Source organism: Bacillus sp. TH17 (genome assembly GCF_016651125.1).
GTDB lineage: Bacteria > Bacillota > Bacilli > Bacillales > Bacillaceae_G > Bacillus_A > Bacillus_A mycoides.
Map to the genome: position 1 here is coordinate 4,955,172 of NZ_JAEKEN010000001.1, position 56,437 is coordinate 5,011,608.

Annotated in this window: 67 protein-coding genes, 3 rRNA genes and 2 other annotated features (1 of these 72 running past the window's edge); all 70 genes read left to right on the forward strand. The window is 40.0% G+C overall.

Features of this window, described 5'->3' with window-relative positions:
* A 16S ribosomal RNA gene (locus JFT95_RS25500) occupies positions 1 to 400 on the forward strand; it begins 1,152 nt to the left of the window's first position.
* A gap of 146 nt (positions 401 to 546) precedes the next feature.
* Positions 547 to 3,468, forward strand: a 23S ribosomal RNA gene (locus JFT95_RS25505).
* A 49-nt stretch (positions 3,469 to 3,517) separates the two neighbouring features.
* Positions 3,518 to 3,633: ribosomal RNA gene (rrf, locus tag JFT95_RS25510) — 5S ribosomal RNA — on the forward strand.
* Together the 16S, 23S and 5S rRNA genes form the textbook arrangement of a ribosomal RNA operon.
* A gap of 213 nt (positions 3,634 to 3,846) precedes the next feature.
* Positions 3,847 to 4,308, forward strand: a complete 462-nt coding sequence (ctsR, locus tag JFT95_RS25515; protein WP_002029353.1) for a transcriptional regulator CtsR — start codon at positions 3,847 to 3,849, stop codon at positions 4,306 to 4,308.
* Positions 4,309 to 4,477: 169 nt separating this feature from the next.
* Positions 4,478 to 5,026 (forward strand): protein-arginine kinase activator protein McsA, encoded by a 549-nt coding sequence (mcsA, locus tag JFT95_RS25520; protein ID WP_002009823.1) that lies wholly within the window; start codon positions 4,478 to 4,480, stop codon positions 5,024 to 5,026.
* 4 nt (positions 5,027 to 5,030) lie between these two features.
* Positions 5,031 to 6,095: a protein-arginine kinase McsB gene (gene mcsB / locus JFT95_RS25525; protein ID WP_002169332.1), complete on the forward strand. Its 1,065-nt coding sequence runs from the start codon at positions 5,031 to 5,033 to the stop codon at positions 6,093 to 6,095.
* Positions 6,096 to 6,117: 22 nt separating this feature from the next.
* Positions 6,118 to 8,553 (forward strand): ATP-dependent protease ATP-binding subunit ClpC, encoded by a 2,436-nt coding sequence (clpC, locus tag JFT95_RS25530; protein WP_002009819.1) that lies wholly within the window; start codon positions 6,118 to 6,120, stop codon positions 8,551 to 8,553.
* A gap of 94 nt (positions 8,554 to 8,647) precedes the next feature.
* The gene (gene radA, locus JFT95_RS25535) at positions 8,648 to 10,024 is read left to right on the forward strand and encodes a DNA repair protein RadA (protein WP_002009817.1); all 1,377 of its coding nucleotides are present in this window, start codon (positions 8,648 to 8,650) and stop codon (positions 10,022 to 10,024) included.
* Positions 10,025 to 10,027: 3 nt separating this feature from the next.
* Positions 10,028 to 11,101: a DNA integrity scanning diadenylate cyclase DisA gene (disA, locus tag JFT95_RS25540; RefSeq protein WP_000392162.1), complete on the forward strand. Its 1,074-nt coding sequence runs from the start codon at positions 10,028 to 10,030 to the stop codon at positions 11,099 to 11,101.
* A gap of 160 nt (positions 11,102 to 11,261) precedes the next feature.
* On the forward strand, positions 11,262 to 12,365 hold the full coding sequence (locus JFT95_RS25545; RefSeq protein WP_002063406.1) for a PIN/TRAM domain-containing protein: 1,104 nt from the start codon (positions 11,262 to 11,264) through the stop codon (positions 12,363 to 12,365).
* Positions 12,366 to 12,381: 16 nt separating this feature from the next.
* Positions 12,382 to 13,062 (forward strand): 2-C-methyl-D-erythritol 4-phosphate cytidylyltransferase, encoded by a 681-nt coding sequence (gene ispD, locus JFT95_RS25550; protein WP_002009811.1) that lies wholly within the window; start codon positions 12,382 to 12,384, stop codon positions 13,060 to 13,062.
* 113 nt (positions 13,063 to 13,175) lie between these two features.
* Complete coding sequence (ispF, locus tag JFT95_RS25555) at positions 13,176 to 13,652, forward strand: 2-C-methyl-D-erythritol 2,4-cyclodiphosphate synthase (protein ID WP_000488386.1); 477 nt, start codon at positions 13,176 to 13,178, stop codon at positions 13,650 to 13,652.
* Positions 13,653 to 13,741: 89 nt separating this feature from the next.
* The gene (gene gltX, locus JFT95_RS25560) at positions 13,742 to 15,199 is read left to right on the forward strand and encodes a glutamate--tRNA ligase (RefSeq protein ID WP_002091496.1); all 1,458 of its coding nucleotides are present in this window, start codon (positions 13,742 to 13,744) and stop codon (positions 15,197 to 15,199) included.
* 47 nt (positions 15,200 to 15,246) lie between these two features.
* Positions 15,247 to 15,492: a binding site (T-box leader), on the forward strand.
* Between the two features lie 137 nt (positions 15,493 to 15,629).
* On the forward strand, positions 15,630 to 16,295 hold the full coding sequence (cysE, locus tag JFT95_RS25565; RefSeq protein ID WP_002091498.1) for a serine O-acetyltransferase: 666 nt from the start codon (positions 15,630 to 15,632) through the stop codon (positions 16,293 to 16,295).
* A complete protein-coding gene (gene cysS, locus JFT95_RS25570) occupies positions 16,276 to 17,673 on the forward strand; it encodes a cysteine--tRNA ligase (RefSeq protein ID WP_002091500.1) in 1,398 nt (465 codons plus the stop codon). The genes cysE and cysS overlap by 20 nt, the downstream gene beginning before the upstream one ends.
* 2 nt (positions 17,674 to 17,675) lie before the next feature.
* A complete protein-coding gene (locus tag JFT95_RS25575; RefSeq protein ID WP_201053520.1) occupies positions 17,676 to 18,083 on the forward strand; it encodes a Mini-ribonuclease 3 in 408 nt (135 codons plus the stop codon).
* Positions 18,080 to 18,823: a 23S rRNA (guanosine(2251)-2'-O)-methyltransferase RlmB gene (gene rlmB / locus JFT95_RS25580; protein ID WP_002091503.1), complete on the forward strand. Its 744-nt coding sequence runs from the start codon at positions 18,080 to 18,082 to the stop codon at positions 18,821 to 18,823. The genes JFT95_RS25575 and rlmB overlap by 4 nt, the downstream gene beginning before the upstream one ends.
* Before the next feature lie 3 nt (positions 18,824 to 18,826).
* On the forward strand, positions 18,827 to 19,339 hold the full coding sequence (locus JFT95_RS25585; protein WP_002009801.1) for an NYN domain-containing protein: 513 nt from the start codon (positions 18,827 to 18,829) through the stop codon (positions 19,337 to 19,339).
* Between the two features lie 67 nt (positions 19,340 to 19,406).
* Positions 19,407 to 20,066, forward strand: coding sequence for an RNA polymerase factor sigma-70 (locus tag JFT95_RS25590; RefSeq protein WP_002009799.1), 660 nt, complete (start codon positions 19,407 to 19,409; stop codon positions 20,064 to 20,066).
* Positions 20,067 to 20,194: 128 nt separating this feature from the next.
* Positions 20,195 to 20,341 (forward strand): 50S ribosomal protein L33, encoded by a 147-nt coding sequence (gene rpmG, locus JFT95_RS25595; protein ID WP_012260172.1) that lies wholly within the window; start codon positions 20,195 to 20,197, stop codon positions 20,339 to 20,341.
* 32 nt (positions 20,342 to 20,373) lie between these two features.
* Positions 20,374 to 20,553, forward strand: coding sequence for a preprotein translocase subunit SecE (gene secE / locus JFT95_RS25600; RefSeq protein ID WP_002009797.1), 180 nt, complete (start codon positions 20,374 to 20,376; stop codon positions 20,551 to 20,553).
* Between the two features lie 131 nt (positions 20,554 to 20,684).
* Entirely contained in the window at positions 20,685 to 21,218 is a 534-nt protein-coding gene (nusG, locus tag JFT95_RS25605) for a transcription termination/antitermination protein NusG (RefSeq protein ID WP_002009795.1), read from the forward strand.
* 168 nt (positions 21,219 to 21,386) lie between these two features.
* Positions 21,387 to 21,812, forward strand: coding sequence for a 50S ribosomal protein L11 (gene rplK, locus JFT95_RS25610; RefSeq protein ID WP_001085872.1), 426 nt, complete (start codon positions 21,387 to 21,389; stop codon positions 21,810 to 21,812).
* A 180-nt stretch (positions 21,813 to 21,992) separates the two neighbouring features.
* Positions 21,993 to 22,685 (forward strand): 50S ribosomal protein L1, encoded by a 693-nt coding sequence (gene rplA, locus JFT95_RS25615; RefSeq protein WP_002009792.1) that lies wholly within the window; start codon positions 21,993 to 21,995, stop codon positions 22,683 to 22,685.
* A gap of 49 nt (positions 22,686 to 22,734) precedes the next feature.
* Positions 22,735 to 22,880, forward strand: a sequence feature (ribosomal protein L10 leader region).
* A 39-nt stretch (positions 22,881 to 22,919) separates the two neighbouring features.
* Complete coding sequence (rplJ, locus tag JFT95_RS25620; RefSeq protein WP_002009790.1) at positions 22,920 to 23,420, forward strand: 50S ribosomal protein L10; 501 nt, start codon at positions 22,920 to 22,922, stop codon at positions 23,418 to 23,420.
* A gap of 67 nt (positions 23,421 to 23,487) precedes the next feature.
* On the forward strand, positions 23,488 to 23,847 hold the full coding sequence (gene rplL, locus JFT95_RS25625) for a 50S ribosomal protein L7/L12 (protein ID WP_002009788.1): 360 nt from the start codon (positions 23,488 to 23,490) through the stop codon (positions 23,845 to 23,847).
* A gap of 76 nt (positions 23,848 to 23,923) precedes the next feature.
* Complete coding sequence (locus tag JFT95_RS25630; protein ID WP_002124684.1) at positions 23,924 to 24,523, forward strand: class I SAM-dependent methyltransferase; 600 nt, start codon at positions 23,924 to 23,926, stop codon at positions 24,521 to 24,523.
* Positions 24,524 to 24,814: 291 nt separating this feature from the next.
* Entirely contained in the window at positions 24,815 to 28,348 is a 3,534-nt protein-coding gene (gene rpoB / locus JFT95_RS25635) for a DNA-directed RNA polymerase subunit beta (protein WP_002113316.1), read from the forward strand.
* Between the two features lie 37 nt (positions 28,349 to 28,385).
* Complete coding sequence (gene rpoC / locus JFT95_RS25640) at positions 28,386 to 31,997, forward strand: DNA-directed RNA polymerase subunit beta' (protein WP_002009783.1); 3,612 nt, start codon at positions 28,386 to 28,388, stop codon at positions 31,995 to 31,997.
* A gap of 113 nt (positions 31,998 to 32,110) precedes the next feature.
* Positions 32,111 to 32,359: a 50S ribosomal protein L7ae-like protein gene (locus JFT95_RS25645; RefSeq protein WP_000121833.1), complete on the forward strand. Its 249-nt coding sequence runs from the start codon at positions 32,111 to 32,113 to the stop codon at positions 32,357 to 32,359.
* A gap of 114 nt (positions 32,360 to 32,473) precedes the next feature.
* The gene (gene rpsL, locus JFT95_RS25650) at positions 32,474 to 32,896 is read left to right on the forward strand and encodes a 30S ribosomal protein S12 (RefSeq protein WP_001142341.1); all 423 of its coding nucleotides are present in this window, start codon (positions 32,474 to 32,476) and stop codon (positions 32,894 to 32,896) included.
* 29 nt (positions 32,897 to 32,925) lie between these two features.
* Positions 32,926 to 33,396 carry a 30S ribosomal protein S7 gene (gene rpsG / locus JFT95_RS25655; RefSeq protein WP_001137492.1) on the forward strand — a complete coding sequence of 157 codons (471 nt, stop codon included), beginning with the start codon at positions 32,926 to 32,928 and terminating at the stop codon, positions 33,394 to 33,396.
* Between the two features lie 206 nt (positions 33,397 to 33,602).
* Positions 33,603 to 35,681, forward strand: a complete 2,079-nt coding sequence (gene fusA, locus JFT95_RS25660; protein WP_002113318.1) for an elongation factor G — start codon at positions 33,603 to 33,605, stop codon at positions 35,679 to 35,681.
* A gap of 117 nt (positions 35,682 to 35,798) precedes the next feature.
* Positions 35,799 to 36,989: an elongation factor Tu gene (tuf, locus tag JFT95_RS25665; RefSeq protein ID WP_002009778.1), complete on the forward strand. Its 1,191-nt coding sequence runs from the start codon at positions 35,799 to 35,801 to the stop codon at positions 36,987 to 36,989.
* Positions 36,990 to 37,389: 400 nt separating this feature from the next.
* Positions 37,390 to 37,698: a 30S ribosomal protein S10 gene (gene rpsJ, locus JFT95_RS25670; RefSeq protein ID WP_001040595.1), complete on the forward strand. Its 309-nt coding sequence runs from the start codon at positions 37,390 to 37,392 to the stop codon at positions 37,696 to 37,698.
* Between the two features lie 34 nt (positions 37,699 to 37,732).
* Positions 37,733 to 38,365: a 50S ribosomal protein L3 gene (gene rplC / locus JFT95_RS25675; protein ID WP_000160209.1), complete on the forward strand. Its 633-nt coding sequence runs from the start codon at positions 37,733 to 37,735 to the stop codon at positions 38,363 to 38,365.
* 25 nt (positions 38,366 to 38,390) lie between these two features.
* On the forward strand, positions 38,391 to 39,014 hold the full coding sequence (rplD, locus tag JFT95_RS25680) for a 50S ribosomal protein L4 (RefSeq protein WP_001127261.1): 624 nt from the start codon (positions 38,391 to 38,393) through the stop codon (positions 39,012 to 39,014).
* Positions 39,014 to 39,304: a 50S ribosomal protein L23 gene (gene rplW / locus JFT95_RS25685; RefSeq protein ID WP_001205557.1), complete on the forward strand. Its 291-nt coding sequence runs from the start codon at positions 39,014 to 39,016 to the stop codon at positions 39,302 to 39,304. Before rplD ends, rplW begins: the two co-directional genes overlap by 1 nt.
* 28 nt (positions 39,305 to 39,332) lie before the next feature.
* The gene (gene rplB, locus JFT95_RS25690; RefSeq protein WP_000511584.1) at positions 39,333 to 40,163 is read left to right on the forward strand and encodes a 50S ribosomal protein L2; all 831 of its coding nucleotides are present in this window, start codon (positions 39,333 to 39,335) and stop codon (positions 40,161 to 40,163) included.
* 60 nt (positions 40,164 to 40,223) lie between these two features.
* Entirely contained in the window at positions 40,224 to 40,502 is a 279-nt protein-coding gene (gene rpsS, locus JFT95_RS25695; protein WP_000124452.1) for a 30S ribosomal protein S19, read from the forward strand.
* A gap of 17 nt (positions 40,503 to 40,519) precedes the next feature.
* The gene (rplV, locus tag JFT95_RS25700; RefSeq protein ID WP_002009773.1) at positions 40,520 to 40,861 is read left to right on the forward strand and encodes a 50S ribosomal protein L22; all 342 of its coding nucleotides are present in this window, start codon (positions 40,520 to 40,522) and stop codon (positions 40,859 to 40,861) included.
* Positions 40,862 to 40,864: 3 nt separating this feature from the next.
* Entirely contained in the window at positions 40,865 to 41,524 is a 660-nt protein-coding gene (gene rpsC, locus JFT95_RS25705) for a 30S ribosomal protein S3 (protein WP_002009771.1), read from the forward strand.
* Position 41,525: 1 nt separating this feature from the next.
* On the forward strand, positions 41,526 to 41,960 hold the full coding sequence (rplP, locus tag JFT95_RS25710) for a 50S ribosomal protein L16 (protein WP_000928969.1): 435 nt from the start codon (positions 41,526 to 41,528) through the stop codon (positions 41,958 to 41,960).
* The gene (rpmC, locus tag JFT95_RS25715; protein ID WP_002091523.1) at positions 41,950 to 42,150 is read left to right on the forward strand and encodes a 50S ribosomal protein L29; all 201 of its coding nucleotides are present in this window, start codon (positions 41,950 to 41,952) and stop codon (positions 42,148 to 42,150) included. The genes rplP and rpmC overlap by 11 nt, the downstream gene beginning before the upstream one ends.
* Before the next feature lie 20 nt (positions 42,151 to 42,170).
* A complete protein-coding gene (gene rpsQ, locus JFT95_RS25720) occupies positions 42,171 to 42,434 on the forward strand; it encodes a 30S ribosomal protein S17 (RefSeq protein ID WP_002091526.1) in 264 nt (87 codons plus the stop codon).
* Between the two features lie 43 nt (positions 42,435 to 42,477).
* A complete protein-coding gene (gene rplN, locus JFT95_RS25725) occupies positions 42,478 to 42,846 on the forward strand; it encodes a 50S ribosomal protein L14 (RefSeq protein WP_000615912.1) in 369 nt (122 codons plus the stop codon).
* A 38-nt stretch (positions 42,847 to 42,884) separates the two neighbouring features.
* A complete protein-coding gene (rplX, locus tag JFT95_RS25730) occupies positions 42,885 to 43,196 on the forward strand; it encodes a 50S ribosomal protein L24 (protein ID WP_000558201.1) in 312 nt (103 codons plus the stop codon).
* Positions 43,197 to 43,222: 26 nt separating this feature from the next.
* Positions 43,223 to 43,762 carry a 50S ribosomal protein L5 gene (gene rplE, locus JFT95_RS25735; RefSeq protein ID WP_002091528.1) on the forward strand — a complete coding sequence of 180 codons (540 nt, stop codon included), beginning with the start codon at positions 43,223 to 43,225 and terminating at the stop codon, positions 43,760 to 43,762.
* A gap of 33 nt (positions 43,763 to 43,795) precedes the next feature.
* Positions 43,796 to 43,981: a 30S ribosomal protein S14 gene (rpsN, locus tag JFT95_RS25740; protein WP_001085700.1), complete on the forward strand. Its 186-nt coding sequence runs from the start codon at positions 43,796 to 43,798 to the stop codon at positions 43,979 to 43,981.
* A gap of 29 nt (positions 43,982 to 44,010) precedes the next feature.
* Positions 44,011 to 44,409 carry a 30S ribosomal protein S8 gene (rpsH, locus tag JFT95_RS25745; RefSeq protein WP_002009764.1) on the forward strand — a complete coding sequence of 133 codons (399 nt, stop codon included), beginning with the start codon at positions 44,011 to 44,013 and terminating at the stop codon, positions 44,407 to 44,409.
* 32 nt (positions 44,410 to 44,441) lie between these two features.
* Complete coding sequence (rplF, locus tag JFT95_RS25750) at positions 44,442 to 44,981, forward strand: 50S ribosomal protein L6 (protein ID WP_002009762.1); 540 nt, start codon at positions 44,442 to 44,444, stop codon at positions 44,979 to 44,981.
* A 31-nt stretch (positions 44,982 to 45,012) separates the two neighbouring features.
* Entirely contained in the window at positions 45,013 to 45,375 is a 363-nt protein-coding gene (gene rplR / locus JFT95_RS25755; protein ID WP_002009761.1) for a 50S ribosomal protein L18, read from the forward strand.
* Positions 45,376 to 45,396: 21 nt separating this feature from the next.
* Entirely contained in the window at positions 45,397 to 45,897 is a 501-nt protein-coding gene (gene rpsE, locus JFT95_RS25760) for a 30S ribosomal protein S5 (RefSeq protein ID WP_002009759.1), read from the forward strand.
* Between the two features lie 13 nt (positions 45,898 to 45,910).
* The gene (gene rpmD, locus JFT95_RS25765; protein ID WP_002009757.1) at positions 45,911 to 46,093 is read left to right on the forward strand and encodes a 50S ribosomal protein L30; all 183 of its coding nucleotides are present in this window, start codon (positions 45,911 to 45,913) and stop codon (positions 46,091 to 46,093) included.
* Between the two features lie 33 nt (positions 46,094 to 46,126).
* A complete protein-coding gene (gene rplO, locus JFT95_RS25770; RefSeq protein ID WP_002009754.1) occupies positions 46,127 to 46,567 on the forward strand; it encodes a 50S ribosomal protein L15 in 441 nt (146 codons plus the stop codon).
* Positions 46,567 to 47,868, forward strand: coding sequence for a preprotein translocase subunit SecY (gene secY, locus JFT95_RS25775; RefSeq protein WP_002124688.1), 1,302 nt, complete (start codon positions 46,567 to 46,569; stop codon positions 47,866 to 47,868). Before rplO ends, secY begins: the two co-directional genes overlap by 1 nt.
* A 54-nt stretch (positions 47,869 to 47,922) precedes the next feature.
* A complete protein-coding gene (locus JFT95_RS25780; RefSeq protein ID WP_002009751.1) occupies positions 47,923 to 48,573 on the forward strand; it encodes an adenylate kinase in 651 nt (216 codons plus the stop codon).
* Positions 48,573 to 49,319 (forward strand): type I methionyl aminopeptidase, encoded by a 747-nt coding sequence (gene map, locus JFT95_RS25785; protein WP_000582542.1) that lies wholly within the window; start codon positions 48,573 to 48,575, stop codon positions 49,317 to 49,319. Before JFT95_RS25780 ends, map begins: the two co-directional genes overlap by 1 nt.
* 68 nt (positions 49,320 to 49,387) lie before the next feature.
* Positions 49,388 to 49,606 carry a translation initiation factor IF-1 gene (gene infA / locus JFT95_RS25790; protein WP_001029884.1) on the forward strand — a complete coding sequence of 73 codons (219 nt, stop codon included), beginning with the start codon at positions 49,388 to 49,390 and terminating at the stop codon, positions 49,604 to 49,606.
* 35 nt (positions 49,607 to 49,641) lie between these two features.
* Complete coding sequence (gene rpmJ, locus JFT95_RS25795; RefSeq protein WP_000868344.1) at positions 49,642 to 49,755, forward strand: 50S ribosomal protein L36; 114 nt, start codon at positions 49,642 to 49,644, stop codon at positions 49,753 to 49,755.
* A gap of 21 nt (positions 49,756 to 49,776) precedes the next feature.
* Complete coding sequence (rpsM, locus tag JFT95_RS25800; protein WP_002009746.1) at positions 49,777 to 50,142, forward strand: 30S ribosomal protein S13; 366 nt, start codon at positions 49,777 to 49,779, stop codon at positions 50,140 to 50,142.
* 24 nt (positions 50,143 to 50,166) lie between these two features.
* Positions 50,167 to 50,556 carry a 30S ribosomal protein S11 gene (rpsK, locus tag JFT95_RS25805; protein ID WP_002009745.1) on the forward strand — a complete coding sequence of 130 codons (390 nt, stop codon included), beginning with the start codon at positions 50,167 to 50,169 and terminating at the stop codon, positions 50,554 to 50,556.
* A 180-nt stretch (positions 50,557 to 50,736) separates the two neighbouring features.
* Positions 50,737 to 51,681 (forward strand): DNA-directed RNA polymerase subunit alpha, encoded by a 945-nt coding sequence (locus tag JFT95_RS25810; RefSeq protein ID WP_002029340.1) that lies wholly within the window; start codon positions 50,737 to 50,739, stop codon positions 51,679 to 51,681.
* A gap of 35 nt (positions 51,682 to 51,716) precedes the next feature.
* Positions 51,717 to 52,079: a 50S ribosomal protein L17 gene (rplQ, locus tag JFT95_RS25815; protein ID WP_000331490.1), complete on the forward strand. Its 363-nt coding sequence runs from the start codon at positions 51,717 to 51,719 to the stop codon at positions 52,077 to 52,079.
* A 104-nt stretch (positions 52,080 to 52,183) separates the two neighbouring features.
* Positions 52,184 to 53,026, forward strand: a complete 843-nt coding sequence (locus JFT95_RS25820; RefSeq protein WP_002029339.1) for an energy-coupling factor ABC transporter ATP-binding protein — start codon at positions 52,184 to 52,186, stop codon at positions 53,024 to 53,026.
* On the forward strand, positions 53,002 to 53,883 hold the full coding sequence (locus JFT95_RS25825; protein ID WP_002124690.1) for an energy-coupling factor ABC transporter ATP-binding protein: 882 nt from the start codon (positions 53,002 to 53,004) through the stop codon (positions 53,881 to 53,883). Before JFT95_RS25820 ends, JFT95_RS25825 begins: the two co-directional genes overlap by 25 nt.
* On the forward strand, positions 53,871 to 54,665 hold the full coding sequence (locus JFT95_RS25830; RefSeq protein ID WP_002124692.1) for an energy-coupling factor transporter transmembrane component T family protein: 795 nt from the start codon (positions 53,871 to 53,873) through the stop codon (positions 54,663 to 54,665). The genes JFT95_RS25825 and JFT95_RS25830 overlap by 13 nt, the downstream gene beginning before the upstream one ends.
* Positions 54,666 to 54,679: 14 nt before the next feature.
* Positions 54,680 to 55,423: a tRNA pseudouridine(38-40) synthase TruA gene (gene truA, locus JFT95_RS25835; RefSeq protein ID WP_002169325.1), complete on the forward strand. Its 744-nt coding sequence runs from the start codon at positions 54,680 to 54,682 to the stop codon at positions 55,421 to 55,423.
* A 152-nt stretch (positions 55,424 to 55,575) separates the two neighbouring features.
* Positions 55,576 to 56,013 carry a 50S ribosomal protein L13 gene (gene rplM / locus JFT95_RS25840; RefSeq protein WP_002029337.1) on the forward strand — a complete coding sequence of 146 codons (438 nt, stop codon included), beginning with the start codon at positions 55,576 to 55,578 and terminating at the stop codon, positions 56,011 to 56,013.
* Positions 56,014 to 56,034: 21 nt separating this feature from the next.
* Positions 56,035 to 56,427, forward strand: a complete 393-nt coding sequence (gene rpsI, locus JFT95_RS25845) for a 30S ribosomal protein S9 (protein WP_002009728.1) — start codon at positions 56,035 to 56,037, stop codon at positions 56,425 to 56,427.
* Positions 56,428 to 56,437 lie beyond the last annotated feature (10 nt).

A 56,437-nucleotide genomic window follows, 5' to 3' on the forward strand; every position in this document is an offset into this window, starting at 1 on the left:
GCACTCTAAGGTGACTGCCGGTGACAAACCGGAGGAAGGTGGGGATGACGTCAAATCATCATGCCCCTTATGACCTGGGCTACACACGTGCTACAATGGACGGTACAAAGAGCTGCAAGACCGCGAGGTGGAGCTAATCTCATAAAACCGTTCTCAGTTCGGATTGTAGGCTGCAACTCGCCTACATGAAGCTGGAATCGCTAGTAATCGCGGATCAGCATGCCGCGGTGAATACGTTCCCGGGCCTTGTACACACCGCCCGTCACACCACGAGAGTTTGTAACACCCGAAGTCGGTGGGGTAACCTTTATGGAGCCAGCCGCCTAAGGTGGGACAGATGATTGGGGTGAAGTCGTAACAAGGTAGCCGTATCGGAAGGTGCGGCTGGATCACCTCCTTTCTATGGAGAATTGATGAACGCAGTTCATCAATAAACGTTGACTTGTTTTGTTTCGTTCAGTTTTGAGAGAACTATCTCTCAAGTTTAAATGTATGTTCTTTGAAAACTAGATAACAGTGTAGCTCATATTTTTTTAATTTTAGTTTGGTTAAGTTAGAAAGGGCGCACGGTGGATGCCTTGACACTAGGAGTCGATGAAGGACGGGACTAACGCCGATATGCTTCGGGGAGCTGTAAGTAAGCTTTGATCCGAAGATTTCCGAATGGGGAAACCCACTATACGTAATGGTATGGTATCCTTACCTGAATACATAGGGTATGGAAGACAGACCCAGGGAACTGAAACATCTAAGTACCTGGAGGAAGAGAAAGCAAATGCGATTTCCTGAGTAGCGGCGAGCGAAACGGAATCTAGCCCAAACCAAGAGGCTTGCCTCTTGGGGTTGTAGGACATTCTATACGGAGTTACAAAGGAACGAGGTAGACGAAGCGACCTGGAAAGGTCCGTCACAGAGGGTAACAACCCCGTAGTCGAAACTTCGTTCTCTCTTGAATGTATCCTGAGTACGGCGGAACACGTGAAATTCCGTCGGAATCTGGGAGGACCATCTCCCAAGGCTAAATACTCCCTAGTGATCGATAGTGAACCAGTACCGTGAGGGAAAGGTGAAAAGCACCCCGGAAGGGGAGTGAAAGAGATCCTGAAACCGTGTGCCTACAAATAGTCAGAGCCCGTTAATGGGTGATGGCGTGCCTTTTGTAGAATGAACCGGCGAGTTACGATCCCGTGCGAGGTTAAGCTGAAGAGGCGGAGCCGCAGCGAAAGCGAGTCTGAATAGGGCGTTTAGTACGTGGTCGTAGACCCGAAACCAGGTGATCTACCCATGTCCAGGGTGAAGTTCAGGTAACACTGAATGGAGGCCCGAACCCACGCACGTTGAAAAGTGCGGGGATGAGGTGTGGGTAGCGGAGAAATTCCAATCGAACCTGGAGATAGCTGGTTCTCCCCGAAATAGCTTTAGGGCTAGCCTTAAGTGTAAGAGTCTTGGAGGTAGAGCACTGATTGAACTAGGGGTCCTCATCGGATTACCGAATTCAGTCAAACTCCGAATGCCAATGACTTATCCTTAGGAGTCAGACTGCGAGTGATAAGATCCGTAGTCAAGAGGGAAACAGCCCAGATCGCCAGCTAAGGTCCCAAAGTGTGTATTAAGTGGAAAAGGATGTGGAGTTGCTTAGACAACTAGGATGTTGGCTCAGAAGCAGCCACCATTTAAAGAGTGCGTAATAGCTCACTAGTCGAGTGACTCTGCGCCGAAAATGTACCGGGGCTAAATACACCACCGAAGCTGCGAATTGATACCAATGGTATCAGTGGTAGGGGAGCGTTCTAAGTGCAGTGAAGTCAGACCGGAAGGACTGGTGGAGCGCTTAGAAGTGAGAATGCCGGTATGAGTAGCGAAAGACGGGTGAGAATCCCGTCCACCGAATGCCTAAGGTTTCCTGAGGAAGGCTCGTCCGCTCAGGGTTAGTCAGGACCTAAGCCGAGGCCGACAGGCGTAGGCGATGGACAACAGGTTGATATTCCTGTACCACCTCTTTATCGTTTGAGCAATGGAGGGACGCAGAAGGATAGAAGAAGCGTGCGATTGGTTGTGCACGTCCAAGCAGTTAGGCTGATAAGTAGGCAAATCCGCTTATCGTGAAGGCTGAGCTGTGATGGGGAAGCTCCTTATGGAGCGAAGTCTTTGATTCCCCGCTGCCAAGAAAAGCTTCTAGCGAGATAAAAGGTGCCTGTACCGCAAACCGACACAGGTAGGCGAGGAGAGAATCCTAAGGTGTGCGAGAGAACTCTGGTTAAGGAACTCGGCAAAATGACCCCGTAACTTCGGGAGAAGGGGTGCTTTCTTAACGGAAAGCCGCAGTGAATAGGCCCAAGCGACTGTTTAGCAAAAACACAGGTCTCTGCGAAGCCGTAAGGCGAAGTATAGGGGCTGACACCTGCCCGGTGCTGGAAGGTTAAGGAGAGGGGTTAGCGTAAGCGAAGCTCTGAACTGAAGCCCCAGTAAACGGCGGCCGTAACTATAACGGTCCTAAGGTAGCGAAATTCCTTGTCGGGTAAGTTCCGACCCGCACGAAAGGTGTAACGATTTGGGCACTGTCTCAACCAGAGACTCGGTGAAATTATAGTACCTGTGAAGATGCAGGTTACCCGCGACAGGACGGAAAGACCCCGTGGAGCTTTACTGTAGCCTGATATTGAATTTTGGTACAGTTTGTACAGGATAGGCGGGAGCCATTGAAACCGGAGCGCTAGCTTCGGTGGAGGCGCTGGTGGGATACCGCCCTGACTGTATTGAAATTCTAACCTACGGGTCTTATCGACCCGGGAGACAGTGTCAGGTGGGCAGTTTGACTGGGGCGGTCGCCTCCTAAAGTGTAACGGAGGCGCCCAAAGGTTCCCTCAGAATGGTTGGAAATCATTCGTAGAGTGCAAAGGCATAAGGGAGCTTGACTGCGAGACCTACAAGTCGAGCAGGGACGAAAGTCGGGCTTAGTGATCCGGTGGTTCCGCATGGAAGGGCCATCGCTCAACGGATAAAAGCTACCCCGGGGATAACAGGCTTATCTCCCCCAAGAGTCCACATCGACGGGGAGGTTTGGCACCTCGATGTCGGCTCATCGCATCCTGGGGCTGTAGTCGGTCCCAAGGGTTGGGCTGTTCGCCCATTAAAGCGGTACGCGAGCTGGGTTCAGAACGTCGTGAGACAGTTCGGTCCCTATCCGTCGTGGGCGCAGGAAATTTGAGAGGAGCTGTCCTTAGTACGAGAGGACCGGGATGGACGCACCGCTGGTGTACCAGTTGTTCTGCCAAGGGCATAGCTGGGTAGCTATGTGCGGAAGGGATAAGTGCTGAAAGCATCTAAGCATGAAGCCCCCCTCAAGATGAGATTTCCCATAGCGTAAGCTAGTAAGATCCCTGAAAGATGATCAGGTTGATAGGTTCGAGGTGGAAGCATGGTGACATGTGGAGCTGACGAATACTAATAGATCGAGGACTTAACCATATAATATGAAGCAAATGTTATCTAGTTTTGAAGGAATATACCTTCATAGTTTGGTGATGATGGCAGAGAGGTCACACCCGTTCCCATACCGAACACGGAAGTTAAGCTCTCTAGCGCCGATGGTAGTTGGGACCTTGTCCCTGTGAGAGTAGGACGTCGCCAAGCAAAATAAAAACACAAGTCTTTTGACTTGTGTTTTTTCGTGTTTCTTTTTACAATTCATAGTAATTTAAAAAATCTTTACTTAAAGAATCGTCCTTTTGATTAAAGACAGGGAAATGTGGCTAGGATAGTGAATAAGCAAAAGAGTTGCAAATTTTTTTAATACGTATATAATTAAAGTCAAAGATAGTCAAAGTCAATAAAGGTGGCGGATAAATGAGAAATATATCTGATATCATTGAGAAATATCTAAAGCAAGTTATTGACTTAAGCAATAATAATGCGATTGAAATCAAGAGGAATGAGGTCGCTGATCGATTCGATTGTGTGCCGTCTCAAATCAACTATGTAATCAATACCCGTTTTACGTTAGAAAGAGGATTCGTAGTAGAAAGTAAACGAGGTGGAGGAGGTTACATTCGCATTATAAAAGTCAAACTGCATGATGATATAGACATTATTGATCAAATGCTTCATATGATTGATCATAGCGTTGCACAAGGAAATGCAGAAAGCATGATTATACGTTTAATAGAAGAGGGTATTATAACAAATCGTGAAGCTAAACTTATGTTAAGCGTACTAGATCGTTCTGTATTATTAATGGATGTTCCTTCTCGAGATGAACTTAGGGCTCGAATATTATGCGCAATGTTAAGAACACTGAAATATAAATAAATATAACTTTTGTTAAGAATGATAGCTAAGATAATGCAGTTTAATATTGTAGGGATTTTGAAAGATGACATGTGCTTTTACTAAATGGATTAAGGAAAGAGAACAATCTAGTAATGTATGAAAAGTATCATGAGATAGATCGTTCCTGTTGTAAAGGTGGGGGATAGCGATGACTTGTCAAAACTGTAATATAAGACCAGCAACTTTACATTATACAAAAGTAATCAACGGAAAAAAGGCGGAAGTTCATCTTTGCGAGCAATGTGCAGAACAAAGTGGCTATACGTCTTTCTTTCAATCACCGCAGTCTAATTTTTCATTCCATGACCTATTAGCCGGATTATTGCATAGTGAACCGGCAATGTTTGAAGAAGGGCAAGATGCATTTTCAAATACAAATATATCAAGATGTCCGAATTGTAAGATGACATATGAACAATTTACAAAAGTGGGACGCTTTGGATGTGCTTCTTGTTACGATACATTTAAGGGGCACTTAAAACCATTGTTAAAACGTCTTCACGGTGGGCATACGGATCATTGTGGAAAAATTCCTGAACGTATAGAAGGAAATATCTACTTAAAGAAAGAATTAGATGAACTAAAACTCAATCTGAAACAATATGTACAGAAAGAGGAATTTGAGAAAGCGGCTGAAGTACGAGATAAAATTCGAGGTCTTGTAAATCAGCTTAGTGAGCATAGAGAGGGGGAATAGTTCTATGTCACTGGACAGAATCATGAATGAAGCGATTAGTCCATGGATGAAGGGAGATGGCCCTGATTCTGATATTGTTTTAAGTAGTCGAATTCGTTTGGCTCGTAATTTTAAAAAATATCAATTCTCTACTATGCAAAACGAGGAAGAAGCTAAGCAGATTCATGAGTTATTTAAGAAGAAGTTTATAAAAAAACCTGTAGAACCTTTTGGGGAGTTTGAACTATTAAAAATGAATGAATTAAATCCTCTTCAAAGGAGAGTTTTAGTTGAGAAGCATTTAATTAGTCCAAATCTTGCAGGAACAGAATACGGAGCATGCCTACTATCAGAAAGTGAACATATAAGTATCATGCTTAATGAAGAGGATCATGTTAGGATTCAGTGCCTATTTTCAGGTTTACAGTTATCAGAGGCGCTTCAAAGTGCCAATCAAATAGATAATTGGATCGAGGAGCAGGTTGAATATGCTTTTGATGAATCGCTTGGATATATTACGAGTTGCCCCACTAACGTCGGTACAGGATTAAGGGCTTCGGTAATGATTCATTTGCCGGGACTGGTTTTAACGAAAAGAATTAACCGTATTATACAAGTAATTCAAAAATTAGGGTTAGTAGTAAGAGGAATATACGGTGAAGGTAGCGAAGCGTTAGGTAATATATTTCAAGTGTCAAATCAAATGACACTAGGGAAATCAGAAGAAGATATTATTGCAGATTTAAAGAGTGTCATTCAACAAATCATCCATCAAGAAAAAACGGCTAGAGAATTAATTGTACAAAATTCAAGCATTGAGCTTGAAGATAAAGTATATCGTTCTTACGGAATACTAGCTAACAGTCGTTTAATTCAATCTGCAGAAGCAGCCACTTGCTTATCAGATGTACGGCTTGGTATTGACTTAGGATATATACAAGGTATATCGAGAAATATTTTAACTGAGTTAATGGTTCTTACTCAGCCAGGCATTTTGCAACAATATGCAGGAGGACCTTTAGGACCAGAAGAAAGAGATTATCGAAGAGCAACCTTAATCCGTGAGCGATTACGAATTGAACAAAATTAAGCGCAAGTAGGAGGCGATTTCTATGATGTTTGGAAGATTTACAGAACGAGCACAGAAAGTATTAGCTTTATCTCAAGAGGAAGCAATTCGCATTGGGCATAATAATATTGGAACAGAACATATTTTACTTGGGCTTGTACGCGAAGGTGAAGGAATTGCAGCAAAAGCGTTAATTGCTCTTGGATTAAGTCCAGAGAAAGTTCAAAAAGAGGTAGAAGCATTAATTGGACGTGGAACGGAAGCTTCTCAAACAGTACATTACACACCTCGTGCTAAAAAAGTTATTGAGTTGTCTATGGACGAAGCTCGTAAGCTAGGCCATTCCTACGTTGGAACAGAACATATTTTACTTGGTTTAATCCGTGAAGGTGAAGGTGTAGCAGCACGCGTTTTAAATAATTTAGGTGTAAGCCTAAATAAAGCAAGACAACAAGTGTTACAACTCCTTGGAAGTAATGAAGCTAGTTCAGGTCACCAGGGTGGTTCATCAACAAATGCGAATACACCTACACTTGACAGTCTAGCACGTGATTTAACAGTTGTTGCACGTGAAAATCGTTTAGATCCTGTTATTGGACGTAGTAAAGAAATTCAACGTGTAATTGAAGTGTTAAGCCGTAGAACAAAAAACAATCCAGTATTAATTGGAGAACCTGGTGTAGGTAAGACAGCAATTGCGGAAGGATTAGCACAGCAAATTGTAAATAATGAAGTTCCTGAAACTTTAAGAGATAAGCGTGTTATGACATTAGATATGGGTACAGTTGTTGCTGGAACAAAATATCGTGGTGAATTTGAGGATCGTTTAAAGAAAGTGATGGATGAGATTCGCCAAGCTGGTAACATCATTCTATTTATTGATGAGCTTCATACGTTAATTGGTGCAGGAGGGGCGGAAGGTGCAATTGATGCATCGAATATTTTAAAACCATCTTTAGCACGTGGTGAATTACAATGTATTGGTGCAACAACTTTAGACGAATATCGTAAATATATTGAAAAGGATGCGGCATTAGAAAGACGTTTCCAACCAATTCATGTTGATGAACCAAACTTAGAGGAATCAGTTCAAATTTTAAAAGGTTTACGTGATCGTTATGAGGCGCATCACCGCGTATCTATTACAGATGATGCAATCGATGCGGCTGTAAAACTTTCAGATCGTTACATTACAGACCGTTTTTTACCTGATAAAGCAATCGATTTAATTGATGAGGCTGCATCAAAAGTGCGCTTACGTTCTTATACAACACCGCCAAACTTAAAAGAGCTTGAAGTGAAGCTTGAGGAAATTAGAAAAGAAAAAGATGCAGCTGTACAAAGCCAAGAATTTGAAAAAGCTGCTTCCTTACGTGATATGGAACAACGTTTACGTGAAAAGTTAGAAGATACAAAGCGTCAGTGGAAAGAGAAACAAGGACAAGAAAACTCAGAAGTAACAGTAGAAGATATTGCAAATGTCGTTTCCACATGGACACGTATTCCAGTTTCTAAACTTGCACAAACAGAGACAGATAAATTATTAAACTTGGAATCAATTTTACATGATCGTTTAATTGGGCAGGATGAAGCAGTTGTAGCTGTGGCAAAAGCTGTTCGTCGTGCGAGAGCGGGATTAAAAGATCCGAAACGTCCAATTGGCTCATTTATTTTCCTAGGACCTACTGGTGTAGGTAAAACAGAACTAGCAAGGGCATTAGCGGAATCTATGTTCGGTGATGAGGATGCAATGATCCGCATCGATATGTCTGAGTACATGGAAAAGCATTCTACTTCTCGTTTAGTTGGATCTCCTCCAGGATATGTTGGATATGAAGAAGGTGGACAATTAACAGAGAAAGTTCGTCGTAAGCCATATTCAGTTGTCTTATTAGATGAAGTAGAGAAAGCTCATCCTGATGTGTTTAATATTTTACTACAAGTATTAGAAGATGGCCGTTTAACAGATTCTAAAGGACGTACAGTTGATTTCCGTAATACAATTGTTATTATGACGTCTAATGTTGGTGCAGACGCATTAAAACGTAATAAACATCTTGGATTTAACGTACAAGATGAGAGCCGCGATTATTCAGATATGAAAGGTAAAGTAATGGATGAATTGAAAAAAGCATTTCGTCCAGAATTCTTAAACCGTATTGATGAAATTATCGTGTTCCATATGCTTGAGAAAAAACATATTCAAGAAATTGTAACTCTTATGGTGAATCAGTTAGTGAAACGCTTAAAAGAACAAGAGATTGAATTGCACTTAACAGAAGGAGCAATTTCAGCAATTGCTGATAAAGGATTTGATCGAGAGTACGGTGCTCGTCCGCTTCGTAGAGCAATTCAAAAACATGTAGAAGATAGACTATCAGAAGAACTGTTAAAAGGTGCTATTGAGAAAGGACAAAAAGTTATCTTTGATATAGAAGGAGAATCATTTGTCATTCATAGTGCGGAAAAGGTAAAATAAGTATAGACAAACAAAGAGGGCTACGCGATAGCCCTCTTTCTTGTACGAGAAGGATAAACGTTTGTAGATGAAAGTGAAGTGAACTATAAAAGATATGGCTAAAAAGAAAACAAAATTTACATGTCAAGAATGTGGTTATCAGTCGCCAAAATATATGGGGAAATGTCCTGGATGTGGTCAATGGAATACGCTTGTTGAAGAGATGGAACCAGTTGTATCATCAAGACGCCTTAATTATGCCAATGCAATTCAATCAGAAGTAACAAAACCAAGACGCTTAACAGAGGTAGAAACAAAGTCTGAGGCGCGTATTGAAACGAAATTTCAAGAGTTTAACCGTGTACTTGGTGGCGGGATTGTAGATGGATCTTTAGTACTTATTGGTGGAGACCCTGGGATTGGGAAATCAACATTGTTATTACAAATTTCATCGCAATTAGCAGATTCTTCATATGATGTACTATACATATCAGGTGAGGAGTCAGCAAAGCAGATCAAACTTCGTGCAGATCGTTTGCATGTAAAGGGTAGTAATCTATTTGTTGTAGCAGAGACTGATTTACAGAGAATTGCAGCGCACATTGAAGAGATGAATCCAGCTTTTGTTGTTATTGACTCCATTCAGACGATACATTTACCTGAAGTGACGTCAGCCCCAGGGAGTGTAACGCAAGTACGTGAATGTACAGCGGAATTAATGAAACTTGCAAAGACGAAAGGGATTCCTATTTTTATCGTCGGACATGTGACAAAAGAAGGGGCAATTGCAGGACCACGTATGCTAGAACATATGGTTGATGCAGTTCTTTACTTTGAAGGAGATCGTCACCATACATATCGTATTTTGCGAGCTGTGAAGAACCGTTTTGGTTCCACAAATGAAATGGGTATCTTTGAAATGAAGGAACTAGGTCTTGCAGAAGTACTAAATCCTTCTGAAATTTTCCTTGAGGAACGTCCAGTTGGAGTTGCAGGATCCACAGTGGTTGCTTCAATGGAAGGAACAAGACCGGTCTTAGTAGAAATACAAGCATTAATCTCCCCTACTAGTTTTGGAAATCCTCGAAGAATGGCGACGGGAATTGATCATAACCGCGTTTCACTTATTATGGCAGTGCTAGAAAAAAGAACAGGTTTATTGTTGCAAAATCAAGACGCATATTTAAAAGTTGCGGGTGGCTTGAAATTAGATGAACCAGCAATCGATTTAGCTGTCGCCTTAAGTATTGCTTCAAGTTTCAGAGATAAAGCTACTGCACCAGCCGATGCGGTAATAGGAGAAGTAGGCCTAACTGGAGAAATAAGAAGAGTATCAAGAATTGAACAACGTGTACAAGAAGCAGCGAAATTAGGATTTCAACGTGCTATTATTCCTAGAAAAAATTTGGGAGGATGGACAATTCCAGATGGGATTGAGGTAGTAGGTGTTTCTAATTTAGGAGAAGCGCTTCGTTTGACATTAGGAGGCTAGGCTATGGAGGAAAACAAGCAACGTGTCAAAAGTATGATTAATATTCTACAGCTTGTTGCCCCAGGAACACCACTACGCGAAGGGATAGATAACGTACTTCGTGCGCAAACTGGAGGGCTAATTGTTCTTGGGTATAATGAGCAGATTAAAAGTATTGTTGATGGAGGATTTCACATTAATTGTGCATTCTCACCGGCTAGTTTATATGAATTAGCAAAAATGGATGGGGCACTTATTTTAAATGAAACTGGGAGCAAAATTTTAATTGCAAATGCACAATTAGTTCCAGATCCATCCATTGATTCTATTGAAACAGGTATGCGTCACCGAACGGCAGAGCGTGTAGCAAAGCAGACGGCTAGCCTTGTTGTGGCTATTTCACAAAGACGTAACGTAATTACACTATATCAAGGGAACTTACGTTATACACTAAAAGATATAGGTGTAATTTTAACAAAGGCAAACCAAGCTATTCAAACGTTAGAAAAATATAAAGCTGTATGGAATGATGGGATTACGAATTTGGGCATTCTAGAATTTGAAGAGGTCGTTACAATGTCCGAGGTAGTTCACGTTTTACATAGTGTTGAAATGGTACTGCGTATTAAAAATGAAATAGTGAGCTACATTCATGAGTTAGGAACGGAAGGAAGGTTAATTCGTTTACAACTTACAGAATTACTAGCCGACTTAGAAGCAGAGGCAGCGTTATTAATTAAGGATTATTATCAAGAAAAAACGCAGGATCACCATCAAATTTTGAAAAAGTTACAAGATCTTGCAAATACACAGCTTTTAGAGGATAGCGATTTAGTTAAATTGCTCGGCTATCCAGGGCAAATGAGCTTAGAAGAAAGCGTGACACCGAGGGGATACCGAATCGCAAGCAAAATTTCTCGTGTTCCACCACTTATCATTGAAAATTTAATTAATCGATTTAAAACATTGCAAGGTGTTTGTCGTGCAACTATTAATGAATTGGATGATGTGGAAGGAATTGGGGAAGTTAGGGCGAAGAAAATACGAGAGGGCCTAAAAAGAATTCAAGAGCATCTCTATATGAGTAGACACAATTAAGAATATTACATTGATTCCATAATATAACGACACTAGAACATTTTTGTTATATGATATGGTATATTGGTAAATAAAACTATTTACAAAAAAACACGTCCGCTTTTGCATTCGGCGTTTTGATTAGCAAAACAATGGTTAATAATGAGTAGGAGGTGGTTGGATGTTAAAAAGGATCGTACAGCTCTTCTTTTTAGTGATCGGGGGAGCGTTAGGGATTTTTCTAATCCCAAAAGTTATTAATGTATTGGACGTTGGTGCTGTTCCTTTGCTTGAGGGATCGTATGTTCGTGCAATTATTGGTGCAATTATTTTATTTTTAACAACATTTTGGCTTGTGGATTATATTGTTCAACTTATTAAACATATCGAAGAAGCCCTTGTAAAGGCACCGGTAGCGGATGTTTTATTTGGTACATTAGGGTTGATCTCTGGTCTTATTGTTGCATATTTAATTTTGATACCAATTCGTGAATTCACGATTCCAGTCATTAGTACAGTATTACAAGTGTTCTTTACTCTTTTACTTGGTTATTTAGGATTCCAAGTAGGATTTAAAAAGAGAAATGAATTGCTAGGATTATTTACATTACCCCAGCGTGGGGGTAAGAAGAAAAACAATAGCGAGAATGAAGAGGTAGAGGTAGAAAAATCTACAACTCATTGGAAAATTCTCGATACAAGTGTAATTATTGATGGACGTATTGCGGATATTTGCCAAACGAAGTTTTTAGAAGGAACAATTGTGATTCCACAATTCGTATTAGAAGAGCTTCAGCATATTGCCGATTCTTCTGATGCTTTAAAGCGTAATCGTGGTCGCAGAGGATTAGACATTTTAAATCGTATTCAAAAAGAGCTACCAATTCCGGTGGAAATTTATGAAGGCGATTTTGAGGATATCCAAGAGGTGGATAGCAAGCTTGTAAAGTTAGCTAAAATCACTGGTGGAACTGTTGTAACAAATGATTTCAACTTAAACAAAGTTTCTGAATTACAAGGAGTAACAGTATTAAACATTAACGATTTAGCAAATGCAATTAAACCAGTCGTACTCCCTGGCGAAGAATTAAGTGTTTATGTTGTGAAAGATGGTAAAGAACAAAATCAAGGTGTGGCATATTTAGATGATGGCACGATGATTGTAGTAGAAGACGGTAGAGAATATGTCGGTTCGCAACTTAATGTACTAGTTACAAGTGTGTTGCAAACATCGGCTGGTCGTATGATTTTCGCAAAACGTAAATTATTAGAAAAAGCATTATAAGTAGAGGATTATTAATATGTATACGTTAATTATTCCAGCAGCGGGTCAAGGGAAACGGATGGGTGCTGGCAAAAACAAGTTGTTCTTACTTATAAATGGAGTACCTATCATTGTGCATACATTACGTGCTTTTGAAAAAGATAAAGCATGTAAACGTATTATCATGGCAATTAACGAAGAGGAACGCCCTTATTTTGAGGAGTTAATGCAGAAGTACCCGGTTGAAAAGCAGGTGCAATTTATTCAAGGCGGGGCCGAAAGACAAGATAGTGTGTATAATGCGCTTCAGTATGTGAGTGGTGTTGAATATGTTCTCGTACACGATGGTGCGCGCCCGTTCGTAACGAATAAGATGATGCAAGATGTATTAACTGCAGCAGAGAAATATGGTGCTTCCATTTGTGCGGTGCCAGTGAAGGATACCATTAAGAAAGTAGAACAGGGTGTTGTTGTTGAAACGGTAGAACGTTCTCAGCTTAAAGCGGTTCAAACACCGCAAGGATTTTCTGTTCCTCTTTTATTAGAAGCTCATAGAAGTGCAAAGCAAAGTTGTTTTCTTGGTACAGATGACGCAAGTCTCGTAGAACGTGTAGGGAAGAAAGTAGGCGTAGTAGAGGGGAGTTACTATAATATTAAAGTGACGACTCCAGAGGATTTACTAATTGCTGAAAGTTTCCTTCATGTTCAGAAGAAATAGAAGTGATGGTATTATAGTAAAGAAAAGCTCGGCAGTTGCCGGGCTTTTCTTTATAGAGATAGCAATATAATATAGAATTCATAAAGTAGTTTAGATTGAGGAGGATGTAAAGAATGTTTCGAATTGGACAAGGTTTTGATGTACATGAATTTGCGGAAGGTAGACCGTTAATTATCGGTGGAATTACAATTCCTCATGAAAAAGGATTAATCGGTCACTCGGATGCAGATGTATTGTTACATACGATTGCTGACGCATGTCTAGGAGCAATTGCAGCAGGAGATATTGGAAAACATTTTCCCGATACAGATCCTGCTTTTAAAGATGCGGATTCAGCTGTATTGTTACAAAAGGTTTGGGAATTTGTGCGTGAACAAGGTTATGAGCTAGGGAACCTAGATTGTACAATTATTGCCCAAAAGCCAAAAATGGCACCGCATATTGAAAGCATGCGTAAACGCATTAGTGAACTATTAGAAACGTCTATTGATAATATTAATGTAAAGGCAACAACAACAGAAAAATTAGGATTTACAGGTAGAGAAGAAGGGATTGCTTCTCAAGCGGTTGTTTTATTACAGAAAAAATAGTGGTTTTTAATTCGTAAGATGGATAATCACGTTTTTTTGGTGTACAATTATAGAATGTGTTGACATTAAGATTGGAAGGTGTACCAACTATGGAAAAGCAAGTGAGAGTGCGCTATGCGCCAAGTCCAACAGGACACTTACATATCGGAAATGCGCGTACGGCATTATTTAATTATTTATTTGCTCGTCATCAAGATGGTAAGTTTATTATTCGTATTGAAGATACTGATGTGAAACGTAATGTTGCTGGTGGAGAAGAAAGCCAATTAAAATACTTGAAATGGCTCGGTATGGACTGGGATGAAGGTGTTGATGTTGGTGGTGAATTTGGACCATATCGTCAAACAGAGCGTTTAGATATTTATAAAAAATTATATAAAGATTTATTAGAGCGTGATTTAGCTTACAAATGTTATATGACAGAAGAAGAGCTAGAAGCAGAGCGTGAAGGTCAAATCGCTCGTGGTGAAACACCGCGTTATGCAGGAAACCACCGTGATTTAACTGAGGAGCAAATTAAAGGATTTGAGGCTGAAGGCCGTATTCCAAGTATTCGCTTCCGTGTGCCGGCTGATAGCGACTACACGTTTAAAGATCTCGTAAAAGATGAAGTTGCATTCCATTCAAATGATTTTGGTGATTTCGTTATCGTGAAAAAAGATGGAATTCCAACTTATAACTTTGCGGTAGCGGTAGATGATCACTTAATGGAGATTACACACGTACTTCGTGGTGATGATCATATTTCAAACACGCCAAAACAAATGATGATTTATGAAGCTTTCGGTTGGGATATCCCGAAGTTCGGTCATATGACTTTAATTGTAAACGAAAGCCGTAAAAAGCTAAGTAAGCGTGACGAATCTATTATTCAATTTATTGAGCAATATAAAGAGCTTGGATATCTTCCAGAAGCAATCTTTAACTTTATTGCATTACTAGGTTGGTCACCAGTAGGTGAAGAAGAAGTCTTCTCTCAAGATGAGTTTATCAAAATGTTTGATGCAGCTCGTTTATCAAAATCACCTGCATTATTTGATTCCCAAAAACTAAAATGGATGAACAACCAATATATGAAAAAACAAGATTTAGATACGGTTGTTGAACTAAGCTTACCGCATTTAGTGAAAGCGGGTCGCGTAGGTGAAAACTTAAGCGAACAAGAACAAGCGTGGGTTCGTGATGTAATTGCTTTATATCATGACCAAATGAGCTTTGGAGCTGAAATTGTAGAGCTTTCTGAAATGTTCTTTAAAGATCATGTTGATCATGAAGAAGAGGGACAAGAAGTATTGAAAGGTGAACAAGTACCTGAAGTACTTCGTGCATTTGCCGATCAATTAGAAGCTTTAGAAGCAATGGAGCCAGCGGCAGTTAAGGCGGCTATTAAAGCAGTTCAAAAAGAAACAGGACATAAAGGTAAAAACCTATTTATGCCAATCCGTGTTGCTACTACTGGACAAACACATGGTCCAGAGCTTCCTAACGCTATTGCTCTTCTTGGAAAAGAAAAAGTTTTAAATCGTATTCAAAAAGTAATTGGTTAACATTTTCTAGGTTTAGCAATATAATAAGTATATCTAAAATCTAATAAGGAAAAGCGACGAGAAGGAGAAGTAGAAAATCAGGCTTTTTACAGAGAGAACCACCCTTAGGCTGGAAGTGGTTTATAAGCGGATTTTTGAAATGCCCCTTCGAGTCTTCTGTTGAACAGCGAAGTATTTCGCGGAACGTCTTAGGGCGCAAAGTAAACAGAAGCGGTGTAAACCGTTATCATGGATGAGTTTGAGGCTTCTTTAGCCTAAACAGAGTGGAACCGCGCTTAAAAGGCGTCTCTGTCTATATGACAGAGGCGTCTTTTTTTTATACCATGTAAATGGTGTGAGTATAAGTTTTATCCCCTTGTATAAAGATTTAGGGGGAAGTGGGGAGTTAGTTCACTCGAAAAAAGCAGCCCATAAAGGGGAGGGAACATCGATGTTTAAGAGGCTTCGGGAAGATATTGAAGTCGTTTTTGAACAGGATCCAGCGGCAAGAAGTTATTTCGAAGTCATTTTAACTTACTCTGGATTACATGCAGTTTGGGCCCATCGAATTGCACATGCTTTTTATAAAAGGAATTTTTTCTTTATGGCACGTTGGATTTCGCAAGTTAGTCGTTTTTTTACTGGCATTGAGATTCATCCAGGAGCAACTATTGGTCGTCGTTTTTTCATTGATCATGGAATGGGGGTTGTGATTGGAGAAACGTGTGAAATTGGCGAAAACGTAACAATTTATCAAGGTGTCACATTAGGTGGTACAGGTAAAGAAAAAGGAAAGAGGCACCCTACAATTCAGGATAATGTATTAATTGCAACAGGTGCTAAAGTACTAGGTTCTATTACTATTGGAGAGAATTCTAAAATTGGAGCAGGATCTGTCGTGTTAAAGGAAGTTCCTGCGCATTCTACAGTTGTAGGTATACCTGGCCGAGTCGTTATTCAAAATGGAGTAAAAATTGGTCAAGAATTAAATCATTCTGATCTTCCGGATCCGATTTTTGATAAATTAAAGGTTATGGAAGTAGAACTTGATAAATTGAGAAAGCAACTCGAAGTAAAGGTAGGAAGGAAGGATAAAAATGACTATTCACATTTATAATACGTTAACGCGTCAAAAAGAAGAGTTTATGCCATTAGAAGAAAATAAGGTAAAGATGTATGTGTGCGGACCTACAGTGTATAACTACATTCACATTGGGAATGCAAGACCACCTATGGTGTTTGATACAGTACGCCGTTACTTAGAATATAAAGGATATGATGTGCAGTATGTATCTAACTTTACTGACGTGGATGATAAATTAATTAAGGCGGCAAACGAATTAGGTGAAGATGTGCCAACAATTGCAGATCGTTTTGTTGAAGCTTACTTTGAAGATGTAACGGCACTAGGTTGCAAACATGCAACGGTTCATCCACGTGTAACGGAAAATATGGATATCATTATTGAATTTATTCAAGAACTTGTGAATAAAGGGTATGCATATGAATCAGAAGGTGATGTGTACTTTAAAACGAAAGAATTCGAAGGTTACGGTAAATTATCACATCAACCGATTGCAGACTTACGTCACGGTGCACGTATTGAAGTAGGAGAAAAGAAACAAGACCCTCTTGATTTTGCTTTATGGAAAGCTGCGAAAGAAGGAGAAATCTTCTGGGAAAGCCCTTGGGGGAAAGGACGCCCAGGGTGGCATATTGAATGCTCAGCAATGGCGCGTAAATATTTAGGGGATACAATTGATATTCATGCTGGTGGTCAAGATTTAGCATTTCCTCATCATGAAAATGAAATTGCGCAGTCTGAGGCGTTGACAGGAAAAACATTTGCACGTTATTGGATGCATAACGGATATATTAATATTAATAACGAGAAGATGTCTAAGTCGCTTGGAAACTTCATTTTAGTTCACGATATCATTAAACAATATGATCCACAGTTAATCAGGTTCTTTATGCTATCGGTACATTACCGTCACCCAATTAACTTTAGCGAGGATTTATTGCAAAGTACTAATAATGGACTAGAAAGAATTAAAACAGCTTACGGTAACTTAAAGCATCGTATGGAAAGTAGTACGGATTTAACGGACCATAATGAAAAATGGTTAGCTGAAATGGAAAAGTTCCAGGTTGCATTCGAAGAAGCGATGGATGATGATTTCAATACGGCTAATGCGATTACTGAATTATATAACGTAGCAAATCACGCAAATCAATATTTGTTAGAAGAACATACTTCTAAAGTTGTAATTGAAGCTTATGTAAAACAACTTGAAACATTATTTAGTATTTTAGGATTAGAATTAGCACAAGAAGAGTTGCTTGATGAAGAAATTGAAGCACTAATCCAAAAGCGTATTGAAGCTCGTCAAAATCGTGACTTCGCACTATCTGATCAAATTCGCGATGATTTAAAAGGACGTAATATTATTTTAGAAGATACCGCTCAAGGTACAAGATGGAAAAGAGGATAAGAATGATTGATGCAAAGCAATTGAACAGCTTAGCTTTAGCATATATGGGTGATGCGGTATATGAGCAATATATCCGCTATCACCTCCTTCAAAAGGGGACAGTTCGCCCTAATCAATTACATCGCTTAGGGACGGGCTTTGTTTCGGCAAAAGCACAGGCGAAAGTTGTTTATCATTTATTAGAAGCGGCATTTTTGACAGAAGAGGAAGAGGCGGTATTAAGAAGAGGGCGTAATGCGAATTCGGGTACTGTTCCAAAAAATACAGATGTACAAACATATCGACACAGTACAGCCTTTGAAGCGCTAATCGGTTATCATCACTTGTTGAATAATCGTGAAAGATTGGACGAGATTGTATATAAGGCGATTGACGTTTTGGAAGAAAAGGAAGGGAGCACATCATCATGAGTAGTGAATATATTATCGGACGTAACCCTGTAATTGAAGCTTTAAGAGCGGGGAGAGATATTAATAAAATTTTGGTAGCGGAAGGTGCTGCCAAAGGACAAGTGCAAATTGTACTAGCATTAGCAAAAGAGAATAAGGTTATTTTGCAACACGCACCAAAGAAGAAATTAGATCAATTGGTTGAGGGTAATCATCAAGGTGTAATTGCTCAAGTAGCTGCATATCAATATGCTGAGTTAGAGGATTTGTTTAAATTAGCAGAAAAACGCAATGAAGATCCGTTCTTCTTAATTTTAGATGAAATTGAAGACCCGCATAACTTAGGCTCTATTATGCGTACTGCGGATGCAACAGGGGCTCATGGGGTTATTATTCCAAAAAGAAGAGCTGTGGGGCTTACAGCGTCAGTTGCGAAAGCGTCGACTGGGGCAATTGAATATATTCCTGTTGCACGTGTAACAAATTTATCGCGTACAATTGATGAATTAAAAGAACGTGGGCTTTGGATTGCTGGTACAGATGCCAAAGGGAAAACAGATTACCGTAATTTAGATGGTAATATGCCAATCGGACTAGTAATTGGTAGTGAAGGAAAAGGTATGAGTCGTATTATTGGTGAAAAGTGTGATTTCCTAATTACTTTACCGATGGTCGGTAAAGTTACATCCTTAAATGCTTCAGTAGCCGCAAGTTTGTTAATGTATGAGGTATATCGTAAACGTCACGAAATTGGTAAATAAAAAATGAACGATATTTTAATCGTTGACGGTTACAACATTATCGGGGCTTGGGGAGACTTGAAGAAACTGCGGGATGTAGATTTACAGTCATCAAGAGACGCACTTATTGATAAGATGGCGGATTATCAAGGGTATACAGGCACAAAGGTAATGATTGTCTTTGATGCCTATACAGTCTATGGTATTGAAAAAAAGATGAAACAATCACGGGTGGAAGTAATATTCACGAGAAAAAATCAAACTGCAGATGAAAAGATAGAACAACTTGCGATTGAGCTTAGAAATATAAATACACAAATATACGTTGCAACTTCGGATTATACGGAGCAATGGATTATATTTGCGCAAGGTGCACTTCGAAAATCTGCGCGTGAATTAGAGTTAGAAGTGCAAGCGATGGAACAACAAGTAAGAAGGTGTACAAAAGACACGAAAGAAAAGCAACCCGCCATGCGAAAGATATTTAGTGAAGATATTACAGAAAAATTAGAAAAATTAAGAAGAGGAGAGCGTTGAAGCATTGACGCTCTTTATCTTTTTACTGTATAATATTGCTAAATATATAGCGGTCGGAGGGATCAGGGTGGAAGCAGGCTTCGTAAGTGTAGGCGACGTTACATTTCGTGATTTAGAGGATGAGGCAATCGTTGAGTTAGTTCGAAAAGGTAATACTGACGCTCTAGAATATTTAATTCACAAATATAAGAACTTTGTTCGCGCGAAATCAAGATCTTATTTCTTAGTGGGTGCCGATCGAGAAGATATTGTTCAAGAAGGCATGATTGGATTGTTTAAAGCTATTCGTGATTATAAAGGGGACAAGCTGTCTTCGTTCAAAGCATTTGCTGAACTGTGTATCACTCGACAAATTATTACCGCTATTAAAACAGCAACAAGGCAAAAACATATTCCGTTAAATTCGTATGTGTCTTTAGATAAGCCAATTTACGATGAGGAATCTGATCGAACATTATTAGATGTTATTTCGGAATCGAAAGTAACTGATCCAGAAGAGATGATTATAAGTCAGGAAGAATATACAGACATAGAATCTAAAATATCTGAATTATTAAGCGATTTAGAAAGAAAAGTGCTCTCTTTATACTTAGATGGTCGTTCCTATCAAGAAATTTCAGAACAGTTAAACAGGCACGTGAAATCTATTGATAACGCATTGCAGCGTGTAAAAAGGAAATTAGAAAGATATATGGAGATGAGAGAGAGCACAACTTTAAATTCATAGCAAGTGCCGCAGGTGTAAAATAATTCACCTGTTTTCTTTTTGTTAAGAGAGTGAAAGTCATGACATTGACATTGTCTTTTGTTGTATGATACATTTTTAGGGACAATGTTACAAGGTTGGTGTAACTAATGAGGAAAAAAGTTGTACTCTCATGTGAAGAGTGTAAAAATCGAAACTACTCTACGATGAAAGATACGAGCTCAGTAGAGCGACTTGAGATAAAGAAGTTTTGTAAAACATGCAATAAGCATACAGTTCACAAAGAAACAAAATAAATAATTGAAATAATAAACTGGAGGTCCCGTAGATGCGTTTAACGAACTTTTTCGGCGATGTAGGTCGCGAAATGAAAAAAGTAAGTTGGCCTAAAAAAGATGAATTACTCCGATCAACAACGACTGTTATCGCGACAGTTGTGTTCTTTGCGATTTTCTTCGCAGTGGTTGATATGGGCATTTCTTCTTTAATTCGGTTAATTCTTGGTTAATTCTTGAATAAGAAGCACTTATCCATGATATAATGTTATTTATAAGAACTGTGTAAAAGCCCGGTGAACGGGTTTTTTCATTTGCGCAAAAAAATGTACGTCAGGGAGGGAAGGACGCTCGTCCTAAATGAATGGAAAAAAGTTGGTATGTTGTCCATACTTATTCTGGATATGAAAATAAAGTAAAAGCAAACCTAGAGAAACGTGTAGAATCAATGGGTATGCAAGATAAAATTTTCCGTGTTGTTGTCCCGGAAGAAGTAGAAGTAGAAATGAAAAATGGTAAAGAAAAAATAACGAAAAGAAAAGTGTTCCCAGGTTACGTATTAGTAGAACTAATCATGACTGATGATTCTTGGTATGTTGTTCGTAATACGCCAGGTGTAACAGGCTTTGTCGGTTCTTCTGGTTCAGGATCTAAACCATCGCCTCTATTGGAAGAGGAAGTTGTTACCATCATGAAGCATATGGGAATGGACAATGAAGTGGTTGATTTCGAATTTGAACTTCATGAAACAGTGCGTGTAAATGAGGGGCCATTCGCGGATTATACAGGTGCGATTGAAGAAATTGATGTGGAAAAGAAAAAAGTTAGCGTGCTTGTAGACATGTTCGGTCGCGAGACTCCGGTTGAACTTGATTTCCATCAAATTGAAAAATTATAAAATGAAACTTGAAATGAATTGTAAAAAGTGATAATATCTTTTAAGTCAGTACGTCTTCGGTAACGGAGACGTTTTTTGAAAAAGATTTTATCATTATGATAAAATATGAAGTGGGAGGGCAAATCACTGCCCAATTGACCACATCACGGACTTAAGGAGGTGTGTCTCGTGGCTAAAAAGGTAATTAAAATGGTAAAACTTCAGATTCCTGCAGGTAAAGCTAATCCAGCTCCGCCGGTTGGTCCAGCATTAGGACAAGCAGGTGTTAACATCATGGGCTTCTGTAAAGAGTTTAACGCTCGTACAGCTGATCAAGCTGGTCTTATCATCCCTGTTGAAATTACGGTATTTGAGGACCGTTCATTCACTTTCATTACTAAAACTCCTCCTGCTGCTGTTCTTCTTAAGAAAGTAGCTGGTATTGAGTCTGGTTCTGGTGAACCAAACCGTAATAAAGTGGCAACTGTTAAGCGTGATAAAGTACGCGAAATCGCTGAAACTAAAATGCCTGACCTAAACGCTGCTAGCGTAGAAGCTGCAATGCGTATGGTTGAAGGTACTGCGCGCAGTATGGGCATCGTTATCGAAGACTAATTCGATTTGTTTTTTGTAAAAAAGGTTGCGGGTCTGGAATTCCAATTCGCAACCTTTATTATCGTAAATGATCATCATTTTTAAATAAATGGATGGGCGCACATCCTCGGGGGTTCCCGGAATGAAGGCGTAAACGTGGGAGGTTATTCCGCTAAAACCACATTCAAGGAGGAAACAAACATGGCTAAAAGAGGTAAAAAGTACGTTGAAGCTGCGAAGCTTGTTGATCGTGCATCTGCTTACTCTGCAACAGAAGCAGTAGAATTAGTAAAGAAAACAAACACAGCTAAATTTGATGCAACTGTAGAAGCTGCATTCCGTTTAGGTGTTGACCCTAAGAAAGCTGACCAACAAATTCGTGGTGCAGTTGTTCTTCCACACGGTACTGGTAAAGTACAACGTGTATTAGTATTCGCTAAAGGCGAAAAAGCAAAAGAAGCTGAAGCTGCTGGCGCTGAATTCGTAGGCGATGCTGATTACATCGGTAAAATCCAAAAAGGTTGGTTTGATTTCGATGTAGTAGTAGCAACTCCTGACATGATGGGTGAAGTTGGTAAACTTGGTCGTGTATTAGGACCTAAAGGTTTAATGCCAAACCCTAAAACTGGAACAGTTACTTTCGATGTAACTAAAGCTGTTAACGAAATCAAAGCTGGTAAAGTTGAATACCGCGTTGATAAAGCTGGTAACATCCACGTTCCAATCGGTAAAGTATCTTTCGAAGATGCTAAATTAGTAGAAAACTTCAAAACAATTGCTGACACGCTACAAAAAGCTAAGCCAGCTGCTGCAAAAGGTACTTACATGAAGAACGCAACTGTTGCTTCTACAATGGGACCTGGCGTACGCGTAGACGTTTCTACACTTGCGTAAAAATTGGAAGTTGACTTCATAAAGAAGTTTTAATATAATCATTTATGTTGTGAATTTTAATAGTGTACCGTAGACAGTAGGAGTCGATTCGACTTAATTTCCTACCTAGGTGTTAATATACGAAGCGGAATCTTTTTTCTGTGACTATATGCCTCCATGTCTACAAGTTGGGCATGGAGGTTTTTAGTGCACTTTCGGTACATCTTCTATATAATCTACAGGAGGTGTAATAACATGAGCAAAGTAATCGAAACTAAACAACAAGTTGTAACTGAAATCGCTGAAAAACTTCGCGCGAGTAAATCTACAATTGTTGTTGACTACCGTGGTTTAACAGTTTCTGAAGCAACAGAATTACGTAAAAACTTACGTGAAGCTGGCGTTGAGTTCAAAGTTTACAAAAACTCTTTAACTCGTCGTGCTGCAGAGTCTGCTGAAATGGCTGAGTTAAACGAATTCTTAACAGGACCAAACGCAATCGCGTTCAGTAACGAGGATGTAGTTGCTCCTGCGAAAGTATTAAACGACTTCGCTAAAAATCATGAAGCTTTAGAAATTAAAGCGGGCGTAATCGAAGGTAAACTTGTAACACTTGATGAGGTTAAAGCTATCGCTACTCTTCCATCACGTGAAGGCTTACTTTCTATGCTTCTTAGCGTTCTTCAAGCTCCAATCCGTAACCTTGCACTTGCTACTAAAGCAGTTGCAGATCAAAAGGAAGAGCAAGGCGCTTAATTTTTTAAAAGATAATTACTTGTTATCTATAAAACAATACAAACCTATTTAAGGGAGGATATTTACAATGACTAAAGAACAAATCATTGAAGCAGTTAAATCTATGACTGTATTAGAACTTAACGACTTAGTAAAAGCTATCGAGGAAGAATTCGGCGTAACTGCTGCTGCTCCTGTAGCTGTAGCTGGTGGCGCTGGTGAAGCTGCTGCTGAGCAAACTGAATTTGACGTAGTACTTGCAAGTGCTGGCGCTCAAAAAATCAAAGTTATCAAAGCTGTACGTGAAATCACTGGTCTTGGCTTAAAAGAAGCTAAAGAATTAGTTGACAACACTCCAAAAGCAATCAAAGAAGGCGTTACTAAAGAGGAAGCTGAAGAAATGAAAGCTAAACTTGAAGAAGTTGGCGCTGCTGTAGAAGTTAAGTAATTAACTTTTGGTGCTTTAAAAAAAGCTCGCTCTTATGCGAGCTTTTTTTTTAACTGTAAAGAAAAGAGGTGGCCATATGGCAGACCATTATTTTTCTAACGACCCTTCTAGTAAAAGTGATCGTAAACGATGGGAAGTTACACTTCGTGAATCTCGATTTACTTTTTTATCTGATCATGGGGTGTTCTCGAAAAACGAAGTGGACTTTGGTTCTCGTCTTTTAATTGAAGCGTTTCAAATGCCAGATGTTAAAGGTAATGTGTTAGACGTAGGATGTGGGTACGGTCCAATCGGTTTGTCGTTAGCGAAAGAGTTTCAAAATCGTGAAATTCACATGGTGGATGTGAATGAAAGGGCCTTGGGACTTGCAAAAGAAAATGCCGCTAATAACAGAATTGAAAATATACGTATTTTGCAAAGTAGTGTCTATGAAAATGTAGATGGCAAGTATGCTGTTATTCTATCTAATCCTCCAATTCGTGCTGGTAAAGATATCGTGCATGAGATTTTAGAAAAGGCTGTGGAGTATTTAGTTTCAGGTGGAGAATTGTGGATTGTTATTCAAAAGAAACAAGGTGCGCCATCTGCGATGAAAAAACTAGAAGAAGTATTTTCTGAAGTTGAAGTTGTAGAAAAGAAAAAAGGATATTATATCATAAAATCAAAAAAGCGTTGACGGTTATTTTTGGCTATGTTAACATTATACAATGCCAATATATGATTTTCTGCGTTGAGAAAGATGTATATTTTTGCTTCTCTTGGAAAAGATAGTAAAATCAGCAGATTATGAAACAGAATGATGGTTTTCTTATAGAAGCCATTTTTCTTTTTTGAGCAGGTAGAAAGACTCAACGTATCTATCTTTAAGAGAAAAAAACTACGCTAATAGCAGTAGTTGTATTTATTTGTGATTTTGCACAAATTTTTTTGTGCATTTATAATACTCATGATTTGAGGGGTGAAGCAGTTGACAGGTCAACTAGTTCAATACGGACGCCACCGCCAACGAAGAAGTTATGCCCGTATTAGTGAAGTATTAGAGTTACCAAATCTTATCGAAATTCAAACCTCTTCTTATCAGTGGTTTCTTGATGAGGGTTTGCGAGAAATGTTCCAAGACATTTCTCCGATCGAAGACTTTACGGGAAATCTATCGCTTGAATTTATCGACTACAGCTTGGGTGAACCTAAATACTCTGTAGAAGAATGCAAAGAGCGTGATGTGACGTATGCAGCACCACTTCGTGTAAAAGTGCGTCTAATCAACAAGGAAACTGGTGAAGTAAAAGAACAAGATGTGTTCATGGGAGATTTCCCACTCATGACAGAGACTGGAACATTCGTAATTAACGGTGCAGAACGTGTTATCGTTTCCCAGTTAGTTCGCTCTCCAAGCGTATACTATAGTGGCAAAGTGGATAAAAACGGAAAACGTGGTTTTACTGCTACTGTAATTCCAAACCGCGGAGCTTGGTTAGAGTATGAAACAGATGCTAAGGATGTTGTATATGTGCGTATTGACCGTACGCGTAAACTTCCTGTAACTGTTTTGTTACGCGCATTAGGGTTTGGCTCTGATCAAGAAATCACCGAGCTTTTAGGTGATAACGAATACTTAAGCAATACGTTAGAAAAAGACAACACAGATAGCACAGAGAAAGCATTGCTTGAAATTTATGAGCGTCTACGCCCTGGTGAACCACCAACAGTAGAAAATGCAAAGAGCTTACTTGTGTCTCGTTTCTTTGATCCAAAGCGCTACGATTTAGCAAATGTAGGTCGCTATAAGATCAACAAAAAGCTACACATTAAAAACAGATTGTTTAACCAACGTTTAGCTGAAACACTGGTGGATCCAGAAACTGGTGAAATTTTAGCGGCAGAAGGAACAGTCTTAGATCGTCGTACACTGGATCGCATTCTACCTTACTTAGAGAAAAACATTGGATTCAAAACAGCGAAACCAATGGGTGGAGTGGTAGCAGGCGATGTTGAGCTGCAATCTATTAAGATTTATGCTCCAGAATCAGAAGGCGAACGATCTATAAACGTAATTGGGAATGCAAATATTACTCGTGATATAAAACACATCACACCAGGTGATATTCTTGCTTCTATTAGCTACTTCTTTAACTTGCTATATAAAGTAGGGGATACAGATGATATTGACCACTTAGGAAATCGTCGTCTGCGTTCTGTAGGAGAGTTACTACAAAACCAATTCCGTATCGGTCTTTCTCGTATGGAACGTGTTGTTCGTGAGAGAATGTCGATTCAAGATACAAATGCAATTACACCACAAGCGTTAATTAACATTCGCCCGGTTATTGCATCTATTAAAGAGTTCTTCGGAAGTTCTCAGTTATCTCAGTTCATGGATCAAACAAACCCATTAGCAGAGTTAACTCACAAACGAAGACTATCTGCATTAGGACCCGGTGGTTTAACGCGTGAGCGCGCAGGCTTTGAAGTACGTGACGTTCACTACTCTCACTATGGTCGTATGTGTCCAATTGAAACGCCAGAGGGACCAAACATCGGTTTGATTAACTCATTATCTTCGTTTGCGAAAGTAAATGAGTTTGGTTTCATTGAAACGCCATACCGTCGTGTTGACCCAGAAACTGGTCTTGTAACAGGGCAGGTTGATTATTTAACAGCAGATGAAGAAGATAACTATGTTGTAGCCCAAGCGAATATGAAATTATCTGAAGTAGGGGAATTCCTTGATGAAGATATCGTAGCTCGTTTCCGTGGTGAAAACATTGTCACAAATAAAGAACGCATCGACTACATGGATGTATCTCCAAAACAAGTAGTGTCGGCAGCGACAGCTTGTATTCCGTTCTTAGAAAACGATGACTCTAACCGCGCACTTATGGGAGCGAACATGCAACGTCAGGCGGTTCCGTTAATAAATCCGGAATCTCCGATTGTAGGTACAGGTATGGAGTACGTATCAGCAAAAGACTCAGGTGCTGCAGTAATCTGTAAACAGCCTGGTGTTGTTGAGCGCGTAGAAGCACGTGAAGTTTGGGTACGTCGCTATGTAGACGTTGACGGTCAAACAGTAAAAGGCGACTTAGATCGCTACAAAATGCAAAAATTCATTCGTTCTAACCAAGGAACTTGCTACAACCAACGTCCAATCGTAAGTGTTGGAGACCAAGTTGTAAAAGGTGAAATCCTTGCGGATGGTCCTTCTATGGAACTAGGTGAACTGGCGCTTGGACGTAACGTGCTTGTTGGCTTTATGACATGGGACGGTTATAACTATGAGGATGCGATCATCATGAGTGAGCGCCTTGTAAAAGATGATGTGTACACTTCTATCCATATTGAAGAATATGAATCAGAAGCTCGTGATACGAAGCTTGGACCAGAAGAAATTACACGTGATATCCCGAATGTTGGAGAAGATGCACTTCGTAATCTTGACGAGCGCGGTATTATTCGCGTCGGTGCTGAAGTAAAAGATGGAGATCTACTTGTTGGTAAAGTAACGCCAAAAGGTGTAACAGAATTAACGGCAGAAGAACGTCTATTACATGCAATCTTCGGTGAAAAAGCACGTGAAGTACGTGATACATCACTACGTGTACCACACGGTGGTGGCGGTATTATCTTAGACGTAAAAGTGTTTAACCGTGAAGATGGCGATGAATTGCCACCAGGCGTGAATCAACTTGTACGTGCATATATCGTTCAAAAGCGTAAAATTTCTGAAGGTGACAAAATGGCTGGTCGTCATGGTAACAAAGGTGTTATCTCCCGTATTTTACCGGAAGAAGATATGCCTTACTTACCAGATGGTACGCCAATCGATATCATGTTAAACCCATTAGGGGTACCATCTCGTATGAATATCGGTCAGGTATTAGAGCTTCATCTTGGTATGGCAGCAAGATACCTTGGTATTCACATTGCAACACCGGTATTCGATGGTGCTCGTGAGGAAGATGTATGGGGCACAATTGAAGAAGCTGGTATGGCAAATGACGCGAAAACAATCCTGTATGACGGACGTACTGGTGAGCCATTCGATAACCGTGTATCTGTTGGTGTCATGTATATGATCAAACTTGCGCACATGGTTGACGATAAACTTCATGCTCGTTCTACTGGACCATACTCACTTGTAACGCAGCAACCTCTTGGAGGTAAAGCTCAGTTCGGTGGACAGCGTTTCGGTGAGATGGAGGTTTGGGCACTTGAAGCTTATGGTGCTGCTTATACTCTTCAAGAAATCTTAACAGTGAAGTCTGATGATGTTATTGGACGTGTTAAGACGTATGAAGCAATTGTTAAAGGTGAAAATGTTCCAGAACCAGGCGTTCCTGAATCATTCAAAGTATTGATTAAAGAACTGCAAAGTTTAGGTATGGACGTTAAAATGATGTCTATCAACGATACAGAAATTGAAATGCGTGATACGGAAGATGACGATGATCATCAATCAGCAGATAAATTGAATGTTGAAGTTGAGACAACTAAGGAATAATTGGGATAACCTGTAGACTAAAAGGGAGGTAGGCCCCTTGATAGATGTAAATAACTTTGAATATATGAAGATTGGACTTGCTTCACCTGACAAGATTCGTTCTTGGTCATACGGTGAAGTTAAGAAACCAGAAACAATTAACTATCGTACGTTAAAGCCTGAAAAAGATGGCTTGTTCTGTGAGCGTATTTTCGGACCACAAAAGGACTGGGAATGTCATTGCGGGAAATATAAACGTGTACGTTATAAAGGTGTAGTTTGTGATCGATGTGGCGTTGAAGTAACGCGTGCAAAAGTTCGTCGTGAACGTATGGGTCATATCGAATTAGCTGCTCCTGTATCTCATATTTGGTATTTCAAAGGTATCCCGAGCCGCATGGGACTTGTCTTAGACATGTCCCCTCGCGCGCTTGAAGAAGTAATTTATTTCGCTTCTTATGTTGTAACAGAAAGTGGAGATACACCACTTGATAAGAAGCAATTACTTTCTGAAAAAGAATACCGTGCATATCGTGATCGATATGGCAGTACATTCCATGCTGCTATGGGTGCAGAAGCGATTAAAAAATTACTGCAAGACATCGATTTAGATAAAGAAGTAGACTTCTTAAAAGAAGAATTAAAAACAGCACAAGGACAACGCCGTACTCGTGCTATTAAACGTCTAGAAGTATTAGAAGCATTCCGTAACTCTGGAAATCACCCATCTTGGATGATCTTAGAGGTTCTTCCAGTTATCCCACCAGAACTACGCCCGATGGTACAGTTAGATGGTGGACGTTTTGCTACTTCTGACTTAAACGACTTATATCGTCGTGTAATTAACCGTAACAACCGTTTAAAACGTCTATTGGACTTAGGTGCACCAAGCATTATCGTTCAAAACGAAAAACGTATGTTACAAGAAGCTGTAGACGCATTAATCGATAATGGTCGCCGTGGCCGTCCAGTTACTGGACCAGGTAACCGTCCATTAAAATCACTATCTCACATGCTTAAAGGTAAACAAGGACGTTTCCGTCAAAACTTATTAGGTAAACGTGTTGACTACTCTGGCCGTTCTGTAATCGTTGTAGGACCGAACTTAAAGATGTACCAATGTGGATTGCCGAAAGAAATGGCACTTGAATTGTTTAAACCTTTCGTTATGAAAGAGTTAGTTGGAAAAGGATTAGCACACAACATTAAGAGTGCTAAACGTAAAATCGAGCGTGTACACCCTGAAGTTTGGGACGTTTTAGAATCTGTGATCAAAGAGCATCCAGTACTTCTAAACCGCGCACCAACACTTCACCGTCTTGGTATCCAGGCGTTTGAACCTACACTAGTAGAAGGTCGTGCAATCCGTCTTCACCCACTTGTATGTACTGCATACAACGCGGACTTTGACGGTGACCAAATGGCGGTTCACGTTCCGTTATCATCAGAGGCACAAGCAGAAGCTCGTATCCTTATGTTAGCGGCACAAAACATCTTGAATCCAAAAGACGGAAAACCAGTTGTTACTCCATCTCAGGATATGGTATTAGGTAACTATTACTTAACACTTGAGCGCGAGGGTGCAATCGGTGAAGGTATGGTCTTCAAAGATGCAAACGAAGCAATACTTGCATACCAAAATGGATATGTACATCTGCACACACGTGTTGCAGTTGCTGCGAGTTCGGTAAATAATGTAACGTTTACTGAAGAGCAAAAGAGTAAGCTTCTATTAACAACAGTTGGTAAATTAATATTTAACGAAATCTTACCAGAGTCGTTCCCTTATATTAATGAACCAACAAACTCAAACCTTGAAAAAGAAACACCAGCGGAATATTTCGTTGAAAAAGGTGCGAACATTAAAGAAATTATTGCTAGTCGCGAAGAAGTGGCACCATTTAGCAAGAAAATCCTTGGTAATATTATTGCGGAAGTATTCAAACGTTTCCAAATTACAGAAACGTCTCGCATGCTTGACCGTATGAAAAACTTAGGATTTAAATACTCTACAAAAGCTGGTATTACAGTTGGGGTATCAGATATTCTTGTATTAGGTGAAAAAGATGAAATTCTCCATGAAGCACAAGCAAAAGTAGATAATGTAATTAAACAATTCCGTCGCGGTTTAATCACGGAAGAAGAACGTTACGATCGCGTTATCTCTATTTGGAGTAATGCAAAAGATGTTATCCAAGGAAAGCTGATGAAATCCTTGAATAAACGCAACCCAATCTTCATGATGAGTGATTCCGGTGCCCGTGGTAACGCATCGAACTTTACTCAGCTTGCTGGTATGCGTGGTCTGATGGCCAATCCATCTGGTCGTATCATTGAGCTTCCGATCAAATCGAGTTTCCGTGAAGGTTTAACAGTACTTGAGTACTTCATCTCTACGCATGGTGCGCGTAAAGGTCTTGCCGATACAGCACTTAAAACTGCCGATTCTGGTTACTTAACACGTCGTCTTGTAGACGTTGCACAAGATGTAATTGTTCGTCAAGATGATTGTGGAACAGATCGCGGTTTACTAATTGGTGCGATTAAAGAGGGTAATGAAGTTATTGAGTCACTATATGATCGTCTTGTTGGACGTTTTGCAAGAAAAACTGTAAAACATCCTGAAACAGGTGAAGTATTAGTTGTTGAAAATCAATTAATTACTGAAGATATTGCTCATATCGTTGAAAAGTCGGGTGTTGAAACTGTAAACATTCGTTCAGCGTTTACGTGTAATACTCGCCATGGTGTATGTAAGAAGTGTTACGGTCGTAACTTAGCAACTGGTACAGACGTAGAAGTAGGAGAAGCGGTAGGTATTATCGCAGCTCAATCTATCGGTGAGCCAGGTACACAGTTAACGATGCGTACGTTCCATACAGGTGGGGTTGCCGGGGATGATATCACACAAGGTTTACCTCGTATCCAAGAGATCTTCGAAGCTCGTAATCCGAAGGGTCAGGCAGTTATCAGTGAAATTGACGGTGTTATCGCAGCGATCAACGATGTTAAAGATCGCCAAGAAGTAGTTGTACAGGGTGAAGTTGAAGCTCGTACGTATGCTATTCCTTACGGTGCTCGTCTGAAAGTAACTCTAGGACAGCCAATTAGCCACGGTAAAGAGTTAACAGAAGGTTCTATTGATCCGAAGGAATTACTAAAAGTAACGGACATTACAGCAGTTCAAGAATACTTATTACGTGAAGTTCAAAAAGTATACCGTATGCAAGGGGTAGAAATTGGTGACAAACACGTAGAAGTAATGGTACGTCAAATGCTACGTAAAGTTCGTGTAAGTGATGCGGGTGAAACAGATGTATTACCAGGAACATTACTAGATATCCATCAGTTTACTGATGCGAATGCGAAGGTGTTACTGAAAGGTAAACAACCAGCAACGGCTAGACCGGTTCTACTTGGTATTACAAAAGCTTCACTTGAGACAGATTCGTTCTTATCTGCGGCGTCATTCCAAGAAACAACTCGTGTTCTAACAGATGCAGCAATTAAGGGTAAACGCGATGAGCTTCTAGGATTGAAAGAGAATGTTATTATCGGTAAGCTTGTTCCTGCTGGAACAGGTATGAATCGTTATCGCAAAGTGGATCTTGTAAAAACAACACAAGATAACATGAATGTAGAAAACGATGAAGTTTATGTGGAACAGTAAAATTTTCCGTCGTAAATTTTGTATAAAAACAGCTGATCCTAGTTGACATTGTATGAGACAAAATGTTACTATAATCAAGGTTGCTCCTGAATGATGCTTTGGAGGATATTTAAATGTCTTATCAAAAAGTGTCAAATGCTGAAAATGTAGTCGTTGGTCATAAACGAACATTGGAAGCAATCAAAAATGGTATAGTTAAAGAAGTTGTTATTGCGGAAGATGCTGATGTGCGGTTAACCCATGTTATCATTCGTACTGCCTTGCAACATAACATACCCATAACCAAAGTTGAATCAGTTCGTAAGCTTGGAAAAGTTTCGGGGATTCAAGTGGGAGCTTCAGCAATAGGAATAATAAGTTAAAACTGTTTTTGTGAGGAGAGAGCATTTGCTCTTCCTTGCAAAAACTTTGTTTTCAACTAATAATGAACCACCTGGATATGTGGTCATACAAACATGCGAAGGGAGGATAATCAAATGCCTACTATTAACCAATTAGTGAGAAATGGTCGTACTGATAAAGTATGGAAGTCTAAATCACCTGCGTTAAACAAAGGTTTTAATTCTTTAAAGAAAAAATCAACTGATATCTCTGCACCTCAAAAACGTGGTGTGTGTACTCGTGTTGGTACAATGACTCCGAAGAAACCGAACTCAGCGTTACGTAAATACGCTCGTGTACGTTTAACAAACGGTATTGAAGTTACAGCTTACATCCCAGGTATCGGTCATAACCTACAAGAGCATAGCGTAGTATTAATTCGCGGTGGTCGAGTAAAGGATTTACCAGGGGTACGTTACCACATCGTTCGTGGTGCGCTTGATACAGCTGGTGTTGACAAACGTATGCAAGGACGTTCTAAATATGGTACTAAGCGACCAAAACCTGCTAAAAAATAATAAACTTATAATGAAAGGAGGAACTCAATATGCCTCGTAAAGGACCTGTTGCGAAACGTGACGTGTTACCAGATCCAATGTACAATTCTAAACTTGTAACACGCCTAATCAACAAAATGATGGTTGACGGTAAAAAAGGTAAATCTCAAACAATTCTTTATAACGCTTTCGATATCGTTCGTGAACGTTCAGATAAAGAACCAATGGAAGTATTCGAGCAAGCTCTTAAGAACATCATGCCTGTTCTTGAAGTACGCGCTCGTCGTGTTGGTGGTGCTAACTACCAAGTTCCAGTTGAGGTTCGTCCAGAACGCCGTACAACTTTAGGTCTTCGCTGGTTAGTAAACTATGCTCGTCTTCGTGGTGAAAAAACTATGGAAGAGCGTCTAGCTTACGAAATCTTAGATGCAGCTAACAACGCTGGTGCATCTGTTAAGAAACGTGAAGACACTCATAAAATGGCAGAAGCTAACAAAGCATTTGCTCATTACCGTTGGTAGGATTCAACGTAAAATAAATGTAAGCATAAACCGCTTTATTTGTCGCTTATGGAAGTGTGGAGAGGGAGAATGCCTCTCCCTTTCGTTGGGCGCTCGTTTTACATAATGAGGGTACTGGACACTGGCATATGTAACAATATAAAGTGGCTTTTTTGCTACTTAAAATAAAATAATCCAATCCATATATGGAAGGAGCAAGACACCAAATGACTAGAGAGTTCTCTTTAGAAAACACTCGTAATATTGGTATCATGGCTCACATCGATGCTGGTAAAACAACAGCAACTGAGCGTATTCTGTATTACACAGGACGTATTCATAAAATCGGTGAAACTCATGAAGGTGCATCTCAGATGGACTGGATGGAGCAAGAGCAAGAACGTGGTATCACAATTACTTCTGCTGCAACTACAGCACAATGGAAAGGTCACCGTGTAAATATCATTGACACTCCAGGACACGTAGATTTCACAGTAGAAGTAGAACGTTCTTTACGCGTACTTGATGGCGCAGTAGCAGTACTTGATGCACAATCTGGTGTAGAACCACAAACAGAAACTGTTTGGCGTCAGGCTACTACTTATGGTGTACCTCGTATCGTATTCGTTAACAAAATGGATAAGATTGGTGCAGATTTCTTATACTCTGTAGGAACAATCCACGATCGTTTACAAGCAAACGCACATCCAATTCAGTTACCAATCGGTGCTGAAGATGAGTTCAATGGTATCATTGACCTTGTTGAAGAGTGTGCTTACATGTACGCTAACGATTTAGGAACAGACATCGAGCGTGTCGAAATTCCTGAAGAGCATAAAGAATTAGCTGAAGAATACCGTGGAAAACTTATTGAAGCGGTAGCTGAGCTTGATGAAGAAATGATGATGAAGTACCTAGAAGGTGAAGAAATCACTGTAGAAGAGCTTAAAGCTGGTATCCGTAAGGCTACAACTTCTGTAGAATTCTTCCCAGTAATCTGTGGTTCTGCATTCAAAAATAAAGGTGTTCAAATTCTGTTAGACGCAGTTATCGACTACCTACCATCTCCATTAGATGTACCTGCTATTAAAGGTACTCTTCCGGATACAGATGAAGCTATCGAGCGTAAGTCTAGCGATGAAGAACCATTCGCAGCTTTAGCATTCAAAATCATGACTGATCCTTATGTTGGTAAGTTAACGTTCTTCCGTGTGTACTCTGGTGTGTTAAACTCTGGATCATACGTGAAAAACTCAACTAAAGGTAAGCGTGAGCGTGTAGGTCGTATCCTACAAATGCACGCTAACAGCCGTGAAGAGATTTCAACAGTTTACGCTGGTGATATCGCTGCTGCTGTAGGTTTAAAAGATACTACTACTGGTGATACTCTTTGTGACGAGAAGAGCCTTGTTATCCTTGAGTCTATGGAATTCCCAGAACCAGTTATCTCTGTAGCTATCGAACCAAAATCTAAAGCTGACCAAGATAAAATGGGTACAGCATTATCTAAGCTTTCTGAAGAAGATCCAACATTCCGTGCTCACACTGACCAAGAAACTGGCCAAACAATCATCGCTGGTATGGGTGAACTTCACCTTGATATCATCGTTGACCGTATGCGCCGTGAATTCAAAGTGGAAGCAAACGTTGGTGCTCCTCAGGTAGCATACCGTGAGACTTTCCGCGCTGCTGCGAAAGTTGAAGGTAAGTTCGCTCGTCAATCTGGTGGTCGTGGACAATTCGGTCACGTTTGGATTGAGTTTGAACCTAATGAAGAAGGTAAAGGTTTTGAATTCCAAAACAAAATCGTCGGCGGTGTAGTTCCACGTGAATACATCCCAGCTGTTGGAGCGGGTCTTGAAGACTCACTTAAAAATGGTGTACTAGCTGGTTACCCACTAGTTGACATCAAAGCTGCGTTAGTTGACGGATCTTACCATGATGTCGATTCATCTGAGATGGCGTTCAAAATCGCTGCATCTATGGCGCTTAAAGCTGCGGTTTCTAAATGTAGCCCAGTAATTCTTGAGCCAATGATGAAAGTTGAAGTTGTAATTCCTGAAGAGTACATGGGTGACATTATGGGCGACGTAACATCTCGCCGTGGACGTGTAGAAGGTATGGAAGCTCGCGGTAACGCTCAAGTTGTTCGCGCTATGGTTCCACTTTCTGAAATGTTCGGTTATGCAACGGCATTACGTTCTAACACTCAAGGACGCGGAACATTCTCAATGACATTTGATCATTATGAAGAAGTACCGAAGTCTGTTTCTGAAGAAATTATTAAAAAAAATAAAGGTGAATAATTGATTTTTATCGATTGTTCAAGTATAACTACTTATGTAAGCTTAGAAAGTGAGACGCAAGTTTCACTTTCTAGTCTAAATATAAAATAACCCATATAAACTAAGGAGGAATTTAGAATGGCTAAAGCTAAATTCGAACGTTCTAAACCCCATGTTAACATCGGTACAATCGGCCACGTTGACCATGGTAAAACTACATTAACTGCTGCGATCACTACAGTTCTTGCAAAAGCTGGTGGTGCTGAAGCACGCGGATACGATCAAATCGACGCTGCTCCAGAAGAAAGAGAGCGCGGAATCACAATCTCAACTGCACACGTTGAGTACGAAACTGAAACTCGTCACTATGCACACGTTGACTGCCCAGGTCATGCTGACTATGTTAAAAACATGATCACTGGTGCTGCTCAAATGGACGGCGGTATCTTAGTAGTATCTGCTGCTGATGGTCCAATGCCTCAAACACGTGAGCACATCCTTCTTTCTCGTCAAGTAGGTGTTCCTTACATCGTTGTATTCTTAAACAAATGCGACATGGTAGATGACGAAGAATTATTAGAATTAGTAGAAATGGAAGTTCGCGACCTATTATCTGAATACGGATTCCCAGGCGACGATATTCCTGTAATTAAAGGTTCTGCTCTTAAAGCTCTTCAAGGAGAAGCTGAGTGGGAAGAAAAAATCATCGAATTAATGACTGAAGTTGATGCTTACATCCCAACTCCAGAACGTGAAACTGACAAACCATTCTTAATGCCTATCGAGGATGTATTCTCTATCACAGGTCGTGGTACAGTTGCAACTGGTCGTGTTGAGCGTGGAATCGTTAAAGTTGGTGACGTAGTAGAAATCATCGGTCTTGCTGAAGAGAATGCTACTACAACTGTAACTGGTGTAGAAATGTTCCGTAAGCTTCTTGACCAAGCTCAAGCTGGAGACAACATCGGTGCTCTACTTCGTGGGGTTGCTCGTGAAGACATCCAACGTGGACAAGTTCTTGCTAAAACTGGCTCTGTAAAAGCACACGCTAAATTCAAAGCTGAGGTTTTCGTATTATCTAAAGAAGAAGGTGGACGTCATACTCCATTCTTCGCTAACTACCGTCCACAGTTCTACTTCCGTACAACTGACGTAACTGGTATCATCCAATTACCAGAAGGTACTGAAATGGTAATGCCTGGTGACAACATCGAAATGACTATCGAACTTATCGCTCCAATCGCTATCGAAGAGGGAACTAAATTCTCTATTCGTGAAGGTGGACGTACAGTAGGTTACGGTGTAGTTGCTACAATCGTTGCTGAGTAGTCTTTAATTAGATTATTAAAAACTCAAGGGATTCTCCCTTGAGTTTTTTTATTGCTTATTACTATAGAAGAAAGAGATGTATTTTCTATTTTTTGATGAGTTTCTTCTATAGTATATAAAACGAAAATAACACCCAAAAACTGTAAGTTGAATAAGAGTAGATGAAAACTTGATATTCTTTAAAGTGCCATGTATAATAGCAAAAGTAGAGAAAAGCAGATGCGAACAAAAAGATGCTTGCATCTAGACGAATAACATTGTATAATAGACAATGTTGGTCTTTGACTGCGATGAAGTGGAAGGTTGCTGACACACCCGGCCGCTTTGCCATGGCATGGTGTGGGGAAATTTCCATGGAGAAGGTCTATTTTAGAAATAGGCGAACGAAGGAGGGAAAATAATGGCAAAAGAAAAAATTCGTATCCGTTTAAAAGCTTATGATCACCGTATTCTTGATCAATCAGCTGAGAAAATTGTAGAAACAGCTAAGCGTTCTGGGGCAACAGTTTCTGGTCCGATCCCATTACCAACTGAGAAGACTATTTACACAATTCTTCGTGCTGTTCATAAGTACAAAGATTCTCGTGAACAATTCGAAATGCGCACACACAAACGTCTAATCGACATCGTGAGTCCTACTCCGCAAACAGTAGATTCATTAATGCGTTTAGATTTACCATCTGGTGTAGATATCGAAATCAAACTATAATTTATATAACTTAAAAATGTAGGAGGTGTAACTCATGACCAAAGGAATCTTAGGAAGAAAGATCGGTATGACTCAAGTATTTGCTGAGAACGGTGAGTTAATCCCAGTAACGGTAATCGCTGCTAATCCAAACGTTGTTCTTCAAAAGAAAACAACTGAAACTGATGGCTACAACGCAATTCAGTTAGGATTTGAAGATAAACGTGAAAAGTTAACTAACAAACCTGAACAAGGCCACACTGCTAAAGCATCTACAACTCCTAAGCGCTTCATTCGCGAAATCCGCGATGCAGACGTGGACGGATTAGAGGTTGGTCAAGAGGTAAAAGTTGAAGTTTTCGCTGCAGGTGAAATCGTTGACGTAACAGGAATTTCTAAAGGTAAAGGTTTCCAAGGTGTTATTAAACGCCACGGACAATCTCGCGGACCTATGTCTCATGGTTCTCGCTATCACCGTCGTCCAGGTTCAATGGGGCCAGTTGCTCCGAACCGTGTATTCAAAGGCAAAAAACTTGCTGGACGTATGGGTGGAGACCAAGTTACTATCCAAAACTTAGAAATCGTTCAAGTTGACACTGAGCGCAACTTATTACTAGTAAAAGGTAACGTTCCAGGTGCTAAGAAATCTCTTGTAGTTGTTCAAGGCGCTGTGAAGGTTAGCAAATAATTCACAATAGGAAGGAGGAATTCCAATGCCAAAAGTTACTGTATATAACCAAACTGGTTCACAGGTTGGTGAAATCGAATTAGCTGAAGCTATTTTCGGTATCGAACCAAATGAAGCTGTACTATTTGAAGCTGTAATGATGCAACGTGCATCTTTACGTCAAGGTACACACAAAGTAAAAACTCGCTCTGAAGTTCGTGGTGGTGGTCGTAAACCATGGCGTCAAAAAGGAACTGGACGTGCTCGTCAAGGTTCTATCCGCTCTCCTCAATGGCGTGGTGGTGGTACGGTATTCGGACCTACACCAAGAAGCTATGCGTACAAACTTCCTAAGAAAGTTCGTCGTTTAGCAATCAAATCTGCATTAGCTACTAAAGTAGTTGAGAACAACATTGTAGTTCTTGAGGACCTAGTGTTAAATGCACCAAAAACAAAAGACATGGTAGCAGTACTTAAAGGATTAACTGTTGAGAAGAAAGCTCTTATCGTAACTGCTGATGCAAACGAATCTGTAGAGTTATCTGCTCGCAATATCCCTGGAGTAACAGTAATCACTGCTGATGGCGTAAACGTGCTAGATGTGCTTCATCATGATAAGCTAATCATGACAAAAGCGGCAGTGGAAAAAGTAGAGGAGGTGCTTGCATAATGAGAGATCCTCGTGATATCATTAAGCGCCCAGTTATCACTGAACGTTCTATGGAAATGATGGCTGAAAAAAAATACACGTTCGACGTGGACGTTAAATCTAATAAAACAGAGGTTAAAGACGCTATAGAAGCGATCTTTGGTGTTAATGTAGACAAAGTAAATATCATGAACTACAAGCCGAAAGCAAAACGTGTTGGTCGTCACGCTGGTTTTACTAGCCGTCGTCGTAAAGCAATCGTTAAGCTAACTGCTGACAGCAAAGAAATCGAAATCTTCCAAGGCGTTTAATTCTTACTAAAGAAGGAGGGAAATTGAGATGGGAATTAAAAAGTATAATCCAACTACTAACGGTCGTCGTAACATGACTACGAATGATTTCGCTGAAATCACGACTGACAGACCAGAAAAGTCTTTACTTGCTCCTTTAAGCAAAAAGGCTGGTCGTAATAACCAAGGTAAAATTACTGTACGTCATCAAGGTGGCGGACATAAGCGTCAATACCGTATCATCGACTTTAAGCGTAACAAAGATGGAATTCCAGGACGCGTTGCTACGATCGAATACGATCCAAACCGCTCTGCGAATATCGCATTAATTAACTACGTTGACGGTGAAAAACGTTACATTCTTGCTCCTAAAACTTTAGAAGTAGGTATGGAAGTTATGTCTGGCCCTGAAGCTGACATTAAAATCGGTAACGCATTACCATTAATCAACATTCCAGTAGGTACTGTTGTTCATAATATCGAGCTTAAGCCTGGTCGTGGAGGACAATTAGTCCGTTCTGCTGGTACGTCTGCTCAAGTACTTGGTAAAGAAGGAAAATACGTACTTGTACGTTTAACTTCTGGTGAAGTACGTTTAGTATTATCTGCTTGTCGCGCTTCAATCGGTCAAGTTGGTAACGAACAACACGAACTTATCAAAATCGGTAAAGCAGGTCGCTCTCGCTGGTTAGGTAAGCGCCCAACAGTTCGTGGTTCTGTAATGAACCCGGTTGATCACCCACACGGTGGTGGTGAAGGACGCTCTCCAATCGGACGTAAGTCTCCAATGTCTCCATGGGGTAAACCAACTCTTGGATTCAAGACTCGTAAGAAAAACAAAGCGTCTGATAAATTTATCGTTCGTCGTCGTAAAAAATAATGGGATTGTAGTACGGTTCATTTCAAGAACCGTACGCCAATCACGAAGGGAGGCACCAAAATGGCTCGTAGCTTAAAAAAAGGACCATTTGTCGATGATCACTTAATGAACAAAATGGAAAAATTAGTTGCATCTGAGCAAAAACAAGTTGTTAAAACTTGGTCTCGCCGTTCAACAATCTTCCCTCAGTTCATCGGACATACAATTGCTGTATATGATGGTCGTAAACACGTACCTGTGTACATCACTGAGGATATGGTTGGCCATAAGTTAGGTGAATTCGCACCAACTCGTACGTATAAAGGTCACCTTGCTGACGATAAGAAAACTAGAAGATAATGAGAGGAGGCACTTCAATGCAAGCTAAAGCAGTAGTGAGAACAGTTCGTATTGCTCCTCGTAAGGTTCGTTTAGTAGTAGACTTAATCCGAGGTAAGCAAGTGGGTGAAGCGATTGCTATCCTTAACCACACACCAAAAACTGCTTCTCCAGTTGTAGAAAAAGTTTTAAAATCTGCAATCGCAAATGCAGAGCACAATTATGAGATGGATATTAACAACCTAGTTGTTGAAAAAGTCTTCGTTGACGAAGGTCCAACGTTGAAACGTTTCCGTCCACGTGCAATGGGTCGTGCAAGCCAAATTAACAAACGCACAAGCCACATCACAGTTGTGGTATCAGAAAAGAAGGAGGGATAATCGATGGGTCAGAAGGTTAATCCAATTGGTCTTCGTGTCGGTATTATCCGCGACTGGGAATCTCGTTGGTTCGCTGAGAAAGATTATGCTACGTTATTACATGAAGACATCAAAATCCGTGAGTACATTACTGTACGCTTAAAAGATTCTGCTGTTGCTAAAGTAGAAATCGAACGTGCAGCAAATCGTGTAAATGTTACAATTCACACTGCAAAACCTGGTATGGTAATTGGTAAAGGTGGTACTGAAGTTGAAGCACTTCGTAAAGCTCTTAACCAATTAACAGGCAAGCGTGTACACATTAACATTTTAGAAGTTAAGAGAGCTGATCTTAACGCTAAATTAGTGGGCGAAAACATCGCTCGTCAATTAGAAAACCGTGTATCATTCCGTCGTGCACAAAAGCAAGTTATTCAACGTGCTATGCGTGCAGGAGCAAAAGGTATTAAAACACAGGTTTCTGGTCGTCTTGGCGGGGCTGATATCGCTCGTGCAGAATCTTACAGTGAAGGAACTGTTCCACTTCATACACTTCGCGCTGATATTGACTATGCAGCAGTTGAAGCTGATACAACATACGGTAAATTAGGCGTAAAAGTATGGATCTACCGTGGAGAAGTCCTTCCTACAAAAAAGAAAGCTTCTGAGGAAGGAGGAAAATAATATGTTAATGCCAAAACGCGTAAAATATCGTAGAGAGCATCGTGGTAAAATGCGTGGTCGTGCAAAAGGTGGAACTGAAATTGCTTTCGGTGAATTCGGTTTACAAGCACAAGCTGCTTCATGGATTACAAACCGTCAAATCGAAGCTGCTCGTCGTGCAATGACTCGTTACATGAAACGTGGCGGTAAAGTATGGATTAAAATTTTCCCTTCTAAACCTTACACTGCAAAACCTCTAGAAGTACGTATGGGTTCCGGTAAAGGGGCACCAGAAGGCTGGGTAGCAGTAGTAAAACCTGGGAAAATTATGTTTGAAATCGCGGGTGTATCTGAAGAGGTAGCACGCGAAGCATTACGTCTTGCAGCTCACAAACTACCTGTGAAATGTAAGTTCGTAAAACGTGAAGAAAATGGTGGTGAATCTAATGAAAACTAATGATATTCGTGAATTAACCACTGCCGAAATCGAAACAAAAGTTAAAGCTTTAAAGGAAGAATTGTTCAATCTTCGCTTCCAACTTGCTACAGGACAATTAGAGAATCCAACTCGCATCCGTGAAGTGCGTAAAGCGATTGCTCGTATGAAAACTGTAGTTTGTGAAAGAGAGATCGGAATTAATCGATAAATTGAGGGGAGGTTTGCATAGTGAGCGAACGTAACCAACGCAAAGTTTATACTGGTCGTGTTGTGTCTGATAAAATGGACAAAACGATTACAGTTTTAGTTGAAACTTACAAAACTCATTCCTTGTACGGAAAACGTGTTAAGTATTCTAAAAAGTACAAAGCCCATGATGAGCAAAACCAAGCAAAACTTGGCGATATCGTTAAAATCATGGAAACTCGCCCGCTTTCTGCTACTAAGCGTTTCCGTTTAGTTGAAATCGTTGAAGAAGCGGTTGTTATCTAAATAGACGAATCGGAATTTTTAGTCCGAAGGGAGGTTTCATAACATGATCCAACAAGAATCTCGTTTGAAAGTTGCTGACAACTCTGGTGCACGTGAACTTTTAACAATTAAAGTATTAGGCGGCTCTGGTCGTAAATATGCTAATATTGGTGATATTATCGTTGCTACGGTAAAACAAGCAACACCAGGTGGCGTTGTTAAAAAAGGTGACGTTGTTAAGGCAGTAGTGGTACGTACGAAGAGCGGAGCTCGTCGTCCGGACGGTTCTTATATTAAATTTGATGAAAACGCAGCGGTTATCATCAAAGACGATAAGAGCCCACGTGGTACTCGTATCTTCGGACCAGTAGCTCGTGAATTACGTGATAGCAACTTCATGAAGATCGTTTCTTTAGCTCCAGAAGTTCTATAATTTAAGGTATTGCCTTGCTAAGGAGGTGCAGAATTAAGATGCATGTAAAAAAAGGTGATAAAGTTCAGGTAATCACTGGTAAAGACAAAGGAAAACAAGGCGTTATCCTTGTGGCTTTCCCAAAGCAAAACCGTGTTATCGTTGAGGGTGTTAACATCGTTAAAAAACACTCTAAGCCATCTCAATTAAATCCACAAGGTGGAATTATTACGAAAGAAGCACCTATTCACGTTTCTAATGTTATGGTATTAGATCCGAAAACAGGCGAACCTACTCGCGTAGGCTTCAAAGTAGAAGATGGTAAAAAAGTTCGTATTGCAAAAAAATCTGGTGAATTATTAGATAAATAATTTTCTTAAGAAAGGAGGTCACTTCATTGAATCGCCTTAAAGAGAAGTTCCAAAAGGAAATTACTCCTGCTCTAATGAGCAAGTTTAACTATAAATCTGTGATGGAAGTACCGAAAATCGAAAAGATCGTAATCAACACTGGTGTTGGTGACGCGGTATCAAACTCAAAAGCTTTAGACAATGCAGTAGAAGAATTAACGCAAATCGCAGGTCAAAAACCTGTTGTAACTCGCGCTAAAAAATCAATCGCTGGTTTCCGTCTTCGTGAAGGTATGCCAATCGGTGCGAAAGTAACTTTACGCGGACAACAAATGTATGAGTTCTTCGACAAATTAGTATCAGTTTCTTTACCACGTGTACGTGATTTCCGTGGTGTTTCTAAGAAATCATTCGATGGTCGTGGGAACTACACATTAGGTGTTAAAGAGCAACTAATTTTCCCTGAGATTGATTATGATAAAGTAAGTAAAGTCCGCGGTATGGACATCGTAATCGTTACTACAGCGAAAACTGATGAAGAAGCTCGTGAACTTTTAACACAATTCGGTATGCCATTCCAAAAATAATGGAAGCCAACGCTAAGTAGAGGAGGCGAAAACGTGGCTAAAAAATCTATGATCGCGAAACAAAAGCGTACTCCTAAGTTTAAAGTACAAGAGTATACACGTTGCGAACGCTGCGGTCGTCCGCATTCTGTATACCGCAAATTTAAGCTTTGCCGTATTTGTTTCCGTGAACTTGCATATAAAGGTCAAATTCCTGGTGTTAAAAAAGCTAGTTGGTAAAACCCACAAATGGGAAGGAGGTAAAACACATGGTGATGACAGATCCAATTGCAGACATGCTTACTCGCATCCGTAATGCGAACATGGTACGTCATGAGAAATTAGAGGTTCCTGCTTCTAAAATCAAAAAAGAGATCGCTGAACTTTTAAAACGTGAAGGTTTCATTCGTGATGTAGAATACATTGGGGATAACAAACAAGGTATCCTTCGTATTTTCCTGAAATATGGTGCAAACAATGAACGTGTAATCACTGGATTAAAACGTATCAGTAAACCTGGCTTACGCGTTTACGCAAAAGCTGATGAAGTACCACGTGTACTTAACGGATTAGGTATCGCTCTTGTTTCTACATCTAAGGGAGTAATGACAGACAAAGACGCTCGTCAATTACAAACTGGTGGAGAAGTAGTAGCATACGTTTGGTAATATATATTTAAAACGAACGGAGGTGTGACCACATGTCTCGTATTGGTAAAAAGATTCTTGAAATCCCTGCAGGTGTTACTATTACAGTTGCAGAAGACAATACTGTAACAGTAAAAGGCCCTAAAGGTGAATTAACTCGTACTTTCAAAACTGATATGTCTATCAAAATTGAAGAAAATACACTAACAGTTGAGCGTCCATCTGAACAGAAGGAACACCGTGCATTACACGGTACAACTCGTGCTTTAATCGGAAACATGGTTGAAGGTGTAACTACAGGTTTCGTACGCGGACTTGAATTAGTCGGTGTTGGTTACCGTGCTCAAAAACAAGGAGATAAACTTGTTTTAAGCGTAGGTTATTCTCATCCAGTAGAAATGACTCCAGAAGCAGGACTTGAAGTTGAAGTACCTGTACCAACTAAAATCGTAATTAAAGGTATCGACAAGCAACGTGTTGGCGAATTTGCTGCTAACATCCGCGCTGTACGTGCTCCTGAACCATATAAAGGTAAAGGTATTCGTTACGAAGGCGAAGTTGTTCGTCGTAAAGAAGGTAAAACTGCTAAGTAAACCCGTTAGGTGAAAGAAAGGAGTGACAAGAATGATCACTAAAGCTGCTAAAAATGCGACTCGTAAGAAAAGACATGCACGTGTACGTGCTAAACTTACTGGTACTGCAGAACGTCCACGTTTAAACGTGTACCGTTCTAACCAACATATTTACGCTCAAGTTATTGATGATGTAAATGGTGTAACATTAGTAAGTGCATCTACTCTTGATAAAGACCTTGCTCTTAACGGTACTAGCAATACTGAAGCTGCTACGAAAGTTGGAGAATCAGTTGCTAAGCGTGCTGTAGAGAAAGGCGTTAAAGAAGTAGTATTTGATCGCGGTGGTTACTTATACCATGGCCGTGTTAAAGCTCTAGCTGAAGCTGCTCGTGAGGCTGGATTACAATTTTAATGGTCAAAGGAGGGAAAATTGATGCAACGCATTGACCCAAGTAAATTAGAACTTGAAGAACGTGTAGTTACGATAAATCGTGTCGCGAAAGTTGTTAAGGGTGGTCGTCGTTTCCGCTTTGCTGCACTAGTTGTAGTTGGCGATAAAAACGGTCATGTTGGATTCGGTACTGGTAAAGCACAAGAGGTACCAGACGCAATCCGTAAAGCTATCGAAGACGCTAAGAAAAACCTAATCGCTGTACCATTAGTTGGTACAACAATTCCTCACACAATCAACGGTCATTTTGGAGCTGGTGAAGTATTCTTAAAACCTGCTGCTGAGGGTACTGGTGTTATTGCTGGTGGACCTGTTCGTGCGGTACTAGAATTAGCTGGTGTACAAGATATTCTTTCGAAATCTCTTGGTTCTAACACACCAATCAACATGATTCGCGCTACTGTGAACGGATTAAGCGAACTTAAGCGCGCTGAAGATGTTGCAAAATTACGCGGTAAATCTGTAGAAGAGCTACTAGGTTAAGGAGGGAAAACAAATGGCGAAAAAGTTAGAAATTACCCTCACTCGTAGTGTAATTGGTCGTCCACAAGATCAACGTGCGACGGTAGAAGCTTTAGGTCTTAAAAAGTTGAATTCAACTGTAGTTAAGGAAGAAACTCCTGCTATTCTTGGTATGATCAACAAAGTTTCTCACCTTATCTCTGTAAAAGAAGCTTAAGGATAACTCATTAATATAAGGAGGTGCCTGGGAATGAAACTTCATGAATTAAAACCTGCAGAAGGTTCTCGTAAAGTACGTAACCGTGTCGGTCGTGGTATCGGTTCTGGTAACGGTAAAACTGCTGGTAGAGGTCATAAAGGACAAAACGCACGTTCTGGCGGCGGTGTTCGTCTTGGCTTCGAAGGTGGTCAAACTCCACTATTCCGTCGTTTACCAAAACGCGGCTTCACAAACATTAACCGTAAAGAGTTTACTATTGTAAACTTATCAACGTTAAATCGTTTTGAAGATGGTACAGAAGTAACACCTGAATTATTGCTGGAAACTGGCGTTATCAGCAAATTAAACGACGGTGTTAAAATTCTTGCAAGCGGAGCAGTAGAGAAAAAATTAACTGTTAAAGCGCACAAGTTCTCTTCAAGTGCTAAAGAAGCAATTGAAGCAGCTGGCGGATCAGTTGAGGTGATCTAATGTTTCGTACAATCTCCAACTTTATGCGCGTTGCTGAGATAAGACGTAAAATATTATTCACTTTAGCGATGTTAGTCGTATTCAGGATTGGCACGTTTATCCCAGTGCCATTTACAAATGGAGACGTACTGAAAGCACAAGATCAATTAAATGCCTTAGGTATCCTAAATACATTTGGCGGTGGCGCCTTGAAAAACTTCTCCATCTTCGCGATGGGAATCATGCCGTATATTACAGCATCCATCATCGTGCAATTATTGCAGATGGATGTTGTTCCTAAATTTTCGGAATGGTCGAAGCAAGGCGAAATGGGCCGTCGTAAACTAACGCAATTCACGCGTTATTTTACAATTGTTCTTGCGTTTATTCAGGGGTTTGGTATGTCAATCGGTTTTAACGGTATGGTAGGTGGGCAATTAATTTTGAATCCAGGTTGGAGCACTTATTTATACATTGCTACGGTACTGACTGCTGGTACTGCATTTTTAATGTGGTTAGGTGAACAGATTACAGCTAAAGGTGTAGGTAATGGTATTTCCATTCTTATCTTTGGCGGTATTGCCGCAGCGATCCCAAGTGTTATATCTCAAGTGTATCAACAACAGTTTCAAAATATCGGAGATCAATTGTTCATGAGTATCGTTAAAGTTGCATTGATTTTACTAGCTGTGCTAGCGGTTATTGTTGGTGTTATTTTCATTCAACAGGCTGTTAGAAAGATCCCAATTCAATACGCGAAGCGTGTAACAGGAGGGAATGGGAATCATGCTGGAGCACAAAACACTCATTTACCACTTAAGGTAAATAGTGCGGGTGTTATTCCAGTCATTTTTGCTGTTTCATTCTTAATTACGCCTCCAACTATTGCACAGTTCTTCCCGAAACATGATGTGTCGCAGTGGATTATTGCAAACTTTAACTATTCTCACCCAGTGGGAATGATCATATATGTTGCGCTCATTGTAGCCTTCACATATTTCTATGCATTTGTTCAGGTTAATCCAGAGCAAATGTCAGAGAATCTAAACAAGCAAGGTGGATATGTTCCAGGTATTCGTCCGGGTAAGAATACAGAACAATATCTAACAAAAATCTTGTATCGTTTGACCTTTGTGGGATCAATTTTCCTAGCAGCGATTGCAATCCTACCAGTTATCTTTACGAAATTGGGAAATCTTCCTCCATCTGCACAGATTGGTGGAACGAGTATGTTAATCGTTGTCGGCGTTGCTTTAGAAACAATGAAGCAGCTAGAAAGCCAATTGGTAAAACGCCATTACAAAGGGTTTATCAAGCAGTGAGTAAGTGGGAAGAACTGTCTTCCCTACATGCTCATGTACTGAGGGGGAACAAGGATGAACTTGATTTTAATGGGGCTTCCTGGTGCTGGTAAAGGTACACAAGCCGAACAGATTATTGCCAAGTATAACATCCCTCACATCTCAACAGGAGATATGTTCCGTGCAGCTATGAAGGCTGAAACTGAACTTGGTTTACAAGCAAAATCTTTTATTGATAAAGGTGCGCTTGTTCCAGATGAAGTTACAATTGGAATTGTTCGTGAACGTTTAAGTCAGGAAGACTGTATTAAAGGCTTCTTATTAGATGGTTTCCCACGAACTGTTGCACAAGCATCAGCTCTTGAAGAGATTATGAAAGATCTTGGCAAAAAAATCGACTATGTTTTAAACATTAATGTGGATTCAGGGTTGTTATTAAAACGCCTTACAGGCCGTCGCATTTGTAAAGAATGCGGTGCGACTTACCACTTAGAATTCAATCCGCCAGCAAAAGCTGATGTGTGCGATAAATGTGGTGGCGAATTATATCAACGCTCTGATGACAATGAAGAAACTGTAGCAAATCGTTTAGATGTAAATATTAAGCAAACAAAACCTTTGCTTGATTTCTATGAGGAGCTTGGCTACTTACAAAGCATTAATGGTGAGCAAGATATCAATAAAGTATTTGCTGATATCGATGTTCTCATCGGAGACTTAGCGTAATGATCATCTGCAAAACTCCTCGCGAGATAGAAATCATGCGAGAAGCTGGCAGGATCGTTGCTTTAACTCATCAAGAGTTGAAACAACATATTACTCCAGGAATTACAACGAAAGAGCTCGATCAAATAGCGGAAAAGACGATTCGAAAATATGGTGCTACGCCATCTTTTAAAGGATACAACGGATTTCCGGGGAGCATTTGTGCTTCTGTAAATGAAGAGCTTGTACACGGGATTCCAGGGAAGCGTAAGCTCGAAGAGGGCGATATCATCAGTATCGATATTGGTGCGAAATACAATGGGTACCATGGTGATTCTGCATGGACGTATCCAGTTGGAAACATTTCTGAATCTGTTCAAAAGCTACTTGATGTCACAGAAAAATCGTTGTATCTTGGTCTAGAACAAGTAAAACCAGGCGAAAGATTATCAAATATCTCGCATGCTGTTCAAACACATGCTGAAGAGAATGGGTTCTCGATCGTTAGGGAGTATGTTGGTCACGGAATCGGGCAAGACTTACATGAGGACCCTCAAATCCCGCACTATGGTCCACCAAATAGAGGCCCTAGATTAAAGCCGGGAATGGTCATCTGTGTTGAGCCGATGGTGAATCAAGGAAGACGATATGTAAAAACACTATCTGATGACTGGACAGTGGTAACGGTAGATGGTAAATGGTGTGCCCATTTTGAGCACACGATTGCTCTTACAGAAGCAGGATACGAAATCCTTACCACTTTATAAGTAGCTGGCTCTCCGGGATTTCAGAGCAGTGTAAAATGTTACTGATTTGAAGAAGGGAGAACTATTGAATGGCTAAAGATGATGTAATTGAAGTCGAAGGTACCGTTCTTGAAACGTTGCCAAATGCTATGTTCAAAGTAGAATTAGAGAATGGGCATGTCGTATTGGCTCACGTTTCTGGTAAAATCCGTATGAACTTCATTCGTATTTTACCAGGAGACAAAGTTACGGTAGAATTATCTCCGTACGATTTAAATCGTGGTCGTATTACGTACCGTTTTAAATAATATAGCACTCCGTAATCTTTAAGGAGGTTCGAGACATGAAAGTAAGACCGTCAGTTAAACCAATCTGCGAAAAATGTAAAGTTATTCGTAGACGTGGAAAAGTAATGGTTATTTGTGAAAACCCTAAACATAAACAAAAACAAGGTTAATCAGAAGGAGGTGCATTCAAAATGGCACGTATCGCAGGTGTAGATATTCCTCGTGACAAGCGCGTTGTTATTTCTTTAACTTACGTATTCGGCATTGGTCGCACAACTGCTGAAAAAATTCTTACAGAAGCTGGTATTTCTTCGGAAACACGAGTTCGTGATTTATCGGAAGATGAATTAGGACGTATCCGTGATATCATCGATCGTATTAAAGTTGAGGGAGACCTTCGTCGTGAAGTATCTCTTAACATTAAACGTCTAATGGAGATCGGTTCTTACCGTGGTCTTCGTCACCGTCGTGGTTTACCAGTTCGTGGTCAAAACTCTAAAAACAATGCTCGTACACGTAAAGGTCCACGTCGTACAGTAGCAAATAAAAAGAAATAATAAGTAAAGGAGGTTGAACTAACAATGGCACGTAAAACAAACACTCGTAAAAAACGTGTGAAAAAGAATATTGAAGCTGGTATAGCTCATATTCGTTCTACTTTCAACAACACAATCGTAACACTTACAGATACTCATGGTAACGCACTTTCTTGGTCTAGTGCTGGTGCACTTGGTTTCCGTGGATCTCGTAAATCTACTCCATTCGCTGCGCAAATGGCTGCTGAAGCTGCTTCTAAAGTTGCAATGGAGCATGGTTTAAAAACTTTAGAGGTTACTGTTAAAGGTCCTGGTGCTGGTCGTGAAGCTGCAATTCGTGCTCTTCAAGCGGCAGGTCTAGAAGTAACAGCAATTAGAGATGTTACTCCAGTTCCTCATAATGGATGTCGTCCACCAAAACGTCGTCGTGTGTAATTTTTCTGTATAGAATTTTCCCTTTTGTCTATAATGGATATGATGCATTATCGAGAAATTTCGTACAGAAACATCGCTTGTTGTGCACAATCGGGAACTGCCTAAGGGGGACTTTCGGTTAAACAGAGGTTCTTCCTTTGTTTAACCGGGGTTTCGACGTTTTGAAGGAGGGTTTAGTTAATGATTGAAATCGAAAAACCGAAAATCGAAACGGTTGAACTTAACGAAGATGCTAAGTATGGCAAATTCGTGATTGAACCGCTTGAGCGTGGATATGGTACTACTTTGGGTAACTCCTTACGTCGTATTCTTTTATCCTCACTCCCTGGTGCCGCTGTAACTGCTATCCAAATCGATGGCGTTTTACACGAATTTTCAACAGTTGAGGGCGTAGTAGAAGACGTTACGACGATGATCTTAAACTTGAAAAAGTTAGCTCTTAAAATCTACTCTGATGAAGAGAAGACGTTGGAAATCGATGTACAGGGCGAAGGTATTGTCACAGCTGCTGATATTACTCACGATAGTGATGTTGAAATCTTAAATCCAGATTTACACATTGCGACGTTAGCAAAAAATGCGCATTTCCGCATGCGTTTAACTGCAAAGCGTGGCCGTGGGTATACGCCAGCTGATGCAAATAAAAGCGAAGATCAACCAATAGGAGTAATTCCTATTGATTCTATTTATACTCCAGTATCACGTGTGACTTACCAAGTGGAAAAGACACGTGTCGGACAAGTGGCTAATTATGATAAGCTTACGCTTGATGTATGGACGGATGGAAGCATCGGGCCAAAAGAAGCTATCTCTTTAGGTGCCAAAATCTTAACTGAGCATTTAAATATCTTTGTTGGTTTAACTGACGAAGCACAAAATGCTGAGATTATGGTCGAGAAGGAAGAAGATCAAAAAGAAAAAGTTCTTGAGATGACTATCGAAGAACTAGATCTTTCTGTTCGTTCTTATAATTGCCTAAAACGTGCAGGAATTAATACTGTACAAGAGCTTGCGAACAAAACAGAAGAAGATATGATGAAAGTTCGTAACTTAGGACGTAAATCCTTAGAAGAAGTTAAACATAAACTTGAGGAATTAGGTTTAGGTTTACGTAAAGACGACTGAGGATTTAAACCCATCAACAAAGGAGGGAACTACGAATGGCATACAGAAAATTAGGCCGTACAAGTGCGCAACGTAAAGCTATGTTACGTGATTTAGCTACTGATTTAATTATCAACGAGCGCATCCAAACGACAGAAACTCGTGCAAAAGAACTTCGTTCTGTAGTGGAAAAAATGATCACTTTAGGTAAACGCGGAGATCTTCATGCTCGTCGTCAAGCAGCAGCTTTCATCCGTAATGAGGTTGCTAATGCTGAGACTGGTCAAGATGCACTTCAAAAATTATTCGCTGATGTAGCTCCACGCTATGCTGAGCGCCAAGGCGGATACACTCGTATTGCAAAAATTGGTCCACGTCGCGGAGACGCAGCACCAATGGTAATTATCGAGTTAGTATAATGATGATTAAAAGGGCAGGACAGTTCTTTTCAAGTAACTGGTCATGGCCCTTTTTTTTTAAGTATAAAAATAGGCTAACTTGACGAAAGAAAGGGTGCCTTGTATTGAAAAAAGAGAAACTTCGGACAGAAAATATATCATTTCAATATCCTGGGGCAGCCTCTTATGCATTAAAAGATGTTTCGTTTTCCTTATATGAAGGAGAATGGGTATCTGTTATTGGACAAAATGGTTCAGGGAAGTCTACACTTGCAAAATTATTGAATGGCTTATTTTTACCGGAATCAGGGAAAATTACTTTAAATGATACAATGATTTTATCAGAGGAAACAGTATGGGATGTTCGAAAGCAAATTGGCATGGTATTTCAAAATCCAGATAATCAATTTGTTGGAACGACAGTACAAGATGACGTTGTATTCGGCCTAGAGAACATCGGAATGCCAAGGGAGCAGATGATAGAAAGACTAGAACAAGCTCTGCAACTTGTCCGTATGGAAGATTTTTTAAATGAAGAACCCCATTCGTTATCTGGTGGACAAAAGCAGCGAGTCGCAATAGCAGGTGTTTTAGCACTTCAACCATCTATTTTAATACTAGATGAAGCAACTTCAATGTTAGACCCTCAGGGGAGACGTGAAGTAGTAGAAACGGTCAGACAACTTGTTGATCAAAAGGGTATTACGGTGTTATCGATTACGCACGATTTAGAAGAAGCGGCACAGTCAGACCGTATTATTATTTTGAACAAGGGAGAAATATTAGAGGAAGGTACTCCAGAGCAAATTTTCAAATCCTCTCATATGCTCCAAGAGATTGGATTAGATGTACCTTTTTCGGTGAAAATAGCAGAATTATTAAAAAGAAATGGAATTCACTTGCAAAATACGCATCTTACAATGGAAAGCTTGGTGAACGAACTTTGGAGATTACATTCCAAAAAGTAGAACATCGTTATCAATATAAAACTCCATTTGAAAGACGCGCACTTTATGATGTAGACGTGTCGTTTCCAAGTGGGGGCTATTATGCCATTATCGGTCATACTGGTTCAGGTAAGTCGACGATGATTCAACATTTAAATGGTTTATTGCAGCCGACAAATGGTACGGTTCAAATTGGTGAACATTTAATTTCAGCAGGGAAGAAAGAGAAAAAGCTTAAGCCGCTACGAAAAAAAGTAGGGGTTGTCTTTCAGTTTCCAGAACATCAACTATTTGAAGAAACAGTTGAAAAGGATATTTGTTTTGGACCGACTAATTTTGGTGTATCTGAAGAAGAGGCAAAACAAAAGGCGAAAGATGCAATCCAGCTTGTTGGATTGGACATAGAGTTATTAGCACGTTCTCCGTTTGAATTAAGCGGTGGGCAAATGAGGCGTGTTGCAATAGCAGGCGTACTAGCGATGGAACCCGAAGTGCTTGTATTAGATGAACCTACAGCAGGGCTTGATCCAAAAGGACAGCACGAGCTCATGGAGATGTTTTACAATTTGCATAAGGAACAGGGGCTTACAGTCATTCTTGTTACCCATAATATGGAGGATGCCGCTAAGTATGCAGATCAAATAGTGGTCATGCATAAAGGAACGGTCTTTTTGCAAGGAAGAGCAGAGGAAGTATTTTCATATGCTGATGAATTAGAACAAATCGGTGTGGATCTTCCAATGTCTTTAAAGTATAAACGTGCAATTGAAGAGAAGTTTGGTATTTCAATTTCGAAGGCTACCTTATCTTTAGAGGATCTTACTCATGAAGTTGTACAGGTGTTACGAAAAGGTGGTCATGAATCATGCAGCAGTTGATTATTGGGAGATATATTCCAGGTCAGTCACTCATTCATCAACTTGATCCTCGTACGAAGCTGTTGATTGTCTTTTTATATGTATTTGTTGTTTTCTTAGCAAATAATGCGATTTCATATGGATTTTTATTTTTATATGCACTCATTGCTTTATTTTTTGCAAAAGTGCCGATTCGTTATGTACTTTCGGGCTTAAAACCAATTCTGTGGATTTTTCTTTTTACATTTTTCCTGCATATTTTTACAAATAAAGAAGGGGAAGTACTATTCCAGCTTGGTTGGTTTTCGATACATGAAAAAGGATTAGAGCAAGGGATATACATTTCTATACGATTCTTCGTTATTATTTTAATGACGACATTATTAACGTTAACGACGACACCTATTGAAATTACAGATGGGTTGGAGACGTTATTAAAGCCGTTCAAGCGTATAAAAGTTCCTGTTCATGAAATCGCATTAATGATGTCAATTTCACTACGTTTTATCCCGACATTAATGGATGAAACGAGTAAAATTATGAAAGCACAAGCGTCACGTGGCATTGATTTCGCTGGGGGACCGATAAAAGATAGGATGAAAGCTATTATCTCACTACTCGTTCCATTATTTATCAGTGCTTTTAAGCGTGCAGAGGACTTAGCGATTGCGATGGAATCTCGTGGATATAAAAGTGGCGAAGGACGTACTAAATTTAGGCAACTACGCTGGAAAATAAGTGATACAGTAACAATTGTAAGCTTACTTTGTTTAGCTTGTATTTTGGCATGGGTGCGGTCGTAATGGAGAATAGAGAAATGGAAAGAATAAAATGTACAGTTGCATATGATGGCATTCATTTTTGTGGTTACCAAATTCAACCACAGCATCGGACTGTTCAACAAGAAATAGAGAAAGCATTGCAGAAGTTGCATAAAGGAGAACTTGTTCGTGTGCAGGCATCAGGCAGAACGGATTCTACCGTTCACGCCAAAGGACAAGTGATACACTTTGATACACCTTTGTCTCTTGAAGAGTGGCAATGGAGTAATGCTTTAAATACAATGTTGCCGGATGATATTATTATCAGGCAGGTAGAGAAGAAAACAGAAGAATTTCATGCACGTTACGGTGTCGAGAAAAAAGAATATCGCTATCGTGTATTATTATCAAAGACTGCGGATGTATTCCGTAGAAATTACGTATATCAATATCCATATCCACTCGAAATAAACTCTATAAGAAAAGCGATTCCTTATTTTATTGGAACGCATGACTTTACTTCTTTTTGTTCGGCAAAAACTGACAAAAAAGATAAAGTACGAACAATTTATGAAATCGAATTAATTGAGCAAGACGATGAATTAATTTTTCGCTTTGTAGGTAATGGATTTTTATATAATATGGTCAGAATTATTGTTGGTACGTTACTTAGCGTAGGTCAAGGAAAGCTTGATCCGGATAGTATTCCAGAGATTTTAGCGAAACAAAATCGCCAGTTTTCTGGAAAGATGGCTCCAGGTCATGGACTTTACTTATGGCAGGTAAACTATAACAACTAATCCTGGTGTAACATTTGCTTGACATTAGAAACTCAAAAGTATATCATAACATATGGTATTGTTTCTAAAACCACGATTAGCCCCGGAAGGAAATCGTGTTTAAGATAAACAATAGATTTTTTCTATGGAAAAGATAACGAGGAGGGAAACACATGCGTACGACTTTTATGGCAAAAGCTAACGAAGTTGAGCGTAAATGGTATGTGGTTGATGCTGAAGGTCAAACTTTAGGTCGCCTATCTACTGAAGTAGCATCCATTTTACGTGGTAAACACAAACCAACATTTACACCACACGTTGACACGGGTGATCATGTAATTATTATTAACGCTGAGAAAATTCATTTAACAGGTAATAAATTAAACGATAAAATTTACTACCGTCACACTAACCACCCAGGTGGACTTAAGCAAAGAACAGCTCTAGAAATGCGTACAAACTACCCTGTACAAATGTTAGAGCTTGCAATTAAAGGCATGCTTCCAAAAGGACGTTTAGGACGTCAAGTGTCTAAGAAATTAAACGTGTATGCTGGAGCAGAGCATCCACACCAAGCACAACAACCAGAAGTTTACGAACTTCGCGGATAATTAATTAAAGGAGGGCTTACTTTGGCACAGGTTCAATACTATGGCACTGGACGTCGTAAGAGTTCAGTAGCGCGCGTACGCCTAGTTCCAGGCGAAGGACGCGTTATTATTAACGGTCGTGATTTTGAAAACTATATCCCATTTGCTGCATTACGTGAAGTAGTGAAACAACCTCTAGTTGCAACAGAAACTTTAGGTAACTACAATGTACTTGTAAACGTAAATGGTGGTGGATACACTGGTCAAGCTGGTGCTATTCGTCACGGTATTTCTCGCGCTTTATTAAAAGCTGATCCAGAATACCGTCTAACATTAAAACGTGCGGGTCTATTAACTCGTGATGCACGTATGAAAGAGCGTAAAAAATACGGTCTTAAAGGCGCACGTCGTGCACCTCAGTTCTCAAAACGTTAATTTTTGCGAA

Coding starts and splice junctions, on each gene's coding strand:
- rplN (WP_000615912.1), top strand. CDS start 42,478: ATGATCCAACAAGAATCTCGTTTGAAAGTTGCTGACAACTCTGGTGCA.
- rpsK (WP_002009745.1), top strand. CDS start 50,167: ATGGCACGTAAAACAAACACTCGTAAAAAACGTGTGAAAAAGAATATT.
- rplO (WP_002009754.1), top strand. CDS start 46,127: ATGAAACTTCATGAATTAAAACCTGCAGAAGGTTCTCGTAAAGTACGT.
- rpsH (WP_002009764.1), top strand. CDS start 44,011: ATGGTGATGACAGATCCAATTGCAGACATGCTTACTCGCATCCGTAAT.
- JFT95_RS25630 (WP_002124684.1), top strand. CDS start 23,924: ATGGCAGACCATTATTTTTCTAACGACCCTTCTAGTAAAAGTGATCGT.
- rplM (WP_002029337.1), top strand. CDS start 55,576: ATGCGTACGACTTTTATGGCAAAAGCTAACGAAGTTGAGCGTAAATGG.
- rpsL (WP_001142341.1), top strand. CDS start 32,474: ATGCCTACTATTAACCAATTAGTGAGAAATGGTCGTACTGATAAAGTA.
- rplP (WP_000928969.1), top strand. CDS start 41,526: ATGTTAATGCCAAAACGCGTAAAATATCGTAGAGAGCATCGTGGTAAA.
- mcsA (WP_002009823.1), top strand. CDS start 4,478: ATGACTTGTCAAAACTGTAATATAAGACCAGCAACTTTACATTATACA.
- JFT95_RS25575 (WP_201053520.1), top strand. CDS start 17,676: ATGATTGATGCAAAGCAATTGAACAGCTTAGCTTTAGCATATATGGGT.
- rpsE (WP_002009759.1), top strand. CDS start 45,397: ATGCAACGCATTGACCCAAGTAAATTAGAACTTGAAGAACGTGTAGTT.
- rplR (WP_002009761.1), top strand. CDS start 45,013: ATGATCACTAAAGCTGCTAAAAATGCGACTCGTAAGAAAAGACATGCA.
- rplV (WP_002009773.1), top strand. CDS start 40,520: ATGCAAGCTAAAGCAGTAGTGAGAACAGTTCGTATTGCTCCTCGTAAG.
- rpsS (WP_000124452.1), top strand. CDS start 40,224: ATGGCTCGTAGCTTAAAAAAAGGACCATTTGTCGATGATCACTTAATG.
- JFT95_RS25830 (WP_002124692.1), top strand. CDS start 53,871: ATGCAGCAGTTGATTATTGGGAGATATATTCCAGGTCAGTCACTCATT.
- JFT95_RS25585 (WP_002009801.1), top strand. CDS start 18,827: ATGAACGATATTTTAATCGTTGACGGTTACAACATTATCGGGGCTTGG.
- tuf (WP_002009778.1), top strand. CDS start 35,799: ATGGCTAAAGCTAAATTCGAACGTTCTAAACCCCATGTTAACATCGGT.
- gltX (WP_002091496.1), top strand. CDS start 13,742: ATGGAAAAGCAAGTGAGAGTGCGCTATGCGCCAAGTCCAACAGGACAC.
- rplA (WP_002009792.1), top strand. CDS start 21,993: ATGGCTAAAAGAGGTAAAAAGTACGTTGAAGCTGCGAAGCTTGTTGAT.
- rpmC (WP_002091523.1), top strand. CDS start 41,950: ATGAAAACTAATGATATTCGTGAATTAACCACTGCCGAAATCGAAACA.
- rpsG (WP_001137492.1), top strand. CDS start 32,926: ATGCCTCGTAAAGGACCTGTTGCGAAACGTGACGTGTTACCAGATCCA.
- ispF (WP_000488386.1), top strand. CDS start 13,176: ATGTTTCGAATTGGACAAGGTTTTGATGTACATGAATTTGCGGAAGGT.
- nusG (WP_002009795.1), top strand. CDS start 20,685: ATGGAAAAAAGTTGGTATGTTGTCCATACTTATTCTGGATATGAAAAT.
- rplW (WP_001205557.1), top strand. CDS start 39,014: ATGAGAGATCCTCGTGATATCATTAAGCGCCCAGTTATCACTGAACGT.
- truA (WP_002169325.1), top strand. CDS start 54,680: ATGGAAAGAATAAAATGTACAGTTGCATATGATGGCATTCATTTTTGT.
- cysE (WP_002091498.1), top strand. CDS start 15,630: ATGTTTAAGAGGCTTCGGGAAGATATTGAAGTCGTTTTTGAACAGGAT.
- rpsM (WP_002009746.1), top strand. CDS start 49,777: ATGGCACGTATCGCAGGTGTAGATATTCCTCGTGACAAGCGCGTTGTT.
- rplD (WP_001127261.1), top strand. CDS start 38,391: ATGCCAAAAGTTACTGTATATAACCAAACTGGTTCACAGGTTGGTGAA.
- rplB (WP_000511584.1), top strand. CDS start 39,333: ATGGGAATTAAAAAGTATAATCCAACTACTAACGGTCGTCGTAACATG.
- map (WP_000582542.1), top strand. CDS start 48,573: ATGATCATCTGCAAAACTCCTCGCGAGATAGAAATCATGCGAGAAGCT.
- JFT95_RS25780 (WP_002009751.1), top strand. CDS start 47,923: ATGAACTTGATTTTAATGGGGCTTCCTGGTGCTGGTAAAGGTACACAA.
- rpmG (WP_012260172.1), top strand. CDS start 20,195: ATGAGGAAAAAAGTTGTACTCTCATGTGAAGAGTGTAAAAATCGAAAC.
- mcsB (WP_002169332.1), top strand. CDS start 5,031: ATGTCACTGGACAGAATCATGAATGAAGCGATTAGTCCATGGATGAAG.
- ctsR (WP_002029353.1), top strand. CDS start 3,847: ATGAGAAATATATCTGATATCATTGAGAAATATCTAAAGCAAGTTATT.
- cysS (WP_002091500.1), top strand. CDS start 16,276: ATGACTATTCACATTTATAATACGTTAACGCGTCAAAAAGAAGAGTTT.
- fusA (WP_002113318.1), top strand. CDS start 33,603: ATGACTAGAGAGTTCTCTTTAGAAAACACTCGTAATATTGGTATCATG.
- JFT95_RS25810 (WP_002029340.1), top strand. CDS start 50,737: ATGATTGAAATCGAAAAACCGAAAATCGAAACGGTTGAACTTAACGAA.
- disA (WP_000392162.1), top strand. CDS start 10,028: ATGGAGGAAAACAAGCAACGTGTCAAAAGTATGATTAATATTCTACAG.
- ispD (WP_002009811.1), top strand. CDS start 12,382: ATGTATACGTTAATTATTCCAGCAGCGGGTCAAGGGAAACGGATGGGT.
- rplJ (WP_002009790.1), top strand. CDS start 22,920: ATGAGCAAAGTAATCGAAACTAAACAACAAGTTGTAACTGAAATCGCT.
- radA (WP_002009817.1), top strand. CDS start 8,648: ATGGCTAAAAAGAAAACAAAATTTACATGTCAAGAATGTGGTTATCAG.
- JFT95_RS25545 (WP_002063406.1), top strand. CDS start 11,262: ATGTTAAAAAGGATCGTACAGCTCTTCTTTTTAGTGATCGGGGGAGCG.
- rpmJ (WP_000868344.1), top strand. CDS start 49,642: ATGAAAGTAAGACCGTCAGTTAAACCAATCTGCGAAAAATGTAAAGTT.
- rplQ (WP_000331490.1), top strand. CDS start 51,717: ATGGCATACAGAAAATTAGGCCGTACAAGTGCGCAACGTAAAGCTATG.
- secE (WP_002009797.1), top strand. CDS start 20,374: ATGCGTTTAACGAACTTTTTCGGCGATGTAGGTCGCGAAATGAAAAAA.
- clpC (WP_002009819.1), top strand. CDS start 6,118: ATGATGTTTGGAAGATTTACAGAACGAGCACAGAAAGTATTAGCTTTA.
- JFT95_RS25645 (WP_000121833.1), top strand. CDS start 32,111: ATGTCTTATCAAAAAGTGTCAAATGCTGAAAATGTAGTCGTTGGTCAT.
- rplL (WP_002009788.1), top strand. CDS start 23,488: ATGACTAAAGAACAAATCATTGAAGCAGTTAAATCTATGACTGTATTA.
- rplC (WP_000160209.1), top strand. CDS start 37,733: ATGACCAAAGGAATCTTAGGAAGAAAGATCGGTATGACTCAAGTATTT.
- secY (WP_002124688.1), top strand. CDS start 46,567: ATGTTTCGTACAATCTCCAACTTTATGCGCGTTGCTGAGATAAGACGT.
- rlmB (WP_002091503.1), top strand. CDS start 18,080: ATGAGTAGTGAATATATTATCGGACGTAACCCTGTAATTGAAGCTTTA.
- rpsC (WP_002009771.1), top strand. CDS start 40,865: ATGGGTCAGAAGGTTAATCCAATTGGTCTTCGTGTCGGTATTATCCGC.
- rplF (WP_002009762.1), top strand. CDS start 44,442: ATGTCTCGTATTGGTAAAAAGATTCTTGAAATCCCTGCAGGTGTTACT.
- infA (WP_001029884.1), top strand. CDS start 49,388: ATGGCTAAAGATGATGTAATTGAAGTCGAAGGTACCGTTCTTGAAACG.
- rplX (WP_000558201.1), top strand. CDS start 42,885: ATGCATGTAAAAAAAGGTGATAAAGTTCAGGTAATCACTGGTAAAGAC.
- rpsJ (WP_001040595.1), top strand. CDS start 37,390: ATGGCAAAAGAAAAAATTCGTATCCGTTTAAAAGCTTATGATCACCGT.
- rpmD (WP_002009757.1), top strand. CDS start 45,911: ATGGCGAAAAAGTTAGAAATTACCCTCACTCGTAGTGTAATTGGTCGT.